Origin of the sequence: Haliea alexandrii, from assembly GCF_003719295.1 — a bacterium.
Classification (GTDB): Bacteria; Pseudomonadota; Gammaproteobacteria; order Pseudomonadales; family Halieaceae; genus Haliea; species Haliea alexandrii.
Genome location: NZ_RFLW01000005.1, coordinates 113,544 through 171,214 on the forward strand (window position 1 = coordinate 113,544; position 57,671 = coordinate 171,214).

The 57,671-nt window shown below is 62.9% G+C and carries 51 protein-coding genes (2 of these 51 cut by a window edge); 18 read left to right on the forward strand and 33 right to left on the reverse strand.

The features are described 5' to 3' along the window. The 3 genes in view from EGJ68_RS16765 to EGJ68_RS16775 are tightly spaced (at most 44 nt apart) and all read left to right on the forward strand, a layout consistent with a single transcriptional unit that may run on beyond the window. Positions 1–151, forward strand: the final stretch of a protein-coding gene (locus tag EGJ68_RS16765; RefSeq protein ID WP_123035696.1) for an aldehyde dehydrogenase family protein. It extends 1,313 nt beyond the left edge of the window; 151 of the gene's 1,464 nt are visible here — the last part of the coding sequence; its start codon lies off the left edge, out of view; the stop codon is at positions 149–151. Then, on the forward strand, positions 148–918 hold the full coding sequence (locus EGJ68_RS16770) for an SDR family oxidoreductase (RefSeq protein WP_158283721.1): 771 nt from the start codon (positions 148–150) through the stop codon (positions 916–918). Before EGJ68_RS16765 ends, EGJ68_RS16770 begins: the two co-directional genes overlap by 4 nt. A gap of 44 nt (positions 919–962) precedes the next feature. Further along, positions 963–1,709 carry an SDR family oxidoreductase gene (locus EGJ68_RS16775; protein ID WP_123035698.1) on the forward strand — a complete coding sequence of 249 codons (747 nt, stop codon included), beginning with the start codon at positions 963–965 and terminating at the stop codon, positions 1,707–1,709. Positions 1,710–1,793: 84 nt separating this feature from the next. Here EGJ68_RS16775 and EGJ68_RS16780 read toward each other — a convergent pair whose 3' ends face one another. From EGJ68_RS16780 to EGJ68_RS16800, 5 genes are all read right to left on the reverse strand, one after another. Then, the gene (locus tag EGJ68_RS16780) at positions 1,794–2,528 is read right to left on the reverse strand and encodes a MauE/DoxX family redox-associated membrane protein (RefSeq protein WP_123035699.1); all 735 of its coding nucleotides are present in this window, start codon (positions 2,526–2,528) and stop codon (positions 1,794–1,796) included. A gap of 52 nt (positions 2,529–2,580) precedes the next feature. Beyond that, positions 2,581–5,718, reverse strand: a complete 3,138-nt coding sequence (locus EGJ68_RS16785; protein WP_123035700.1) for an efflux RND transporter permease subunit — start codon at positions 5,716–5,718, stop codon at positions 2,581–2,583. Then, positions 5,715–6,977, reverse strand: a complete 1,263-nt coding sequence (locus EGJ68_RS16790; protein WP_123035701.1) for an efflux RND transporter periplasmic adaptor subunit — start codon at positions 6,975–6,977, stop codon at positions 5,715–5,717. Before EGJ68_RS16790 ends, EGJ68_RS16785 begins: the two co-directional genes overlap by 4 nt. Further along, on the reverse strand, positions 6,974–8,296 hold the full coding sequence (locus EGJ68_RS16795; RefSeq protein WP_123035702.1) for a TolC family protein: 1,323 nt from the start codon (positions 8,294–8,296) through the stop codon (positions 6,974–6,976). The genes EGJ68_RS16790 and EGJ68_RS16795 overlap by 4 nt, the downstream gene beginning before the upstream one ends. 208 nt (positions 8,297–8,504) lie before the next feature. Next, positions 8,505–8,843 carry a hypothetical protein gene (locus EGJ68_RS16800; protein WP_158283722.1) on the reverse strand — a complete coding sequence of 113 codons (339 nt, stop codon included), beginning with the start codon at positions 8,841–8,843 and terminating at the stop codon, positions 8,505–8,507. A 123-nt stretch (positions 8,844–8,966) separates the two neighbouring features. On the opposite strand from EGJ68_RS16800, the gene EGJ68_RS16805 reads away from it, so the two are divergent. The 3 genes from EGJ68_RS16805 to EGJ68_RS16815 all read left to right on the forward strand — a co-directional run bounded on the left by EGJ68_RS16805 (position 8,967) and on the right by EGJ68_RS16815 (position 11,381). Beyond that, a complete protein-coding gene (locus tag EGJ68_RS16805; protein WP_123035704.1) occupies positions 8,967–9,845 on the forward strand; it encodes an FkbM family methyltransferase in 879 nt (292 codons plus the stop codon). A 124-nt stretch (positions 9,846–9,969) separates the two neighbouring features. Continuing rightward, positions 9,970–10,539, forward strand: coding sequence for a midcut-by-XrtH protein (locus tag EGJ68_RS16810; RefSeq protein ID WP_123035705.1), 570 nt, complete (start codon positions 9,970–9,972; stop codon positions 10,537–10,539). A 17-nt stretch (positions 10,540–10,556) separates the two neighbouring features. Then, positions 10,557–11,381 carry a sterol desaturase family protein gene (locus EGJ68_RS16815; protein ID WP_123035706.1) on the forward strand — a complete coding sequence of 275 codons (825 nt, stop codon included), beginning with the start codon at positions 10,557–10,559 and terminating at the stop codon, positions 11,379–11,381. Here EGJ68_RS16815 and EGJ68_RS16820 read toward each other — a convergent pair. Both EGJ68_RS16820 and EGJ68_RS16825 read right to left on the reverse strand, forming a co-directional pair. After that, positions 11,320–14,394, reverse strand: coding sequence for an efflux RND transporter permease subunit (locus tag EGJ68_RS16820; protein WP_123035707.1), 3,075 nt, complete (start codon positions 14,392–14,394; stop codon positions 11,320–11,322). The two genes, EGJ68_RS16815 and EGJ68_RS16820, sit on opposite strands and share 62 nt — an antisense overlap. 1 nt (position 14,395) lies before the next feature. Further along, complete coding sequence (locus tag EGJ68_RS16825; protein WP_123035708.1) at positions 14,396–15,529, reverse strand: efflux RND transporter periplasmic adaptor subunit; 1,134 nt, start codon at positions 15,527–15,529, stop codon at positions 14,396–14,398. Between the two features lie 205 nt (positions 15,530–15,734). On the opposite strand from EGJ68_RS16825, the gene EGJ68_RS16830 reads away from it, so the two are divergent. From EGJ68_RS16830 to EGJ68_RS16840, 3 genes are read left to right on the forward strand one after another with little or no spacing between them, the layout of a single operon-like run. Continuing rightward, a complete protein-coding gene (locus EGJ68_RS16830; protein ID WP_123035709.1) occupies positions 15,735–16,490 on the forward strand; it encodes an Ntn hydrolase family protein in 756 nt (251 codons plus the stop codon). Positions 16,491–16,493: 3 nt separating this feature from the next. Then, entirely contained in the window at positions 16,494–18,083 is a 1,590-nt protein-coding gene (locus EGJ68_RS16835) for a thymidine phosphorylase family protein (protein ID WP_123035710.1), read from the forward strand. Further along, positions 18,083–18,973, forward strand: coding sequence for a ribose-phosphate diphosphokinase (locus EGJ68_RS16840; RefSeq protein WP_123035711.1), 891 nt, complete (start codon positions 18,083–18,085; stop codon positions 18,971–18,973). Before EGJ68_RS16835 ends, EGJ68_RS16840 begins: the two co-directional genes overlap by 1 nt. A 1-nt stretch (position 18,974) precedes the next feature. Here EGJ68_RS16840 and EGJ68_RS16845 read toward each other — a convergent pair whose 3' ends face one another. From EGJ68_RS16845 to EGJ68_RS16855, 3 genes are read right to left on the reverse strand one after another with little or no spacing between them, the layout of a single operon-like run. Next, positions 18,975–20,009, reverse strand: coding sequence for a zinc-binding metallopeptidase family protein (locus tag EGJ68_RS16845; protein WP_123035712.1), 1,035 nt, complete (start codon positions 20,007–20,009; stop codon positions 18,975–18,977). Next, positions 20,006–20,938: an alpha-E domain-containing protein gene (locus EGJ68_RS16850; RefSeq protein ID WP_233248876.1), complete on the reverse strand. Its 933-nt coding sequence runs from the start codon at positions 20,936–20,938 to the stop codon at positions 20,006–20,008. The genes EGJ68_RS16845 and EGJ68_RS16850 overlap by 4 nt, the downstream gene beginning before the upstream one ends. A gap of 2 nt (positions 20,939–20,940) precedes the next feature. After that, a complete protein-coding gene (locus EGJ68_RS16855) occupies positions 20,941–22,389 on the reverse strand; it encodes a circularly permuted type 2 ATP-grasp protein (protein WP_123035714.1) in 1,449 nt (482 codons plus the stop codon). 142 nt (positions 22,390–22,531) lie between these two features. Here EGJ68_RS16855 and EGJ68_RS16860 point away from each other — a divergent pair, with 142 nt between their 5' ends. The 4 genes from EGJ68_RS16860 (at position 22,532) to EGJ68_RS16875 (ending at position 27,887) form a co-directional block, all read left to right on the forward strand. Next, positions 22,532–24,658: a molybdopterin-dependent oxidoreductase gene (locus EGJ68_RS16860; protein WP_123035715.1), complete on the forward strand. Its 2,127-nt coding sequence runs from the start codon at positions 22,532–22,534 to the stop codon at positions 24,656–24,658. 82 nt (positions 24,659–24,740) lie between these two features. Then, positions 24,741–25,337: a LemA family protein gene (locus EGJ68_RS16865; RefSeq protein WP_027950811.1), complete on the forward strand. Its 597-nt coding sequence runs from the start codon at positions 24,741–24,743 to the stop codon at positions 25,335–25,337. Positions 25,338–25,370: 33 nt separating this feature from the next. Continuing rightward, on the forward strand, positions 25,371–27,326 hold the full coding sequence (locus tag EGJ68_RS16870; RefSeq protein ID WP_123035716.1) for a M48 family metallopeptidase: 1,956 nt from the start codon (positions 25,371–25,373) through the stop codon (positions 27,324–27,326). A 165-nt stretch (positions 27,327–27,491) separates the two neighbouring features. Then, a complete protein-coding gene (locus EGJ68_RS16875) occupies positions 27,492–27,887 on the forward strand; it encodes a helix-turn-helix domain-containing protein (RefSeq protein WP_233248870.1) in 396 nt (131 codons plus the stop codon). A gap of 92 nt (positions 27,888–27,979) precedes the next feature. On the opposite strand, the gene EGJ68_RS16880 is transcribed toward EGJ68_RS16875, so the two are convergent. The 12 genes from EGJ68_RS16880 to EGJ68_RS16935 all read right to left on the reverse strand — a co-directional run bounded on the left by EGJ68_RS16880 (position 27,980) and on the right by EGJ68_RS16935 (position 40,855). Beyond that, positions 27,980–29,278 carry an adenylosuccinate synthase gene (locus tag EGJ68_RS16880; protein ID WP_123035717.1) on the reverse strand — a complete coding sequence of 433 codons (1,299 nt, stop codon included), beginning with the start codon at positions 29,276–29,278 and terminating at the stop codon, positions 27,980–27,982. A gap of 23 nt (positions 29,279–29,301) precedes the next feature. Then, the gene (locus EGJ68_RS16885) at positions 29,302–30,471 is read right to left on the reverse strand and encodes an ATP phosphoribosyltransferase regulatory subunit (RefSeq protein WP_123035718.1); all 1,170 of its coding nucleotides are present in this window, start codon (positions 30,469–30,471) and stop codon (positions 29,302–29,304) included. A gap of 9 nt (positions 30,472–30,480) precedes the next feature. Continuing rightward, the gene (locus tag EGJ68_RS16890; protein ID WP_051230471.1) at positions 30,481–30,672 is read right to left on the reverse strand and encodes a DUF2065 domain-containing protein; all 192 of its coding nucleotides are present in this window, start codon (positions 30,670–30,672) and stop codon (positions 30,481–30,483) included. A gap of 125 nt (positions 30,673–30,797) precedes the next feature. After that, positions 30,798–31,673 (reverse strand): protease modulator HflC, encoded by an 876-nt coding sequence (hflC, locus tag EGJ68_RS16895; protein ID WP_123035719.1) that lies wholly within the window; start codon positions 31,671–31,673, stop codon positions 30,798–30,800. 1 nt (position 31,674) lies between these two features. Next, positions 31,675–32,841, reverse strand: coding sequence for an FtsH protease activity modulator HflK (hflK, locus tag EGJ68_RS16900; RefSeq protein ID WP_123035720.1), 1,167 nt, complete (start codon positions 32,839–32,841; stop codon positions 31,675–31,677). Between the two features lie 58 nt (positions 32,842–32,899). After that, complete coding sequence (hflX, locus tag EGJ68_RS16905; protein WP_123035721.1) at positions 32,900–34,171, reverse strand: ribosome rescue GTPase HflX; 1,272 nt, start codon at positions 34,169–34,171, stop codon at positions 32,900–32,902. 67 nt (positions 34,172–34,238) lie between these two features. Beyond that, on the reverse strand, positions 34,239–34,490 hold the full coding sequence (gene hfq, locus EGJ68_RS16910; protein WP_027950803.1) for an RNA chaperone Hfq: 252 nt from the start codon (positions 34,488–34,490) through the stop codon (positions 34,239–34,241). Between the two features lie 133 nt (positions 34,491–34,623). Further along, positions 34,624–35,568 (reverse strand): tRNA (adenosine(37)-N6)-dimethylallyltransferase MiaA, encoded by a 945-nt coding sequence (miaA, locus tag EGJ68_RS16915; RefSeq protein WP_123035781.1) that lies wholly within the window; start codon positions 35,566–35,568, stop codon positions 34,624–34,626. A gap of 48 nt (positions 35,569–35,616) precedes the next feature. Next, positions 35,617–37,494 carry a DNA mismatch repair endonuclease MutL gene (gene mutL / locus EGJ68_RS16920; RefSeq protein ID WP_123035722.1) on the reverse strand — a complete coding sequence of 626 codons (1,878 nt, stop codon included), beginning with the start codon at positions 37,492–37,494 and terminating at the stop codon, positions 35,617–35,619. Between the two features lie 20 nt (positions 37,495–37,514). After that, complete coding sequence (locus EGJ68_RS16925) at positions 37,515–38,846, reverse strand: N-acetylmuramoyl-L-alanine amidase (RefSeq protein ID WP_123035723.1); 1,332 nt, start codon at positions 38,844–38,846, stop codon at positions 37,515–37,517. A 24-nt stretch (positions 38,847–38,870) separates the two neighbouring features. Then, entirely contained in the window at positions 38,871–39,347 is a 477-nt protein-coding gene (tsaE, locus tag EGJ68_RS16930) for a tRNA (adenosine(37)-N6)-threonylcarbamoyltransferase complex ATPase subunit type 1 TsaE (RefSeq protein ID WP_269845677.1), read from the reverse strand. Continuing rightward, the gene (locus EGJ68_RS16935) at positions 39,344–40,855 is read right to left on the reverse strand and encodes an NAD(P)H-hydrate dehydratase (protein WP_233248871.1); all 1,512 of its coding nucleotides are present in this window, start codon (positions 40,853–40,855) and stop codon (positions 39,344–39,346) included. Before EGJ68_RS16935 ends, tsaE begins: the two co-directional genes overlap by 4 nt. 106 nt (positions 40,856–40,961) lie before the next feature. Between EGJ68_RS16935 and queG the strand changes: the two genes are divergently transcribed. After that, positions 40,962–42,110, forward strand: a complete 1,149-nt coding sequence (queG, locus tag EGJ68_RS16940) for a tRNA epoxyqueuosine(34) reductase QueG (protein ID WP_123035724.1) — start codon at positions 40,962–40,964, stop codon at positions 42,108–42,110. Here the strand turns inward: queG and orn are convergent. Continuing rightward, a complete protein-coding gene (gene orn, locus EGJ68_RS16945; RefSeq protein ID WP_123035725.1) occupies positions 42,019–42,561 on the reverse strand; it encodes an oligoribonuclease in 543 nt (180 codons plus the stop codon). The two genes, queG and orn, sit on opposite strands and share 92 nt — an antisense overlap. Before the next feature lie 85 nt (positions 42,562–42,646). Between orn and rsgA the strand changes: the two genes are divergently transcribed. Then, on the forward strand, positions 42,647–43,663 hold the full coding sequence (gene rsgA / locus EGJ68_RS16950; protein ID WP_123035726.1) for a small ribosomal subunit biogenesis GTPase RsgA: 1,017 nt from the start codon (positions 42,647–42,649) through the stop codon (positions 43,661–43,663). Here rsgA and asd read toward each other — a convergent pair. Next, the gene (gene asd / locus EGJ68_RS16955) at positions 43,651–44,523 is read right to left on the reverse strand and encodes an archaetidylserine decarboxylase (RefSeq protein ID WP_123035727.1); all 873 of its coding nucleotides are present in this window, start codon (positions 44,521–44,523) and stop codon (positions 43,651–43,653) included. The two genes, rsgA and asd, sit on opposite strands and share 13 nt — an antisense overlap. Before the next feature lie 85 nt (positions 44,524–44,608). Then, positions 44,609–46,045 (reverse strand): PhoH family protein, encoded by a 1,437-nt coding sequence (locus EGJ68_RS16960; protein ID WP_123035728.1) that lies wholly within the window; start codon positions 46,043–46,045, stop codon positions 44,609–44,611. 266 nt (positions 46,046–46,311) lie between these two features. On the opposite strand from EGJ68_RS16960, the gene EGJ68_RS16965 reads away from it, so the two are divergent. After that, positions 46,312–48,303, forward strand: coding sequence for a VacB/RNase II family 3'-5' exoribonuclease (locus tag EGJ68_RS16965; RefSeq protein ID WP_123035729.1), 1,992 nt, complete (start codon positions 46,312–46,314; stop codon positions 48,301–48,303). A gap of 34 nt (positions 48,304–48,337) precedes the next feature. Here EGJ68_RS16965 and asnS read toward each other — a convergent pair whose 3' ends face one another. The 3 genes from asnS to EGJ68_RS16980 all read right to left on the reverse strand — a co-directional run bounded on the left by asnS (position 48,338) and on the right by EGJ68_RS16980 (position 51,318). Then, positions 48,338–49,735, reverse strand: a complete 1,398-nt coding sequence (gene asnS / locus EGJ68_RS16970; protein WP_123035730.1) for an asparagine--tRNA ligase — start codon at positions 49,733–49,735, stop codon at positions 48,338–48,340. An 81-nt stretch (positions 49,736–49,816) separates the two neighbouring features. Continuing rightward, a complete protein-coding gene (locus tag EGJ68_RS16975; RefSeq protein ID WP_123035731.1) occupies positions 49,817–50,365 on the reverse strand; it encodes a lipid-binding SYLF domain-containing protein in 549 nt (182 codons plus the stop codon). After that, a complete protein-coding gene (locus EGJ68_RS16980) occupies positions 50,362–51,318 on the reverse strand; it encodes an SDR family NAD(P)-dependent oxidoreductase (RefSeq protein ID WP_123035732.1) in 957 nt (318 codons plus the stop codon). Before EGJ68_RS16980 ends, EGJ68_RS16975 begins: the two co-directional genes overlap by 4 nt. 98 nt (positions 51,319–51,416) lie before the next feature. On the opposite strand from EGJ68_RS16980, the gene EGJ68_RS16985 reads away from it, so the two are divergent. After that, positions 51,417–51,815 carry a PPOX class F420-dependent oxidoreductase gene (locus EGJ68_RS16985; RefSeq protein WP_123035733.1) on the forward strand — a complete coding sequence of 133 codons (399 nt, stop codon included), beginning with the start codon at positions 51,417–51,419 and terminating at the stop codon, positions 51,813–51,815. On the opposite strand, the gene EGJ68_RS16990 is transcribed toward EGJ68_RS16985, so the two are convergent. After that, entirely contained in the window at positions 51,779–52,987 is a 1,209-nt protein-coding gene (locus EGJ68_RS16990; RefSeq protein WP_123035734.1) for a transglutaminase-like domain-containing protein, read from the reverse strand. The two genes, EGJ68_RS16985 and EGJ68_RS16990, sit on opposite strands and share 37 nt — an antisense overlap. 115 nt (positions 52,988–53,102) lie before the next feature. Next, positions 53,103–53,723, reverse strand: coding sequence for a phosphoadenosine phosphosulfate reductase domain-containing protein (locus EGJ68_RS16995; protein ID WP_123035735.1), 621 nt, complete (start codon positions 53,721–53,723; stop codon positions 53,103–53,105). A gap of 201 nt (positions 53,724–53,924) precedes the next feature. Here EGJ68_RS16995 and EGJ68_RS17000 point away from each other — a divergent pair, with 201 nt between their 5' ends. Next, on the forward strand, positions 53,925–55,052 hold the full coding sequence (locus EGJ68_RS17000; RefSeq protein WP_123035736.1) for a nitronate monooxygenase: 1,128 nt from the start codon (positions 53,925–53,927) through the stop codon (positions 55,050–55,052). Positions 55,053–55,094: 42 nt separating this feature from the next. On the opposite strand, the gene EGJ68_RS17005 is transcribed toward EGJ68_RS17000, so the two are convergent. The 3 genes from EGJ68_RS17005 to EGJ68_RS17015 form a co-directional block, all read right to left on the reverse strand. Then, positions 55,095–55,883 (reverse strand): ParA family protein, encoded by a 789-nt coding sequence (locus EGJ68_RS17005; RefSeq protein WP_123035737.1) that lies wholly within the window; start codon positions 55,881–55,883, stop codon positions 55,095–55,097. Positions 55,884–55,964: 81 nt separating this feature from the next. Continuing rightward, the gene (locus EGJ68_RS17010; RefSeq protein ID WP_123035738.1) at positions 55,965–57,128 is read right to left on the reverse strand and encodes an iron-containing alcohol dehydrogenase; all 1,164 of its coding nucleotides are present in this window, start codon (positions 57,126–57,128) and stop codon (positions 55,965–55,967) included. A gap of 5 nt (positions 57,129–57,133) precedes the next feature. After that, positions 57,134–57,671: the 3' portion of an FKBP-type peptidyl-prolyl cis-trans isomerase gene (locus EGJ68_RS17015; protein ID WP_123035739.1), read on the reverse strand. 95 nt of this gene lie beyond the right edge of the window; 538 of the gene's 633 nt are visible here — the last part of the coding sequence; the start codon falls outside the window, past its right edge; its stop codon occupies positions 57,134–57,136.

The window sequence follows — 57,671 nt, forward strand, 5'->3', positions numbered from 1 at the left end:
GCGCAGCGGCACTGTAAACGTCAACGGCGGTAACTTCTATGGCGCGGACGCACCATTTGGTGGCTACAAGCAGAGTGGACTTGGTCGCGAGATGGGCCGCGAAGGCTTTGAGGAATACCTGGAAACCAAGACGATAGCGGTGGGCGTGTGAACCCGGGCGTTGCAGGGCTTCACTACGCGATCACTGGCGGCGCCAGCGGCTTCGGCTTCGCCATAGCCCAAAAGCTGGTGACTGAGGGCGCCACCGTCACGCTATTGGGACGGCGTGGAGATGCACTCGACGCAGCCCGCGAGAAAATCGGCCGCGACCACGCACATACCGTGGTTTGTGACATTTCCAATGCGGTAGAAGTACGTGCGGCTTTTGCTCAGCTCACCACGCTTGATGGCCTGGTCAATAACGCCGGCGTGGCGCGCCCGGGCGCCGTCGAAGCACTGCTGGAGGATGAGGTCCGAATGCAGGTCAACACCAACTTTCTCGGCACCGTCTTTTGCTGCCAGGCCGCTATACCTTTGTTGCGACAGAACAGCAGCAATCCGCGCATTGTGAATATATCTTCCGCCAGTGCCTGGCACTACGACGAGATGTCCCACTTGTCGATCTATGCATCGACCAAGGCTGCGGTGGAACGCTTTACGCGTGACCTGCGCGAAGAAGTGCAGGCCTACGGTATCGGCGTGACCTGCCTGCGCCCCGGCGCTGCCTCGACCAGTTTTTCAGAGGGCTGGGATGCAGAGACGCTGAAAACAGGCTTTGAGGCATGGCTGAAAACCGGCCCCGAGATGGATACCGGCATGGAGTCGACACACGTCGCGGCTGCCGTTGCGCATGTGCTTGGGTACCCACCCGGTGTTGCAGTTGATCTGCTGGAGGTTCGACCCAATCAGCCCATTCACAAACAACTATCGCAGGGCTGACCAGAAGGTCATGCGGTCACAACTTAAGGATTATGGTGAACTCGATGGATTTTGCAGGTAAGACGATCATTGTCACTGGCGCAGGGGGCGGCATCGGGGAGGCTTACGCGAAAGCGAGTGCTGACCGAGGCATGAACGTGGTTATCGCTGAGTTGAGCGAGTCGGGCGGTCAGCGTGTGGCCCGTGAAATCGAAGCAACCGGCGGACGTGCGCTATTCGTCAAAACCGATGTCAGCGATGAACAATCTGCCTGCGATTGCGTGGCGGCAGCGGAAAAGGCTTTCGGCTCGGTCAACTACCTGATTAACAATGCGGCCATCTTTGGGGATATGAAGATAGAGGGCTACCTCACGATCGACATGGACTACCTTGAAAAATTCATGCGCGTAAATGCACACGGCGCCCTGATCATGACCCGAGCGGCTGTAGACAGCATGACGTCAGCGGGCGGCGGCGCCATTGTCAATCAGTCTTCGACGGCGGCCTGGATGGGAATGGGTTTCTATGGCGTAGCAAAATTGACGCTTAACGGCATTACCCAGTCGCTGGCACACGAGCTGGGGCCACGGAACATACGCATCAATGCGATTGCACCGGGCCCCACTGACACCGGTGCACTGCAAAAAACTGCCGGGGACTACGCCCAGCAAATGTTACAGGCCATGCCTATCAAGCGGCTTGGGCAGCCCAGCGACATGGCGGATGCTGCTCTGTTTTTGCTGTCTGACGAGGCCAGCTGGATCACCGGTCACATTCTCAATGTCGATGGCGGACAGTTGATGCGCCCCTGAGTCCCGTTTTTCCTCTTGGGCAATCACTGACCGCCCGCATCACATGTGACAAAAGCCCTGCGACAAAAGCAGGGCTTGTCGCCGTCACATACCCACCAACATCCACACCCCCGCAAAGATCATGAACACATTCTCCGTGAGGGAAACAAACCCCAACGGCACCTGGCTGTCACCACCGACGCAGGCACACTTCAGCTCCCGCTTCTCGATGTAGACCGCCTTGAACACGGAAACCGCACCCACCGTGCCGATGAACAGGGAAACTGGCGCAAAGGCCCAGGGCAGCACGCCCGCGAGCATGCCGAACCCTGCATAGGCCTCCGCGAACGGGTATACATAGGCATAAGGCACATAGCGCATGGACAGCAGGTCGTAGGTGACGAATTGATTGGAAAAGGCCGTGAGATCCTGCAGTTTCTGTATCGCGAGCACCACCATGCTGAGGCCGATGAAGGTCGCCAGCAATGCCGACCAATCCAGGGCGCCGCTGCGCCCCCACACCAACGCCAGGGCGGCGAGTGCGCAGGCACCGAAAATCGCGATAACCGGTTTGTACGTTGTGCCTGAATCGCCCTCCTGCTCCAGGCCCAGATGCGCCCGCAGTGCCTCGTAGCCACCAATGCGCTCGCCAGCAATAAACACCTGCGGCGTCGTTTCCACACCGTGCTCCCGCTTGAAAGCGTCGGCTTCCTCCCGCGAGCCGAGCACCCGGTCATTCAGGTCATAGCCCTGGCGCCTGAGCAAATCGCGGGATTTAAGCCCAAAGGGACAGAGATGATCGGCCGTCTCCATCCGGTACAGAGTCGCTTGCTTGCTCATGGTTTACCTCCTTTCTCGTCTCCTCTCACGAAAAGTGTAGACGCTGTGCGCGTCAACCGCGTGGCAGCTCGCCTGAGCCATGGCGCAAACCCCATCGACGCCAGAGTAAATACACAGTCGGCAGTACCAGCAGGGTGAGCAACACGGCGCTGGCCATGCCGCCCACCAGTGGCGCCGCGATGCGCTGCATGACCTCGGTGCCCGTTCCGCTGCCGAACATGATCGGCAGCAGACCGAGAATAATTGTCGCCGAGGTCATCATCACCGGGCGTATACGGCGCCCGGCGCCACTGAGTACAGCCGCGTTGAGCTGCGCGGCGGTTGGCTGCCCGGCCGTGTCTTCCAGCAAGCGACGCCAGGCCAGGTCAAGGTAGACCAGCATAATGACACCGATCTCCACGGCCACACCCGCCAGCGCGATAAAACCAACCCCGACCGCCACCGAGTAGTTATAACCCAGCAGGTACATCAGCCAGACACTGCCCACCGTAGCCAGCGGCAGCGTACCCAGTATGATCGCCACTTCTGCCACACTGCGGAAATTGAGGTACAGCAGCACCACGATGATGGCCAGGGTCAGGGGCAACACGAAGCTGAGCTTTTCCTTGGCGCGCAACATGTATTCGTACTGCCCGGACCACGTCAGCGAGTAGCCGGGCGGCAGTGCAACGCGATCGGCGACGAGGGTTTGCGCCTCACTCACATAGCTACCCACGTCCACGCCCTCGATGTCCACAAGCGTCCAGCCATTCAGCCGCGCGTTCTCGCTCTTGATTGCGGGCGGCCCGTCCTCAACGTAGACACGAGCGACATCGCCCAGGGCGATATGCTGCCCTCCCGGAGTGACGATGGGCAGCAGCGCCAGCTGTTCGGGCGAGTCACGGTATTCCTGCGGGTAGCGCAGGTTGACCGGATAGCGCTCCTGCCCTTCGATGGTCTGGGTGACGTTCATACCGCCCACCGCGGTGGACACCACCTGCTGTATGTCGGCGATATTGAGCCCGTAGCGCGCCGCGCGAGCACGCTGTATATCCACCTTGATATAACGCCCACCCGCGACACGCTCTGAATAGACCGACGCAGTACCCGGAACTTCCTGCAGCACCTGCTCCAGGCGTTTACCAATACGCTCGATCTCCTGCAGGTCGGGCCCGGCCACCTTGATACCGACCGGCGTTTTGATGCCGGTGGCGAGCATGTCGATGCGGGTCTTGATCGGCATCACCCAGGCGTTGGTCACACCCGGCAGCTTCACCAGCGCGTCGAGCTCCTGCTTGAGCTTTGCAGTGGTCATTCCCGCTCGCCATTGCTCACGGGGGTGCAATTGCACGAAGGTTTCGATCATGGTCAGCGGCGCCGGATCGGTCGCCGTCTCTGCCCGACCAACTTTGCCGAATACGCTTTTTACCTCAGGCACGGTGGCGATGAGGCGGTCCGTCTGTTGCAACAGCTCGCGAGCCTTGCCGATGGAAAGTCCCGGATACGTGGTGGGCATGTACATCAGGTCACCCTCGTCCAGCTCGGGGATGAATTCACTGCCAATCCTGCCCAACGGCCAGAGCCCGACCACGGTAACCAGCAGCGCGAGCAGCAGGGTCCTTGCGGGGTGGCGCAGCGCCAGCTGCAATACGCGCAGGTACCCGGCGGCGATGACCCGGTTGACCGGGTTGCGGTCTTCCGCCAGCACCTTGCCCCGAATGAAGTACCCCATGAGTACGGGAACGAGGGTAATGGCGAGCGCGGCACTCGCCGCCATGGCATAGGTTTTGGTGAAAGCCAGGGGGGCGAACATGCGCCCTTCCTGCGCCTCCAGCGTAAACACGGGCACGAAACTCACGGTGATGATCAGCAGAGTAAAGAACAGCGCCGGGCCTACCTCGGCAGCGGAATCCGCCACAATGCGCCAGCGGTTCTCCAACGTGAGCGGTGTGCGCTCCATGTGCTTGTGCATGTTCTCGATCATCACAATCGCGCCGTCGATCATGGCGCCAATGGCAATCGCAATGCCGCCCAGCGACATGATGTTGGCGTTCAGCCCCTGCCAGTGCATGACGGTAAAAGCGGCCAGAATTCCCACCGGCAGGCTGACAATAGCCACCAGTGAGGAGCGCACATGGAACAGAAAGGCCATACACACCAGACCGACGACCAGAAACTCCTCGAACAGTGTGCGCCACAAATTGTCCACCGCGCGCTCGATGAGCGCAGAGCGATCATACACGGTGACGATTTCTACCCCGTCCGGCAGACCGGGGGCCAACTGAGCCAAGCGCGCCTTCACCTGCTCTATGGTCTGCTGCGCATTTTCACCGTAGCGCATGACCACGATGCCGCCGACCACTTCACCTTCGCCATTGAGTTCGGCGACACCGCGACGCATTTGCGGTCCCAGCGTGATATCCGCAACATCGTGCAAGCGCAGCGGCGTGCCGTTGGCGTCGAGCCCGAGCGGGATATTGGCGAGATCATCCACGCTCTTTATGTAACCTGTCGCCCGCACCATGTACTCCGCTTCGGCCATTTCCACCACCGACGCCCCAATTTCCTGGTTGCCGCGTTGAATCGCGGTCTGCACCAATGACAGGGGGATGCCAAATGCGCGCAGTTTGGTTGGGCTGACCTTGACCTGATACTGTTTCACCATCCCGCCCAGTGCGGCAACCTCGGCGACACCGGGAACGGTCTGCAGCTCATACTTCAGAAACCAGTCCTGCAGACTGCGCAGCTGGCTGATATCGTGTTTGCCACTGCGATCAACCAGCGCATAGAGATATACCCAACCGACCCCGGTGGCGTCGGGGCCGAGCTGTGGCTGTGCGTTATCGGGCAACGTGGGGGCAACCTGCGACAGATATTCCAGTACGCGCGAGCGGGCCCAGTAGAGATCAGTGTCTTCCTCAAAGATCACGTACACGTAAGAATCCCCAAAGAACGAAAACCCCCGCACGGTGACGGCCCCCGGCACCGCCAGCAGCGCGGTGGTAAGGGGATACGTCACCTGGTCCTGCACCACCTGCGGCGCCTGGCCGGGATAGCTGGTCTTGACGATGACCTGCACATCAGACAGGTCGGGGATGGCGTCGACCGGGGTATTCTTCAGCGACCACGCGCCTGCAGCCACGAGCAGCGCGGTGGACAGCAGCACGAAGAAACGGTTGTGCACCGACCAGCGAATGATGGCGGCAATCATTGCGTATGCTCCCTGACGTGACCGCTGTGATCATCCGCCTGCTCGCGCGCCGCAGGGCTACGGGCCATGCGCTGGAAGTCCGACGTTTTACTGGACTCGGAATCGATGAGGAATTGCGCCGAGGTCACAATGCGGTCTCCCGCGGCTATGCCGGCGAGAATTTCAGCCTGCTCCCGCCCGACTCGCCCCGTCTCCACCGCCACCGACTTGAAGCGACCCTCGCCCAATGCCAGCACCAGCCGGGACTGCGACCCGGTGCGAATCAATGCTTCGCGGGGCACCAGTAGCCTTTGCTCGCCCGGCTTGGTTGCAATTTGCAGCTGAGCGAACATGCCCGGGCGCAAGACGTGATCGGGGTTGGCCACCCGTACCCGCACCTGCAGGGTGCGCGTACGGGTATTCAGGGTAGGGTAAACGTAGTCAATCCTGCCCTTCCATTCTCGTTCTGGAGCGTAGTCCAGCAGTATGCGCACGGCGTCGTCCACCTGCACATGCGTTGTCTGGCTCTCGAACACTTCACCGATCACCCAGAGGTGATCGAGTGAGGCAATCGACAGGGTTTCCATACCCGGTTTGACATACATACCCTGGCGCACCTGCAGTGTGTCGACCACGCCATCCTGCGGCGCTGTGACGGTAACCGTGCGGCTTACGGTGCGGGTCTCCCGAAGCGTGCGTATCGCCTCTGGCGGCACCCCCAGCGCCTCGAGCCGCTCAGACGCGGCCGTGATCAAGGCCGGATCGTCGCGCCGCCAGGCCAGCAACAGCTCCTCCTGGGCGTTGACCAGGGTCGGCGAATACAAGGTGTACAGAGGCTCGCCGCGGCTGACCGGGTCTCCGGACGCATTCACGAACAGGGTCTCGATCCAACCCTCGACGCGCGGATGAACATGCTGCAACTGGTCTTCATCGTACTGCACGTAACCCACCGTACTGATGAGAGAGGGAAGGCGCGCCAATACGACTTCTGCGGTACGCACACCGAGGTTGTTGCTCACCGCGGGACTAATGCGCACGGTGCCGGTCGGATCCGCGTCAGCCGTATCGGCATAGACCGGTACCAGATCCATACCCATCGGCGACTTGCCCGGCGCATCGCGGCGGTAGTTCGGGTCCATGGGTGCCACCCAGTACAGTGGCTCGGCTGCCGCGTCTTCGCCCGCCGGCGCCTGTGCGGCACCAATCCACCAGAGCGTTGCAAGCACACCTGCCAGCGTGCCTAGCGCGGTCGCGGCGACGGTTTTCATCATTGCGTTCATTGCTTTGCTCCTGCGCTATTCACTGCCGGCGCCGACCGGTCGCGTTCGGCCGCGACCAGGAGATAATCCACCTGTGCCAAAAGCTGCTGCCGCTCGACCGAGATGGCCAGTGACTCCATGCGTGCATCGAGCTCTGCTATCCGCGCCCGCACGGCCTCGGCGAAGTCACCGTCATCATTGTTGTAGGCCGCGAGCGCCGCCTCCGCCTGATCAGCCATCTGCGGCAAGAGCTGTTGCTTATACAATGCCTCACGTTCCTGTACGCGTTGCACACGGACCAGAGCTGTTTCCAGCTCGGCAAGCAGCTGGCGCGCCAGCAACTGGCGATCTGTACGCAGTGCTTCCGCACGGGCCACGGCCGCCCCGACCTGCCTGTCCTGGCGGTCCTCGGTGAACAGTGGCAGGTCAACTGTCACGCCCACGCTGAACAGGTCCGCGCGATCGCGACCCAGGGGATCATCATCGCGGTAGCCGTACTGCGCACTGACACCCCAGGCGGGCTTGTAACCCTGCCGGGCAAGCTCCACTTCGGCGGACATCGCCTCTACCCGCTTGTCGAGCGCCTGCAGCGCGGGGTGGCGGACAATCAAGTCGCGGTATTGCTGAGTAGCACCAAACGCAGTCGGCGCCTCCACCGAGCCGCTCTCGTCAGACGCGAGCAAGGGCAGCAGCGCGCTGTCGCCGATCCACTCGGCCATGCGTCGCTGAGCCGCTGCGCGGCGCTCCTGCAACCCGACGAGACGATCTTCAAGCCGCGTGAGCTCCAGCTGTGCCCGCACCAGGTCCTGCTGACGGGTAGCCCCCAGTGCCGCCGCGTAGCGGAGTCTGGCGGCGTCCGATAGCTGTCTGAAAAGCCCTCGGCTATGCTCCACCAGCACGATGGTCTCCTGCGCCAGATACGCTGCAAACCACAGCTGCGTCACGGTACGCGCTACCTGCGCGGCACGGTCTGCACGCAGCAGGGGCTCTTGTTCCGCCAGCCGGCTTTTCTGTTGCGCTGCCAGTGCGCGGCTCTCACCGCGCGGAAACGCCTGGCTCACGCCGACCGTAAACTGGGTCATTGCCTCCTGGTTAATAGCAAAGGTATCCAGCGGTAAATTCCCGGCCGTCATGTTGATACGAGGATCTGGCAAGCTGTTGGCGGCGACCGCCTCCTCCGACAGCGCCTGCTGTCGGTAGGCGCTACCCGCAAGCCAGGGGTCGGCGGCAACGGCCAGCGCAATCGCCCGGTCGCGCGTGAGTGCCACCATGTCTGATTGCGCCACCGCCGGCACACACAGCAACAGCAGTGAGCAGAGAGCTCTCTTTAAAACATTCATTGTCTTTCCTCGAAACCCTTGCTGCCCCACCACACCGGGGCCTGACCAACCGGAACGCCGTGGGATAGCTCGCGCAACAACAGGTGGCACCTGCGCCGCGCGCGCATCGGCAAACGGCGGCTGGCAGGGCGCTGATTACGTTTGGGGAGTAGCGAACTCCCGCCGCAATGGGTGTGAGTCGCCAAATTTCAGGCGCACTAACCCCATGTCAGCGGAAAATGGGGGGACGAAATACCGAAACGCCGTCAGCCGACACACACGCGACCGGACTTCCAGCGTTGAAAATAGTGGAGCAGGGGGAAGTTTCGAGTACCAGGGAGTCAACCAGCGCCGCTCCGGAGGACAGGCAGTGCAGCAGGGAACACTGTAGCGCGTCACAGCATGAGTCCTCAGGGGCGCCGGCCTCACCAGCCAAGGTGTGCCCGGCATGATCCATGCCCATTGCAAACTGTGCAGACTCGGGCACACTGCCGGTATCCATCATGGTGCAGGGTGCAGACGTAACCGCCCCCAGCCGACCCGCAAAGGCCAGCAGAGCGATGAGCACAACACACAGCTTATACTTGCGCTGCAACATACGCCTCGCGGAGCTGGAAACACCTCAATAGGATAGCGGTTCCAGAAAATAGTTCAAACCACGAAACTGCACACATGCAGGAGATAAAGGAACTTGCTGTCACGTATTACCCGGATCACGGAGCTGCTTCAGCTCAATGGCGCCCTGTTTATTGCTGACATTGGCGCGGCACTGCTGGCGGAAACACCCGTCTATGCGCCCCTGGTGCTTGAACACCCGGACGCCCACCTGTTCAGTTTCGACGGCGACCCCCGCCAGATAGCGGCGCTGAAAGCCCGCTACGGCAATAAGGCCACCGTACTGGAACACTACGTGGGCGATGGCCAAGCACATACTGCCTATGTGTGCGAGGAAACGTCTGGCATGACTTCCCTGTTCAAGCCATCGCCGCGGGCGTTGAGTTTCTTCAATGGCTTTGACGACTTCGGGCGCGTACTGCGCACGGAGCGCGTGCAAACCGCGCGGCTGGACTCCATTGCGGCAATCGAACGCATCGACTTTCTGAAAATGGATATCCAGGGCTCGGAGCTGAGCGTGCTGCAACACGGCACGCAAACGCTGCGCGAGTGCCTCGCCATACAGCTCGAAGTCTCCTTCGTGGGCCTGTACGAGGGGCAACCCACCTTTGGCGACATCGACCAGTGGATGCGTGCCAACGGCTACCTTCCGCACAGTTTCGTCGACGTGAAACGCTGGTCGATATCGCCTGTCGTGAGAAACAACAATTTCCGCATCCCCTTCAATCAGTTGCTGGAGGCCGATGCCGTCTATATCAAGGACCCGCTCGCGCTGGAGCACTACAGCGACGTACAACTCAAGCGGCAGGTTCTGTTTGCGGACCTGTTCTTTGACAGCCCTGACCTCGCAGTTTACTGCCTGCGCGAGCTGACAGCGCGCGGCGTGCTGAGCCAGACAGCCTTGCAGCACTATTTTGCGCTACTGAATGAACCCAAGATCAACACAGCGGGTTGACCGGCCAAGCGGCGCCCTTGCTTTGCCGCCGCGACAGCAGACGCCTTGCAAGTGCCAACATCTTTATTATACGCTGTCGACTAATCCCCACTAATCTTGTGGTCACTACGCCGAGGACTGGTAAATGAGAATAACAACAGGCTTAACGCGACGTCTTGTCGCAGGGCAGACTCCGATCTACGGCGCGGCACTGGCACTACTGGCTCTGGCCCCAGGCAGTCATGCCGGCACACCGGGCGGCGTAATTCTGGGCCCGGCCTCTGCAACGGCGGTACCCACACTCAGCCCCCCCATTCTCATCGCTTTGGGCGTGGTTTTAGCGGTCATTGCGTTGCGTGTACTGCGGCAAAACGGTGGTGCACAGAAAATTATCAGTATCGCCCTGCTCGGGGGCGGTGCGCTGCTAGGCGGCTTTGGCGTGGAACGGACGCTGGCGACCAGTGCCGCCACGCTCGCCGACGCAACCTGTGAAACGGCCACGATCAATGTCAGTTTTGGCAACCTGCGCGGCTTCAACTCCCCTGAGAACACCGTGAACAATCAGTGCGGGCGCGACCTGCAAGTGGTGGAGTACACGTTTACCTGCGGCCGGATGGGCACATTCAACGACAATGGCGCGCCAGTGGGCACCGTCATACCGGATGGCGCAGAGCAGAGCATGGGCTACTGCGAGATGCTGCAACCGCCGCCCTGAACACTGGCCACTGACTCATGACCGTCACGTCCGCATCGCAACACATCTACCTGTGGACGTTGGGCCTCATGAGCCTGTTTTTGTTGCTTGAAACCCTGGCGCCGCGTCGCAGCGGCGCCAGTGGGCTAACCTGGCGCTGGGCCAACAACTTCTCCCTCGCCCTGCTCAATTGGTACATCATGCTGGTTGCCAGCACGCTGTTTTTTGTCTGGCTCGCGCGCTGGGGCAGGGCCGAAGAGTTTGGTGTACTGAATCTGGGGCCCGTGGCGGGTTTCGCCGCCCTGCTGGCTGGCACGCAGCTGGTCAGTTACTGGCTCCACCGCGCTTTTCACCGCTTTCCCCTGATGTGGCGCATCCACGCACTGCACCATTCGGATCCCGAGGTAGACGTATCCACGGGCTACCGGCACCACCCCCTGGAGCCACTGATCGCACTGCCGGTAGGCGCACCCCTGGTACTCTTGCTGGGCGTTGGCCCGGAGTCGGCGCTCGCCTACCGGATCTTCGCGGTTGCCGCCACGCTGTTCAGCCACAGCAATGTGCACGTACCGCAGTCCGTGGAACGCTGGCTGCGCTACCTGCTGCTCACACCGGACTTCCACCGCACCCATCACTTCGTTGAACAACGCTACACGAACAGCAACTACGGCAGCCTGGTGCCCTGGTACGACTACGTGTTCGGTACCGCCAGGCACCCGGCTTTCGACGAGCATCCGCAGCGCCTGTTGGGGCTTGAATACCTGCGCGAACCAGCCGACCAGCGGCTGGACCGGCAACTACTCACTCCACTGCGAGATCTCGACCCAGGTACAGATAGACCGCCGGCAATACATACAGGGTAAACAGTGTGCCAATGGTCATGCCGGAGGCAATCACCAGGCCCATGGAGAACCGGGCAGAGGCACCGGGACCAGAGGCGAGCAGTAACGGCACCATGGCGATGACCAACGCGGCGGTGGTCATCAACACAGGACGCAGGCGCACGGAAGCCGCCTCTTCAATCGCCTCGCGCTTTTTCATTCCCTCTTCCTGCAGCCGATTGGCAAATTCCACAATGAGAATGCCGTGCTTCGAAATCACGCCAATCAGCGTGACGATGCCCACCTGCGTGTAGATGTTCAGCGTGGCGCCGGTCACCTGGAAGATTGACAGAATATTCAGGCAGAGCAGTGCACCGCAGACCGACATCGGTACCGTCACCAGCATGATGATCGGATCGCGGAACGACTCGAACTGCGCGGCCAGCACCAGGTAGATGAGCAGCAGGGCGAAGAAGAAGGTCATGATGAGCGCGCTGCCCTCGGTCTTGAACTGTCGACTCTGGCCGCCATAATCCACGCTGTATTCACGGCTCAGCTCATCCCGGCTGATTTGCTCCAGCGTGGCCAGGGCATCACCCAGCGCCACACCGGGGCGCGGAATGCCACTGAGGGTGACCGCATTGAGCTGCTGGAAACCCTTCAACGAACGCGGCACCACCTCACTCTCGAGTTGTACCAGTGTACTCATGGCAATGAGGTCGCCGCTGCGCGTGCGGGTGTAGTAACCCTCAAGGTCCTGCGGCGTCAAGCGCTGCTGGCGCCGCACCTGAGGTATCACCTTGTAGGAGCGCTCGTTCATGGTGAAACGATTGACATAGCCGCCAGACAGGAGCGCGGAAAGGTCGGCACTGATCTGCTGCATTTCAACCCCCAGCAGGGCCGCCTTGTCACGGTCTACCGTCAGGCGCTGCTGGGGCTTGTCGATCTGTAAATCCTGGTCAATGAAAATGAACTTGCCGCTTTCACGTGCCCGCTGCAGTACGCGCTGCACATCGTCATACATGATGTTGAAATCGAGGGTAGAGGTCAGCACAAACTCCACTGGCAGGACACCACTGGAGGGTAAAGGCGACGGGTTCACCGCGTTCACCTGCAAACCGGCGATACTCTGTGTGCGCGGCTGGATGCTTTCCTCCAACACCTGCGCCGAACTGCGCTCGCGTTCGCTCCAGGGCTTGAAAATGAAGCCGCCAAACGCGCCGTTGGTGGTACCACCCCCACCCGGGCTGACGCCGTTAAACAGAAAGTTCACATCAATTTCGGGTGTACTGCGCGTAATCTGCCCGATCTCCGCCGTGTACTGTTCAATGTACTCGAGCGTGACGTAGGGGTCCGATTCCGCCAGATAGAAAATCAGCCCGATGTCCTCGGGCGGCGCCAGCTCCGACGGCGAGCGCACGAAGAGAAAATAACAGGACACGATAATCACCGCACCAAACACCAGCACACCGGCGCTATCGTCCAGCACACGGTCCAGGTCTCGCTGGTAGACCCGGCGCAAAGCATCAAAGCGCTGGTCGAGCCAACGCTCGAGCCGGTTGCTGTTGTCGCCTTCGTCCTTGCTCAGTAACTTCGCGCACATCATTGGCGACAGAGTGAGCGCAACGATGCCGGAAATCAGCACCGCGCCTGCCAGGGTAAAGGCAAATTCCGTGAACAGGGTTCCCGTCAAGCCGCCCACAAAGCCAATGGGAATGTACACGGCAATCAGCGTCGTCGTCATCGCCACGATAGGCCAGGCCAGCTCACTCGCACCCAACAGTGCCGCTTCCTTGGGTGGCATCCCCGCCTCGATATGCCGGTGGATATTCTCCAGCACGATAATTGCGTCATCGACCACAATGCCAATGGCAAGAACGATCGCGAGCAAGGTGAGCAGGTTGATACTGAAGCCCATCAACTGCATGAGGAACAAGCCGCCCACCAGGGACAACGGCACAGCAACGGCCGGGATCAGCACCGACCGCATGGAGCCGAGGAACAGGAAGATCACCACGATAACGATGACCATCGCCTCGATAATCGTGGCCTGCACATCGTTGATCGCATTCTGGATGTAAACCGTAGCATCGTAATTGATATTACCGGTGATACCCTCGGGCAAGCGGGGCGCGATGTCGTCAGCGTAGACCTGCCGCACCCGGGCGATCACTTCCACGGCATTGGCATCGGGGGCCACGTCGATCTGCACGAACACCGCCTCCTGGTCGATGAACATGGACGATGAGGAGTACCCCTCGTTACCCAGCTCAACATCCGCGATGTCGCCCAGGCGCACGATGGCGCCGTCCTGCTCACGCAGCACCATGTCTTCAAAACCCTGTACCGAACGCAGGTCGGTGTCAGCCTTCAGGTTCACCTCGACCATGCTGCCTTTGCTCGCGCCCACCGCCGAGAGCACGTTATTGGCCGCCAGCGCCGCACGCACCTCGCTGGCGGTCAACCCCAGCGCCGTCATGCGCTCCTGGTCCAGCCAGATGCGCATGGCAAATACGCTGGTGGAATTGGCGCTGGCGCGCAGTACGCCCGGCAAGGTCGACAGCTTGGGCTGTACCTCCCGAACCACGTAATCCGCCACGCGGTTGGTGGGCAGCTGGTCGCTGATAAACGAGATGTACATGCTACCCACCTGCTCACCGATGGCCAGGTCAAGCACCGGGTCCTCCGCCTCCTGCGGCAACTCGTTCCGCAGCTTGTTGACCTTGGTGACGACCTGGGTGAGCACTTCGTCGGGGTCGGCCTCGGTGCTGACGTAGGCGGAAATGGTGCTCAGGCCACGCACGCTGGTGGAGGTGAGGTAGTCGATACCCTCCGCCGTTGCGATCTCCAGTTCCAGAGGCGTGGTAATGAAACCCTTGATCAGCTCCGCATCGGCGCCGATATAAGGGGTGCTCACTGTGATCACCGCATTCTCGATCATCGGGTATTCGCGCACATTCAGCTCGGTTGCCGCACGCAGGCCCAGAATCAACAGGAACAGGCTGACAACGGTCGCCAGTACGGGCTTGTGGATAAAAATGTCCGTGAACTTCATGTCAGCCGTTGTCCGGTTGTGGGTCGAGTTCGGCGGCGGGCGGCGATGTGTTGTCGATTTTCACCGGCATACCGCCATCCAGCTTGAGCAAACCGCTGGTAGCCACCCGCTCACCGGGGTCCAGGCCCTCTTCCACGGCGACCATATCGCCCCGCACCGGGCCCAGCGTGACAAACCGCTGGCTCACCTGCAGCGCGCCGTCGTGCTCCTGGATCACATAGACAGAGTCGCCATAGGGGCGATAGGCAATGGCTGTTTGCGGTACCACAACACGCTCCAGCTCAATGCCAATAGGCAGCACCAGCCGGGCGAACATACCGGGACGCAGCAGCTCCTCGGGGTTGGGCAATGTCGCCTGCAGCGCAAAGTTGCGGGTATTCGGGTCCACCACCGGTGAAATGGCGGTTACGGTACCGGAGAACTCCCGACCATCCAGAGCCTCCAGCCGGGCCTGTACCGGCATCCCGGCTTCCACCTGCTGGCTATATTGTTCCGGCAGCGAGAAGTTCACGAACAGACTGTCCAGCGCCTGCAGGGCAATGACGGTCTCACCGGTTTGCACATAGTCGCCCACGTTGTACTGGCGAATACCCAGCCGCCCTGTGTAGGGCGCACGCAGGGTTTTCTGCTCTATGCGTGCCGCCTGCGCGGCTACCCGGGCCCGGGCCTGCTCCAGCAGGCTGACGCGCTGATCCAGCTCCGCTTCCGAGATATTGCGCTGCGCCACCAGGCGCCGCGCGCGCTCCAGCTCCAGCCGGGCCAGCTCCGCCGCAGCCTGCAGCTCCGACAGCTGTGCGCGGTCCGGCGCCGAATTCAGAGTGAGGATCGCATCCCCCGCCTCCACCTGGGCGCCATTTTCAAAGTGAATGGTCTCTACTGTGCCGGGCACCTCGGTGGCCAGCTCCGCACCGCGAATAGCCACCAGCGTCCCGACCGACTCCACACTGTCGCGCCACAGCGCCGTGCCGGCCTCCATTGCGGTAACCGTTGCGGGTTGCACCGGCATGTTGTCCATGAACTCGTTCATTTTCTTGTTGCCGAACCACTGCATGCCGAACAACCCGCCAAACACCAGCAGGGTCACCAGCAACATCAGCCACATACGCAGGCCGAACAGAAACTTCTTCTTAGACATCTTTCTCACCGAAATCCATGATTATGGGCGCGAGGTACGCAAGTTGACTGCCAAGGCACCGGCAAAACAGGAGGACAATAATACGCGGCAGTCTCTCTCGATACCAATGACAGTTCTGTAGGGTTCAGCGGGACTGTGGCATTGCCGCCCCGCTATGAGTATGCTTGCCGGCTCGACACGGCCACGGAGCCAAGACACTGCAGCCATGACCTATTGCCTCGCCATTGCCGTTCAGGACGGCTTGATCTTCTGCTCGGACTCGCGCACCAATGCGGGCCCCGACCGGGTCAGCACCTACAGTAAAATGCACCGTTTTTCCGTGGCCTACGACCGTTCGCTGGTACTGCTGACGGCGGGCAACCTGGCGACCAGCCAGGCGGTGATCGCGCAGATCCACCGGGACCTGGAGGAAGACGCCGAGTTCAACATCCTCAAGGCGCGTTATGTGGCGGATGTAGCCGACTATATCGGGGAACTGAACGTGGCCGAGCAATCGCGGCACAAGAAGCCCTCCGGCCCTGGGGCCGGCGCCAGCTTCGATGCCTCCGCCACCTTCATCCTGGGTGGGCAGATCAAGGGCCACGCCCAGGCGTTGTACCTGATCTACCCCGAGGGCAACTACATCACGGCCTCGGAGCTCTACCCGTACCTGCAGATCGGTGAGACCAAATACGGCAAGCCCATCCTGGACCGTATTGTGCGCCCGGATACACCGTTTGAAACCGCCATGCGCTGTGCGCTGGTGTCCATGGATTCAACCATCCGCTCCAACGCCACCGTCGGTCCACCGCTGGAATGCCTGTTCTACCGCAATGACAGCCTGAAGCCCCACGCGCGCTATTTCGCCCTGGAGGAGCACCACCCCTATCTGGCGAAACTGCGCCAGAGCTGGGATGACAATATCCGCGAAGCCTTCGCCAAGCTGCCCTCACTGGGCGAAGTGATCGGTGAGGGTGATTGATCCATGAGCAACGGCGGGGCAGGCCAGCAGGACGCGCTCCACGCCGCTGAGGCGGCATCCACGCTGCTACTCAAACGCGTTGCCATCGACACCTATCGGGAAAACGTGGCCTACCTGCACCGGGACTGCGAGCTGTACCGGGCCGAGGGCTTTCAGGCGCTGGCCAAGGTGGAAGTCTCCGACGACGGCCAACGCATCCTCGCGAGCGTCAACGTGGTTGACGATGACAGCATCGTGGGCTGTAACGAACTGGGGCTGTCAGAAGATGCCTTCGCTCTGCTGGGCCTGCCAGAAGGGCAACGCGTCAGCGTGTCCCAGGCGGAACCCCCCACATCGATACCCGCGCTGCACCGCAAGATCGCCGGGGAACGTCTCGACAGCGACAGCTTCCGGGCCATCGTCAACGACATTGCCGAACACCGCTACTCAAAAATCGAACTGACCGCTTTTGTCGTGGCCTGCAACCAGGCGGAACTCGACCGTGAGGAAGTGTTCTTCCTCAGCGACGCCATGAGCCGCGTGGGTAGGCGCCTGAACTGGGGCGAACATCCGGTGGTGGACAAGCACTGTATTGGCGGTATACCCGGCAATCGCACGTCCATGTTGGTGGTGCCGATCGTCGCCGCGCACGGCATGCTGTGCCCGAAAACCTCCTCCCGCGCCATCACGTCCCCGGCGGGTACCGCAGATACCATGGAGGTACTGGCACACGTGGAGCTGCAATTCGAGCAGCTCAACAGCATTGTGCGCACCCACCGAGGCTGCCTCGCATGGGGCGGCACCAGCGACCTGTCTCCCGCCGATGATGTACTGATAGCCGTCGAGCGCCCGCTGTCGATTGACTCCCCCGGCCAGATGGTCGCGTCCATTCTTTCGAAAAAGGTTGCCGCAGGCTCCACCCACCTGGTGCTGGACATCCCCGTTGGCCCCACCGCCAAGGTCACTTCGATGCCCGAGGCGCAGCGTTTGCGACGCCTGTTCGAGTACGTTGCCAAGCGCATGGGGTTGATGCTGGAAGTGGTGATCACTGACGGTCGCCAGCCCGTGGGCAACGGCATCGGCCCGGCTCTGGAAGCCCGGGACGTGATGCAGGTTCTGCAAAACCACCCCGCGGCACCCGCCGATTTGCGCCAGAAATCCCTGCGCCTCGCCGGGCGCATGCTGGAGTTCGACCCGGATGTTCGCGGTGGCGACGGCTTCGCCATTGCACGCGACATCCTGGATTCCGGGCGCGCCCTGCGCAAGATGCAGGACATCATTCAGGCGCAGGGCAGCAAACCCTACGACGTGAACAACCCGCCGCTGGCACCGCTGACCTACACCGTGCGCGCCGCAAGAGCGGGCACAGTGGTCAATATCGACAACCTGCAGCTGGCACGTATCGCACGCCAGGCCGGCGCACCACGCGCGCAGGGCGCAGGGGTAGACCTGCACGCCAAACTGGGTGAGCAGGTGCAAGCCGGTGACCTGCTTTACACTGTCTACGCCGCCTACCCGACGGAACTCGGCTTCGCGCGCAAACTGTGCGAGCGCGGCAGCGGCTTCACCCTGGGCGCAGCTGCTGACATTACCCCGGCCTTTATGGAGTTCTGATGCCTGCGCTACTGACGTATCTGGATGACGAACGCGACGCGGCGCTGCGTCTCGCCAGCGCCTGCGAACTCCCCACATTGGCCGTGGCGCGACACCGCTTCCCCGACGACGAACTGAAACTGTTGCTCGACGTGCCTCACGGAACCCACACCCTGGTGGTGTACCGCAGCCTGGACCGGCCCAACGAAAAGCTGGTGGAGCTCCTGCTGCTGGCGCGGCATGCGCGTCGTGCCGGTGTGCAAACGCTGGTACTGGTCGCGCCCTACCTGGGCTACATGCGCCAGGATATTGCCTTCCAACCCGGCGAGATCGTCAGCCAGACCATCGTTGGCGGCTTTCTCGCCGAGTTGTTCGACGCCGTGATTACCGTCGATCCACACCTGCACAGGATAAACCGGTTGGACGAAGCCATTCCCCTGCCCCACGCTATCGCCCTGTCAGCGGCGGGCAGCCTCGCGGAGCTGGTGGCAGGGCAACGCGACAACCCGCTGCTGGTGGGCCCCGATGCGGAATCGCGGCAATGGGTAGAGGGCGCTGCTGTGGTTCGCGGGCTGGAGCACGCGGTGTGCAGCAAACAGCGACACGGCGATCGCGAGGTCGTTATAACCTTGCCCGACATTGCCGTAACGGGGCGCGCGGTGGTACTACTGGATGACGTTGCCAGCTCCGGGCGCACCCTGGCCGGCGCCGCGCAGCTGTTGCTGCAAGCCGGCGCCAGCTCGGTTGATGTGGCGGTGACACATGCCCTGTTTGCCGGCGATGCGCTGTCGGTCATGCAAGCCGCAGGCGTTGGCACGGTATGGAGCACTGACTGCATACAGCATCACAGTAATGCGGTATTCATGGCGCCGCTGCTCGCCGAGGCCCTGCGTCCGCTACTGGACCACTGAACTAGCGCTTGCCCGGCTGCTGCTGCAGGCGGCGAATCGCCGTGTCGACGAAAGCCAGCTTGGATTCCACAAAGTGGTTGATCACGAAGGGGTAGGCATCGCCGCGACCGACGCTGCGGTTGAGTTCGTTGAGGGTGATACTGAGATCGCGCCAGCGGTTGATCCGCTCGTCCACCTCCAGGCTGGCGATGTCCTCACGAATAACACCGTAGGCCGCAGCTGTCTCCAGCGCATCCTGTATATGCAGGTAATGGCCCCAGGTTTCCGCCCAGTCTTCCATGGGGTGCACGCTGGCGTAGGCGCTGATGTAATACTTGCGCCAATCAGGTGATGGCCCCTCGCGGTAGTGGCGGTCCAGCGCCCCCGCATAGTCCATGGTTTCATCACCAAACAGCTCGGCAAACCCCTGGCGAATAGTCTCGTCGCGCCCCAGGCGCGCCCAGTAGTAATGCCCCGACTCATGCCGCAGGTGCCCCAGTACCGTGCGGTAGGGTTCGTTCATCTGTTCCCGCACAGCGACCCGGGCAACGTCATCTGCCTCCAGCGTATTGATGGTGATAACGCCACCGGCAAATCCCGTACTGACAAAAGACTCGGCATACTCTTCTCGGCTGCGACCGTCCTCGATAAAGTCGAGCAGCAGGCCGTTCTCCTGATCCTGCCAACCACTGACCAGCGGCAAACCTAGGCTGCGCAGGGTGTAAAGCAGGCGTTTCTTGCCCTGTTCCAGCACCCACCAGCGCTGGATATTGCCGGGCAGGGACAGGTCCGGAATGGTGCGGTTGAACTGGCAACCCCAGCACAGGGGGTGGCTGTCTTCTTCCGCACAGAGCCAGTTGCAGACATCCCATTCACGGCCATTGGCGCACAGGCGATAGCGGCGGCCCTCGGCTGTTTCCAGGACACCATCAGCCGCAACGCTGAGCGAGTGCATCTCCAGGTCGACCGGGTCGAAACCGAGTTCCATGCCACAATGCACGCAATCCCGGCTTTCGAAGAACACCTGGCTGCCACAGCTGCATTCCAGTCGCTTCATGGCGTATCCGGCTGAAACCAGGAGGCTGTGATGGCATCGTGGAGGTCGGCCAGCAACGCCTGGAACTCATCGATGTAGGCATGCAGGGCCTCCCGGGACATGTGCTCCGGCTGCAGTTTGCCCAGCTTGCGCCGCCCCCGGGCCAGCGTACGCATGGCCTTCTCGTGATTGTTCAGTGGTTTCAGCTCGGCGCGTATTTCCGCCAGGCAAAACGCCACGGAACGCGGCAGCAACGGTTCCTGAAACACAAACTCGAGCACCTGCTGCGCTTCCACCAGCGGACCAATCATCCGCCGGTAGGCCCCGAATGAAGACAGTGCCTGCAGCAGGGAGGTCCAGATCAGCGGATCGATCGCCTCATGCGTGCCGTTCCGCTTCAGGATCTCGCCCGTGCCCACATCCATCAGGCGCGTGGTCATGTCTGACCGTTCCAGCAAATGGCCCAGCCGCAGGAAGCGGTGGGCGTGGTCACGTGGCAGGCTGGATGACAGCATGCCATTGACGCGCTGGCAACGACTGATCACCTCCTCCAGAAATGCCTGACGATTGCGCCGACCCACGGATTTTTCCGCCGCATCACTCACGTACAGGTGCAGCTCGTTGATCTGCTCCCAGGTTTCCTCAGGCAGCACGTCGCGTGTGGTGCGCACGTTCTCGCGCGCCCAGCGCACAGCGAAAGGTATGCTGGCAGAGCTGTCCTGCTCTGCCAGCAGGAAGCGCAGTACATTCTGCTCATTGCCCACCCGGTAATGCTGGTAGAACAGCGGTTCGGCATCCAGGATGCGAATAAGCACATCCCAACCCAGCTCCGCGGCGCGCGGAATGTCCATGATCAGGTGATTGTAGGCCGCCACCAGGCGAGCGCTGTCCTCCGCACGTTCAAGGTAGCGCCCCATCCAGTAAAGGCGTTCGGCAACGCTGGATAACATGGTCACGCCTTGCCCTCCACGATCCAGGTGTCTTTGCTGCCGCCGCCCTGCGAGGAATTTACCACCAGCGACCCCCTGGTCAACGCCACCCGCGTCAGCCCTCCGGGGGTCACCCAGGTTTCGCGCCCTTGCAGAATGAAGGGCCGCAGGTCGAGATGGCGCGGCTCGACCTTGTCGTCGATATACGTAGGCGCGGTGGACAGCGCCAGCGTGGGCTGCGCCACATAATTACGCGGGTTTTTCTCAATCAGGCGAGCGAACTTGCGCCGCACCGCGGCGCTGCTGTGCGGACCGACCATGATGCCATAGCCGCCCGATTCATTGGCCGGCTTGACCACCAACTGGTCGAGGTTCTTGAGCACATGCTCACGGTCCTTCTCGCGCATGCAAAGCCAGGTAGGGACGCTGGCCAGCAACGGCTTCTGCTTCAAGTAGTAGCGAATCATGTCCGGCACGAAGGCGTAGATCACCTTGTCATCCGCTACCCCGCTGCCCGGGGCATTGGCGATGGCGACATTGCCCGCCTTCCAGGCGCGCATCAGGCCCGCGACACCGAGCAGCGACTCGGGACGGAAGGCCTCCGGGTCCATGAACTCTTCGTCGATGCGACGGTAGATGACGTCCACACGCACGGGGCCGTCCACGGTGCGCATATATACGCAGTTGTCATCCGCCACCATCAGGTCACGACCCTCGACCAACTCCGCGCCCATGCCCTGCGCGAGGTAGGCATGCTCGAAGTAAGCGGAGTTGAAAATACCCGGTGTGAGCACAACAATGCAGGGGCGTCGCCGCTCCCGGGGGGACAGGGACGCCAGTGTCTGATAGAGCTGCGACGGGTAGTCGTCCACCGGCAGGATGCTGTAGTTCTCAAACAGCTCCGGCAGCACCCGCTTGGTAATCTCCCGGTTTTCCAGCATATAGGAGACCCCGGAAGGCACCCGCAGGTTGTCTTCGAGCACCCGGAAACGACCGTCCCCGTCCCGCACCAGGTCCGACCCGCAGACATGCGCCCACACCCCGAAGCGCGGCGACATGCCCATGCACTGCGGTTTGAAGTTGGTCGACTCAAGCACGATATCGGCGGGCACCACGCCGTCTGCCAGAATTTTCTGCCGGTTGTAAATGTCGTCGATGAAGTGATTCAGGGCCAGCGACCGCTGCCGCAGGCCGTCACTGACCGCCTGCCACTGACGTGCCGAAATAACCCGCGGAATGATGTCGAATGGCCACGCGCGATCGATGTTGCCGGCCTCGTTATAGACGGTAAACGAGATACCCATTTCGCGGATGGCAAGCTCAGCAGCGGCGCGACGCTCCGCCATCTCGTTGCCCGGCAACTTCTGCAGCAGACGCACGACACCGCGGGCGGCCGCGCGCGGCTGGCCCTGGGGTGTAATCAGCTCGTCGAAGAAGCCGCCGGCCGGGTAGGACTTCCAACTCTCGTTCATCGTTTCGACAACCGCGTGAGGGGACGTTTAGCGAGACTACACAAAAAGCCCCCAACCGACTACTGAACGCACTGCCCGCAAGTGCACTTTATTCGTGCACCCGCTACACTTCTGCCACAGCCATAACAAAGAAGCGCCTGCCATGCCCACCACTGTGCACCATCGCGCCTGTCACCTCTGCGAGGCCATCTGCGGCCTGCGTATCGAAACCGATGGTGAGAGGATACTGTCGATCAAGGGCGATCCGGACGACCCCTTGAGTCGGGGACACATCTGCCCCAAAGCCGTGGCTCTGCAGGATATTCACAACGACCCGGATCGCTTGCGCGGGCCATTGCAGCGCGTGCGCGGTGCTCCGGGTGAGGCGGACACCTGGCAGGACATCAGCTGGGAGCAGGCGTTGAACGCAACAGCGCAACGGTTGGTAGAGATTGTCCAGCGCGATGGCGTGGATGCCCTCGGCGTGTATCTGGGTAACCCTACCGTACACAACTACGGGATGATGACGCACCAGAAAAACCTGTTTCGCCACTTCCACACCCGCAACCGTTTTTCCGCCACCTCGGTGGACCAGCTGCCGCACCATCTCGCCAGCCTCTGGCTGTTCGGCCACAAGTCGCTGTTTCCCATTCCCGACATCGACCGCAGCGAGTACTTTCTCATGCTTGGCGCCAACCCCATTGCGTCCAACGGCAGCATCTGGACCGTGCCCGATGTGCGCAAACGTATCAAGGCGCTGCGCAAACGGGGCGGCAAACTGGTGGTGGTGGACCCGCGCCTGACGGAAACTGCCGAGCTGGCCAGCGAACACCTGTATATCCGTCCCGGTAGCGATGCCCTGTTCCTGCTGGCATTGATCAATACCCTGTTTGCTGAAGGCCGCGTGGCCCCCCGCCACCTCGAGGCCTTCGTCAGCGGCCTGCCCGAGCTGGAAGCCGCGCTGCTGGACTTCACACCCGAGTTCGCCGCCCCGCATTGCGGCATTGCGGCGGATACCATACGGCGCATCGCACAGGAGTTCGCGCAGGCAGGGGCCGCCATCTGCTACGGGCGCATGGGCGTATCCACCCAGCGCTACGGGGCACTTTGCCAGTGGGCAATACAAGTGCTGAATATCCTCACCGGCAATCTCGACCGGGAGGGAGGTTCACTGTTCACGCTGCCGGCGGTCGACCAGGTCAGCAACATCAGCCCCGGGGGCTTCGCCCGCCATCACAGCCGGGTACGGCGGCTGCCGGAGTTTGACCGCGAACTGCCCGCCTCCACCATCGCCGAGGAGATCACCACGCCGGGAGAAGGCCAGGTGCGCGCGCTCTTCGTAGGCGCGGGCAACCCCGTACTGTCCACACCCAATGGCCGCCAGCTGGACGCCGCGCTGGAACAGCTGGAGTTCATGGTGTGCCTGGACCCCTACCTGAACGAAACCACACGCCACGCAGACATCATTCTGCCGCCGACCTCGCCGCTGGAACACGACCACTACGATCTCGCCTTCCACATAAACGCCGTGCGCAATACTGCCCGGCACAACGAAGCCGTGTTCGACAAACCGCAAGACAGTCTGCACGACTGGGAGATCTTCGCCGAACTCGGCAACCGCGTCGCGGCGCTGCTGGGCCAACCGCCACAACCGGTGCTGGCGCCGCATGACATCATCGACATGGGACTGCAGATGGGCCCGTACAGCGAACGCGCGGGCAGTGCACACGCCCTCACGCTGGCGAAGCTGCAGGCACACCCATCGGGTATCGACCTGGGCCCATTGCAGCCGCAACTGCCCGACCGGCTGCAAACGCCAGACAAAACCATCCACTGCGCAACGCCCGCAGCGCTGGCAGACCTGCAACGCCTGCGCGCCGAATTCTCCGCAGAGGACAGCGGGGCCCTGCGCCTCATCGGGCGCCGGCATGTGCGCTCGAACAACTCCTGGATGCACAACTATCATCGCCTGGTTAAAGGCCGGGAACGCTGCACCCTGCTCATGCACCCACAGGACATGGCACAGCGCGGCATCAATGACGGTGACCGTGTGCAGCTGAGTTCCCGGGCAGGCAGCGTTACGGTACCGGCGGAAACCTGCAGCGGCGTCATGCCCGGGGTGGTGAGCCTGCCCCACGGCTACGGACACAACCGCGCGGGTATTCGTCTGCAGACCGCCAAGCAACACGCCGGGGCAAGCTGCAATGATGTCACCGATGACCTCGCTCTGGATGCGCTGTCGGGGAATGCCGCAGTGAACGGCGTCGAGGTCGAGGTGGCACTGGCGTGAGCGCGGTTGGCGTGAGTGCGGCTCGCGCCGCGCCGGTTTTCGGGTAGAATCAAGCGACTACTAGCGCCTGGGAGGGTGATGCATGGACGTTTCAACCATTGTGTTCTGGCTGGTTCTGCTGGGACTGGTGATGTATGTCATCGGCATTTACAACCGGCTGGTTACGCTGAAGAACCGCTATCAAAACGCCTTCGCGCAGATAGAGGTACAGCTCAAGCGGCGCTATGACCTGATTCCCAACCTGGTGGAGACCGCCCGGGCCTACATGAGCCACGAACGGGAAACCCTGGAAGCCGTCACCAGCGCCCGCAACGACGCGGCTGCCGTACTCAAGGCACTGGGGCCGGGCGCTATCGGTGGTGCCGACATGAGCAAGCTGGCCAGCGCCGAAAACGCCCTGCAGGGCGCCTTGGGCAAACTGAATGTGACCATGGAGGCCTATCCCGACCTCAAGGCCAGCGAGAACATGCAGCAGCTGTCTGAAGAGCTCACCAACACGGAGAACCGCGTGGCCTTCGCCCGCCAGGGCTACAATGATGCCGTGATGGCCTACAACACCTACCGCCAGAGTTTCCCGCCGGTGGCGGTGGCGTCGACCTTCGGTCACGCACAGGATGCCACGCTGCTGGAATTCGACGATTCCGCGCAGATCCAGGCCGCACCCCAGGTCAGCTTCTAGGGCCCTCGCCGCACGCGAGACTGAAGGGTCGCTATGGATTTTTTTGCCCAGCAGGATTTGGCGCGCCGCAATACACGCCTCTTGACGCTGCTATTCCTCTGCGCCGTCGCCGCGCTGATTGTACTGACCAACGCGATGTTTGCCGGCTTTCTCTGGTGGAGCGACCACTACAACCTCTACGCAGGCAGCCGCGGCAGCTTCCGTGACTTTCTGCGCTATTTCAGCTGGGAGCGTTTTGGCACCATCGGCCTCGGCATTTCCGCGACCGTGGGCCTGGTAGCAACCGTCAAATGGCTGCAACTGGCCTCCGGCGGTAAAGTCGTCGCCGAAGCCATGGGCGGCACCCGGATACTGCCACAAACCACCGACAGCGCCGAGCGCCGCTGCCTCAACATCGTCGACGAGATCGCCCTGGCCGCCGGCATGCCGGTACCGCCGGTGTTTGTGCTGAACACCGAGCGCGGCATCAACGCCTTTGCCGCCGGACTGACACCGGCGGATGCGGTGATCGGTATCACCCGGGGGGCCATAACCCACTTGCAGCGCAATGAGTTGCAGGGGGTGATCGCGCACGAGTTCAGCCATATTCTCAACGGTGACATGCGCCTGAATATTCGCCTCGCCGCACTGCTCAAGGGCATCACCTTCATTGGCGATGTGGGCTATATCCTGATGCGCGCCAGCAGCCATCACCGCACCGGCAACGATCGCGACCGCAATTCCAACGGCCCCGCCGTACCCCTGCTGGGCCTGGGGCTGTGGATACTGGGGTGGCTGGGTGGCCTGGCCTCGGGGTTCATCAAGGCCGCCATCAGCCGCCAGAAGGAATACCTGGCCGACGCCTGCGCCGTGCAATACACCCGCGACAACAGCGGCATTGCCGATGCACTGAAGGTCATAGGCGGCTATGTGCCAGGCTCTCTGGTGCACACGGCGCGCGCGGACGAACTGTCGCATATTTTTTTCGGCCAGATCCGCCACCGGCTCTGGCAGCTGTTTGCAACCCACCCACCGCTGGCGGCACGCATCCGGCGGCTGGATCCCGCCTGGGATGGCGCTTACATCACGCGTAAAGTGGAGCACTACGCGCACGCCCAACCCCATCCGGCCGCCGCTGAGGTGGGCGTGGGGCGCGCCGCACTGGTGGCTGCGGCACTGGCCGCGGCGGAGGCCGGGGCAGAACAAAACACCCCCAGAGACACCGCTGCAGACGCCCGTTTTGCCGCGCAGGGCCAGGATGACGCGTTTCCGCGACACCACGGACTCCCACAGGCCTTCGTACGCTACAGTCACGAGCCACTGGGGGCCAGCGCCCTGATGCTGGCGCTGCTGATCAGCCCGCATGAGCAGGTGCGCGCCGCCCAGTACCGCCTGTTGCGTGAGAGCGGTGTGCAGGGGCTGGAGGAGCTTACCCACACGCTGGCCCCAGGCGTGGCGCAGCTCGCGGAGGGGCAGCGACTGCCACTGCTGGAATTGTGCCTGCCGGCGCTGAAAAGCCAGTCCGCAGCGCAGTACCACCAGTTCAAACGGCTGCTGCTCGCGCTGATCCGCGCAGACCGCCGCACGGAACTGCTGGAGTGGTGCCTGTATCAGCTGCTGCGCCACTATATGGACCCCGAGTTTATCCAGATAAAGCCCTCCACGGCGCGCTACCGCAGCCTGCGCAAGGTGCAGGGTCACCTGCGGGTCGTGCTGTCCATGCTGGCGCACAACAGCAGCGGTGACACCGAGCACTGTTTTCGCACGGCAACGGCAGCCCTGGACTGCCCCACGCTCGCCCTGCTGCCGCAGGCAGACTGTTCGCTGGCCGCCTTTTCCCGAGCCGTGCGTGAGCTGGCGGACTGCTACCCCCTGCTCAAACCGAAGATACTCAAGGCAATGAGCAAAGCCGCCAAAGCCGATGGCACCGTCAGTGCTGTGGAGCGGGAGCTTCTGGCCAGTATTGCCGCCGCCATGGATTGCCCACTGCCAGATGCCCTGGGCAGCTGAAGCGCTGCGCCCCTGAATCCTTTTCACCATTTCTGACCGCATTACACGCGCTTGGGGCGCGCGCGGGAATTCTCTGCTATCTTTTTTCAGGTAGCGCAGGCCCCACGGATGGGGTGAATCCACGCTGCTTCCCACTCACAACGCCTGAACATGGAGGTTCCGGTCATGCAACACATGCACAGTGCCACACCGGCGCGGCCAGCTCGCCCCGCCCAGCCCAGCCCCAACGCGCCTCGAAACATTCCCTATCGCACCACCGACCGCGTGCTGCAGATTCTGCTGCGGGGTGATCTGTCACGACTGCGGGTGGAGTCCGTAGCCAGCCAATTGGGCATGAGTGCCACAACGTTGCGGCGGCGCCTGCGCGTGGATCACACGCACTACCAGTTCCTGCTCGACCGCGCGCGGCAATACCGCTGTGAGCAGGCGTTGCGCGCCGCATGGCGGCCCGGCAAGTGCCTGGCGGATGAACTGGGTTACCTGGAGGTGAACAGCTTTTATCGCGCCTTCCGGCGCTGGACGGGGGTTGGCTTCAGCACCTGGAAAGCGCAGCGCCTCTAGCGCAGCACACGCCGGTGCCATGGCAGCCTCGCGGCGCCTGCACCGGGAGCAGGAAAACGGGGGGCGGCCGCGCCGGTCGCCCCGATAGCGGACTACGCCACGTCGAAAGGATGGCGCAGGACGATGGTTTCCACGCGGTCAGGGCCGGTGGAAATGATATCGATCGGCGCGCCAACGACTTCCTCTATCTTGTGGATATAGTCGCGAGCCGCCGCCGGCAGCTCCTCGAGGCTGCGCGCGCCCACGGTGGAATCGCTCCAGCCGGGCACCTCCTCGTAGAACGGCACCAGGCCGTCGTAGTCGTCGGAATCCACCGGGTTGGGCACCGGCTTGCCGGCAGCGTCCCTGTATCCGACGCAGATCTGGATGGTTTCCAGGCCGTCGAGCACATCGAGTTTGGTCAGGCACAGGCCTGACACCGAATTGATGTTGACTGCATTGCGCAGGGCGACCGCATCGAACCAGCCACAGCGCCGCGGGCGGCCCGTCGTCGCGCCAAATTCATGCCCACGCGACGCCAGGTGAGCACCGGTGGCATCAAACAGCTCGGTGGGGAACGGCCCCGATCCCACGCGAGTGGTATAGGCCTTGGTGATACCCAGTACGTAGTCAAGAAACAGGGGACCAAACCCGGAGCCGGTTGCCGTCCCGCCCGCGGTGGTATTGGAACTGGTGACGAACGGATAGGTACCGTGGTCGATATCCAGCAGCGAACCCTGCGCACCTTCAAACATGATGTTGGCGTCGGTTTTGCGACACTCATGCAAAATGGCGGTGACATCGGCAATCATGGGCAGCAATTCCTGCGCCATGGCCAGAGTTTCATTCAGCACCGTGGTGTAGTCGAGTGGCTCGACCTTGTAGTAATGCTGCAACTGGAAGTTATGGTAGTCCATCACCTCGCGCAGCTTGACAGCGAAACGCGCCGGGTCTTTCAGGTCACCCAAACGCAGGCCACGACGGGCTGCCTTGTCTTCATAGGCCGGGCCGATACCGCGCCCCGTGGTGCCAATTTTGCCTTCCCCACGACGCGCTTCACGCGCCACATCCAGCGCCACGTGATAGGGCAGTATCAGGGGGCAGGACGGCGAAATACGCAGCCGCTCGCGCACCGGAACGCCCTTGTCCTCCAGCGTACCAATTTCCCGCAACAACGCATCCGGCGCCAGCACCACGCCGTTGCCAATCAGGCATTGCACATTGGCGCGCAAAATGCCCGACGGAATCAGGTGCAGGACCGTCTTCTGCCCGTCGATAACCAGTGTGTGGCCTGCGTTGTGGCCGCCCTGAAAACGCACGACCGCGCTTGCGCGATCCGTCAGGAGGTCAACAATCTTGCCCTTGCCCTCATCCCCCCACTGGGTACCGAGAACCACTACATTCTTGCTCATGAACGCTTAACTCGTTTGAATGATCAGGATTTGAGCGGGCGCAACACCCACTCGTCGTCAGCCTTTACCAGCATGCGGTCACAACGCGGGTCCAAAGGTTCGCCCGCACAGCGGATAACCACCTCGCCGCCCCTGCGCAGCGCCGTCACCGCCGTCAGCAGCGCGGGATCGTCACTGTCCGGGGCGCTCACGGCACCGGGCTCCGACGGGGAGGCGGGCACCAGCGCCATCAAGGCTTTCAGGTCCGTGGCGAAGCCGGTAGCCGGGCGCGCGCGCCCGAACACCTTGCCCACGTCGTTGTAGCGCCCCCCATTGGCCAGCGCCTGGCCATGCCCCGGAGCATAGGCCGCGAACACCATTCCTGTGTGATAGTGATAGCCCCGCAGTTCCGCGAGGTCAAAATACACGGTTGTACCCGGGTGACTGCGCGCAATAGCAGTGGCCACAGTCTCCAGTGCCGCCACCGCGGTAAGCGCCTCCGGCGCCGCCTTGGCCAGCAGCCTGCGCGCTGTTTCGAGCACCGCCGCATCACCGTGCAATTCGAGCAAGCCGAGAATCAACTCGGCCGCGGGGGCTGCGACATCGGTGAGCGCCAACAGCAGGTCGGGCCGCGATTTGCGCTGCAGGGCATCGAATACGTCGACTTCCTGCTCCGGCGTCACGTTTGCCGCCGCCAACACCGCTTCATAAACCCCAACATGGCCGAGATCCAGTGTCACCTCTGCCACGCCTGCAGCGTTGAGGGTCGCCAGCATCAGGCGAATGATTTCGACATCGCCCGCCAGGCTGTCGTCACCATACAGCTCCGCCCCCAGCTGAATAGGCGAACGCGAAGCCAGCAGCGATTTGGGCCGGGTATGCAGAGTGGAGCCCGCGTAACACAGGCGGGTAACACCCTGCTCCGCCAGGCTATGCGCGTCGATGCGTGCCACCTGTGGCGTAATATCGGCGCGGATGCCAAGGGTGCGCCCGCTCAGCTGATCGGTCATTTTGAAAGTAAGGAGGTCCAGGTCGCGCCCCAGGCCGATGAGCAGGGATTCGGTGAACTCCATCAGCGGCGGGATAACCAGCTGGTAGCCCCATTGGTGATAGAGATCGAGCAGCTCGCGCCGCAGGTGCTCGACCACGCGCGCTTGCCTCGGCAGCACCTCTTCTACCCCATCGGGCAATTGCCAGCGATCCACCGTCGTCATAAACGCCCTTTAGTGCACCCAATACAGCACTGCCACGCCCAGCAGCATGCTGCCCAGGCCGACATTGCGGATGACCTTGTCCTGCTGCTGCGCCACGCCAACCACCATCTGTCGCCAGGCGCGAGGGCTCAGGAAGGGCAAGACACCCTCGATAATCAGTACCAGCGCCAGGGCCGCTGGCAAAACCTGCCAGAAATCCACTTCGTCACCCCTGAAGCTGTGCTCATAAAAAAACCGCGGGGCCAGCGTTTGTGGGTAAAACGCCGGATCCCACGGTTGCAGAATTCTACCACAGGCGCCGCTGAAGGCACCTGCGTTTTTTGGCCCTATTTACTGCCGCCGGCATCCTTCAGGTAGCGGAAGAAGTCGCTATCAGGCTGGATCAGCATGATGTCGCCGCTATTCTGGAAAGACTCCCGGTAAGCGCGCAGGCTGCGGGTGAATGAATAGAACTCAGGGTTGGTATTGAACGCACTGGCGTAGATGTTGGTCGCTCGCGCGTCGCCCTCACCGCGGATCAGCTGGGCGTCCCGATAGGCATTGGCCTCCAGGACGGTGACCTCGCGGTCCGCCGCAGCCCGGATACCCTCGGCAAGCTCCTGACCCAGTGCGCGATGCTCGCGCGCTTCTTTCTCGCGCTCCGCATTCATGCGCCGGTATACGGACTCGGACACGTCCGGAGGCAGGTCAATCTGCTTCACCCGCACATCCACGACCTCAACACCGTATTCCTCAAGCGCCACCTCGCTCAGCTCTTCCGTCAATGCCTCCATCAACTGGTCTCGCTGGCCGGACACCACCTCCTGAATCGTGCGCACGGCAACCTGGTTGCGCAGGCCATCGTTGATGCGCTGACCCAGCAAGGCGCTGGCACGGGCTTCTTCGCCATTGGTTGCGGTGTAGAACTTGGCCGTATCCGCTACCCGGAACTTGGCGTAGGAATCCACAATCAGCGCCTTCTTCTCCTGGGTGAAGAAGCGCTCAGGCGTCGAGTCGACCGTCAACAGCCGTGCCTCAAACTTGCGCACATTGTTGACGAAGGGCACTTTCACGTGCAGACCCGGCTGGATATTCGGGTTCACCACTTCACCGAATTGCAGCATGACGGCGCGCTCGGTCTCCTTGACCACAAACACCGTATTGCTCAACACGAACAGCGACAGGGCCGCCACCAGCAGCCAGGTCATACCTTTTCCGCCCATCTTAGCGACCTCCTCTGCGGTTATTGGCAGCTGCGGCATCCTGGCGCAGCTGCTCAGTCACGGCGTCGGTCAACTCCCTGACTGTGTTGGCATCCAGCCGGCCACTGCGCGGCACGGCTGCGCCCGACGAACTGGTCATCTTGTCCAGCGGCAGGTACATCACGTTGTTGCCGCCTTCCACGTCCACCATCACCTTGTTGGTATTGGTGAACACTTCCTGCACCGCTTCCAGGTACAAGCGCTCACGTGTCACTTCCGGCGCCTTGGAATACTCCGCCAGAAGGGCATTAAAGCGCTCGGCTTCACCTTCGGCATTGGCGACCACCTGCTCACGGTAGGCGCCCGCCTCCTCAAGCACCCGCTGTGCACGACCGCGCGCCTCGGGCACGATGCCATTGGCATAGGCCTGCGCTTCGTTCTTCAGCCGCTCCTCATCCTCGCGGGCCTTGATCACATCATCGAACGCAGCCTGCACCTGGGAAGGCGGCTTGGATTCGTCAATGTTGACCTTGATCACGCGGATGCCCGTCTCGTACATGTCGGTGTAGCGCTGCAGGCGTACCTGCACATCCGTACCAATCTGCGCCCGGCCCTCGGTCAACACCGAATCCATGCGCGAATCACCGACCACGTGCCGCAAAGCGCTTTGCGCGGCATGCTGCAGGGAGTCCTCGGGGTCACGCACCTTGAGCACGAAGCTGGTGGGATCAACGATCACATACTGCACCGACATGTGCACTTCGACGATGTTCTCGTCTTGGGTAAGCATGATTTCGCGGAACGTGGCAGCGCGCACCTTGGTCGTGTTGACCCGGATTACCTCATCAATCAGCGGCGGATTCCATTGCAGGCCCGGTTGCACGGTTTCGTGGTATTTGCCGAAACGCAGCACCACTGCGCGCTCCTGTTCGTCCACCTGGTAAAGACCCATAAGACCCCATACCACCAAAGCCACCAGCGCAATGACACCCAGCAGACCGGCCGAGATGCCTTTACCCCGGCCGCCACCGCCTGAACCGCCTGCCTTGCTGCCCCGGCCGCCGAACAGGCCGCCCAGTTTTTCCTGCAGCTTCTTCAAGGCCTCATCAAGGTCCGGCGGACCCTGGTCGCCACCGCCCCAGGGATCCTTGGGCTTGTTGTTACCACCACCCGGCTCATTCCAAGCCATACTGAACTCCCATTCTCAACATCGTTGCAGTTTATCAAAGATTCTCTAGCTGCGGGGGCTAGGATAACGACTCCGCACCCCGCTTCATGAGGCGGTTCCAGTCGGCCCGCGGCAGGCGCACACTGAGGTGCGCAATGCCGTCATCACCGTATTGCTCTGCGGCGACCGCTCCCATCCGGTAGAGCGCGGCCCGCAAGCGTCCCTGCTGGGGCTGCAGGTGCAGTTCTTCCTCCACCATGTCAGCACCGACGCGCTCACCAATCGCCTGCAGTAGCAGGTCACAGCCAGCACCGGTTGCAGCGCTCAGCCAGACGCGCTCCGGCACACCGTGCTCATCGTAATCAATACGCGGCTCCTGCTCCAACAGGTCAAGTTTATTGAACACCTGCAACTGCGGAATGCTCTGGGCGCCGATCTCCTCTAGCACCGCCTGCACCTGGTAGATATTGTCTTCACGCGCGCCTGCCGCAACATCAATGATGTGCAGCAGCAGGTCGGCGCTGACGGTTTCCTCCAGCGTGGCCTTGAAAGCCTCGACCAGCTTGTGCGGCAGATGCGCAATGAACCCCACCGTATCCGCCATGATGACCGGCCCCACCTCGTCCAGCTCCAGCCGACGCAGGGTCGGGTCGAGGGTGGCGAACAGCTGGTCGGCGGCATACACCTCCGCGTTCGTCAGACGGTTGAACAGGGTGGACTTGCCCGCATTGGTATAGCCCACCAGTGCAATGGTGGGCACCTCTGCACGTCGCCGGGAACGCCTGCCCTGGTCGCGCTGGCGCCGTACTTTTTCCAGGCGGGCGAGAATCGACTTGATGCGTACGCGCAGCAGGCGACGGTCGGTTTCAAGCTGGGTTTCACCCGGGCCGCGCAGCCCGATACCGCCCTTCTGGCGTTCGAGGTGAGTCCAGCCCCGCACCAGCCGGGTGCTCATGTGCTGCAGCTGCGCCAGCTCCACCTGCAACTTGCCCTCGTGGGTGCGTGCGCGCTGCGCGAAGATGTCCAGAATGAGTCCGGTACGGTCGAGCACGCGACACTTGAACTCTCGCTCGAGGTTGCGCTCTTGGCTGGGGCTCAGGGCGTGATTGAAAATCACCAGTTCCGCCTCGTGCAGCTGCACCTCGTCGAGCACTTCCTGCACTTTGCCGGAGCCTATGAAGGTGCGCGAGTCGGGCACGTCGCGGCTGCCCACCACGAAGGCCACCGGGTCGCCGCCCGCCGACAGCACCAGCTCCTCGAACTCGCGGGGATCCTCGCGCTCGTCTTCACTGGCAATGGTGAGGTGCACCAATACCGCGCGCTCACCTGACGCTGGACGCTCAAAAAACACGCTGGTTTCGGGGCTCCGTCAGGAAGAGTGGGGGGAGGCGCCAAAGCGCCACCACAGGCTGGACAGACTAGCTCTCGCCGTCATCGTCTTCCGGCGGGTTCTGCATGGGCATACGCACCACGCGGGAAGGCACCACGGTGGAGATGGCGTGCTTATACACCATTTGGCTGACCGTATTTTTCAGCAATACAACGAACTGATCGAAGGACTCGATCTGGCCCTGTAGTTTGATACCGTTGACCAGATAGATGGAAACTGGAACGCGCTCCTTCCGCAGAATATTCAGGTAAGGGTCTTGTAGCGTGTGCCCTTTTGACATAACTCTCTCCTTGGTTGGCTCAACACGAGCCGAAAATGATGAATGTTTTACCGCTCTCGCTCACACCGGCGAACTGACTAGTTCGCCGCTGCAAAATCCTTGCTCAAGCCGTGACAGTATAGACCCAATTACCCTATGTGGGGCTCACGTGCAGATACTTCAAGGCACAGGCGAGTGAATTTTCATCCAAATCGCCCGCGCTCTGTTCTGACTCCCCCATCGCGCAAACGTTCCCGGCTGCATTCGTCAGCAGCCACTGGACCTCGTGCCACTTGCGCAGCCACGTCAGTTGCCGTTTCGCCAGCTGACGGGTGGCGGCAATGCCCTGATCCACCGCCTCTTCCAGGCTGCACTCGCCATCCAGATGGCGCCACAACTGGCGGTACCCGACCGCCCTCGCCGCCGGCAGGTCAGCGTGACCGAGCAGGCCCTGGCGCAGTGCTGCCACCTCCTGCAGAAACCCCTGCTCCATCATCCGCGCGAAGCGCAGCGCAATCCGTTCATGCAGAACCCTGCGCTCGCGAGGGCAGATAGCCAACTGCACCACGCGATAGCCCTCCACAGGGCTCACCGGCACCTGTTCGTGCCAGACGCTGAGGGGTACCCCGCTACTCAGGTACACCTCAAGCGCTCTGCTTATACGTTGCGAGTGGTGTGGGTGGATTGCCGCTGCGGATACGGGGTCCACCGTCGCCAGCCGCGCATGCAGGGCGGTCCAGCCCTGCTCTGCTGCCTGCACCGCGAGCGCTGCCCGCAGCGCAGGATCTGCTGCTGGCATTGCCGCCAGCCCCTCAAGCAGCGCACGGAAATAGAGCATGGTGCCGCCGACCAGTATGGGCACCCGCCCGCGGGCGACAATCTCCGCGGCAGTGCGCACTGCATCGCGGACGAATTCGGCGGCGGAATAGCTCTCGTCGGGGTCGCGGATGTCGATCAGGTGATGCGGAAACGCCGGCTTCGCACTGCCGATATCCAGGCCGCGATAGACCAGCGTGGAATCGACGCTGATCAGTTCGCCGTCAAGCGCCTGCGCCAGCCCCTCGGCGAGGTCTGTCTTGCCCGCGGCTGTGGGCCCCATGATGCAGAGCAACAGGGGTTTTGCCGCCTCGCGCTGGGCCACAGTGACCTAGCGGCCCCGCAGGAACAGTTTATCGAGCTCATCGAGGGACATCCGTGTCCATGTGGGGCGTCCGTGGTTGCACTGGCCAGAGCGCTCCGTTTCCTCCATGTCGCGCAGCAGAGCATTCATTTCCGGCACTGTCAGGCGCCGGTTCGCGCGCACCGCGCCGTGGCAGGCCATGGTCGAGAGAATCTCGTCCATATGGGCTTCGATGCGGTCGGAGCTGCCGTATTCGGCCAGGTCGGAAAGCACATCGCGTACCAGCGCCGCAACGTCAGAGCCACGCAGGGTCACCGGAATCTGCCGCACCAGCAGGGACTCTTCACCGGCGACGTCCACCAACAGGCCCAGCCGTGTAAACACCGCGGCGTGCTCCTGCACCAGACCCACTTCCCGCTCACTGACGGCGATCGCCTCCGGCACCAGCAAGGGCTGCCCGGGTATGGCGTCGAGGGCTCTTGCCGCTTTCAGGCGCTCATAGGTAATCCGCTCGTGCGCGGCGTGCATGTCAACCAGCACCAGGCCCTCGGCGTTTTCCGCCAGAATATAGATACCCTTGAGCTGGGCCAGAGCGTAGCCCAGCGGTGGCACCGCCTCGGGGGCTTCGGCCACGGGCAACGAAGCAGGGTGCAGGCCGGCGTAGCTACGCACCTGCTCTCCCGCCTGGCCCGCCGTCAGCGTGGCCGCAGGGCGGTATGCCCCAGGCGGGTATGCCCCAGGCGGGTATGCCCCAGGCGGGTATGCCCCAGGCGGGTATGCCCCAGCCGAGTCAGCCCCGGGGGCACCCCAGCCCAGACCGGGCTGGGTGGCGATTTCGCCCGTTGCCGTATCGACAGCAAGACCTTCCGCAGTCGCCACCGGGGGCGCCCCGGCAGTAGGCCTGACGTCGGCAAGGGCGCGATGCAGGCCACTGAAAATGCACTGGTGCACTGCTCGGCTGTCGCGGAAACGCACCTCGTGCTTGCCTGGGTGCACGTTCACATCCACCTGCGCCGGGTCCAGTTCGAGATAGAGGACAAAGGCGGGATGGCGCCCGTGGTAGAGCACATCGCGGTAGGCCTGCTTGACCGCGTGCGCCACCAGTTTGTCGCGAATCACCCGGCCGTTGACGAAGAAATACTGCAGGTCGGCCTGACTGCGGGAGAACGTGGGCAGGCCCAGCCAACCCCACAGACGCATATCGCCGCGGTCGACCTCAATGAACAGGGCCTGCTCCATAAAAGCGGGCCCGCACACCGCCGCCACCCGACGCTGTCGCTCAGCATCGGCATGAGCGCCCGCCAGGCTGTGAATCACCTTGCCGTTGTGGCGCAGCGTGAAGCCGACGTCGAAGCGGGACAGGGCCAGGCGCTTGACCACTTCCTCCAGGTGATTGAATTCCGTTTTTTCCGTACGCAGAAACTTGCGCCGTGCCGGTGTGTTGAAGAACAGGTCGCGCACCTCTACCGTGGTGCCGCGCGGGTGCGGCGCGGGGCGCAGCTGCACATCCATGTCGCGCCCTTCACAGAGGGCGCTGCAACCCTCGCTGGTATCGTCGCGGTGATTGCTGGTGAGCGTCAGGCGCGACACCGAGCCAATCGACGCCAGCGCCTCGCCGCGAAATCCCAGGCTACCCACCCGCTCCAGGTCGTCCAGCGAGGAAATTTTGCTGGTGGCGTGACGCGACAGCGCCAGGGGCAGGTCGTCCGCATCGATCCCCGCACCGTTATCGCGAATACGAATGAGTTTGCAGCCCGCGGATTCGATATCGATGTCCACACGGGTCGCACCGGCGTCGAGGCTGTTCTCAAGCACTTCCTTGACCACGGAAGCGGGCCGCTCGACCACCTCACCGGCGGCGATCTGGTTGGCTAGCCTCGGGCTGAGGAGCTGGATTCTTGACATGGACAGGGCTGCAGTCTGGCTCAGGTCGCGGGTATTTTCAGCGTTTGACCCACCATGATATGCGAGGAATCACGCAGGCCGTTATGTTCTCGCAGGCGCCGAACCGGCACGTTGAAACGCTGGGCGATGCCGGAGAGTGTATCACCCCGGGCAATGGTGTACTCCTGATCACCCTGCTGTTTGCGCTGAGCAATGAGGGTACCGGGGGGCGGCTGGGCCAGGAACCAGTCGCGAATACCGGCGTGAATGGCCTGCGCCACCTTCTGCTGGTAGGCGCGCGTACTCAGCTTTTGCGCCTCGCCAGGATTGGAAATAAAACCCGTCTCCACCAGGATCGACGGAATATCCGGCGACTTCAGCACCGCAAAACCGGCCTGCTCCACGTTGCGCTTGTGCAGTCTGGCCACCGTGTCCATGCGCGACAACACCTTGCCACCCACCTTGAGGCTGTGGTCCAGGGTGTTGGTCATGGAGAGATCCGTGAGCACACTCGCCAGCACATCATCCTTGTCACCCAGGCGCACCCCGCCAATCAGGTCGGCCTCGTTTTCACGCTGGGCGAGGTAACTGGCGGCCGTGCTGGTGGCGCCGCGGGTAGACAGCGCGTACACCGACGCACCGTTGGCTTCGCGGCGGGTAAATGCATCGGCGTGGATGGAGACAAACAGGTCCGCATGGCGCTGGCGTGCGAGGTCGCGGCGCCCCTTGAGGCTGATGTAGTAATCACCCGTGCGAATCATGGTCGGACGGAAGCCCTGATCCCGCTTGAGCAGCGACTCGAGCTCCCGGGAGATGGCCAGCACGATATCTTTCTCGCGCTGACGGTTGGGGCCGATGGCACCTGGATCCTCGCCGCCGTGGCCGGCATCAATGGCGATGATGATGTCGCGATTGCCGCGATCGGTGGCGGCGGCGGTCTTAACCGGCTCTGGCGCCGCGGCAGGGCTGCTGGCGGGTTTGCGGTCGTAGAGGTCCAGCACCAGGCGGTCGCCGGTTTGTGCCTGCGCATTGGCTTTCAGCGCGAAGCTGCGCGGCTCCACCGCAGCGCGCACGTCGAAGACTACGCGCAGGTCGCGGCCCTCACGGACCCCCGAGCGCACCAAAGAAATTGGCGTGTTTTCCAGCGCCAGCCCGCTCAGGCTCGTTTTCAGGGAAGCTTCGCTGACATCAAGCACGATGCGGTCGGGGTTACTGAGGGTCAGCAGACGATGCTCCGCCGGGCCGGTCAGGTCAAAAACGATCCGCGTGTGGTCCGGTGCGCGCCAAAGACGGACGTCGTGCACCTCTACCGCCAGCGCCGTTGATGCGCACAGGCACGACAACACCACACTCGCCCAGAAACCCCTGTTCATCTCACTCCAGACGTGTATCCGTCGCTACGCTCGGGCCGCGGATTGCCAGCGAGACAGGATACGCTCACCCACATCACTCCTGGCCTGCACCTGCAGGCTGCGCCCACTGCCCGCTGACGCTATGGTAATCGCTAAATCTGCCGGGGGCAAAACTCCGTGACCGCGCTCGGGCCACTCGACCAGGCAGAGGCTGTGTGGCCCGAAGTAATCACGAATGCCCATGAACTCGAGCTCCGTCGGATCCCCCAGGCGGTAGAGGTCGAAATGAAACACCTCCAGCTCACCAAACTCGTAAGGTTCTACCAGCGTGTAGGTGGGGCTTTTCACTGCACCGCGATGGCCCAGACCGTGCACAACGCCGCGGCTCAAGGTGGTCTTGCCCATGCCCAGGCCGCCGCACAGATACACCACGGCACCGGGCTCGCAGGCCTCAGCCAAAGTGGCGCCCAACGCCACCATGGCGGCCTCATCAACCGCGGAAAGCACTGCGTCTACGCTCACCCGAGCAGCTTCCGCAGGGGCGCCATGAGGTCACTGGCAAGCAGGCCTCGCTGTCCGTCGCGGGCCGCCTCATCCGCAGCCGCGCCGTGCACACAGGCGCCCAGGGCGGCCGCCGCTCGCGGGCTCAAGCCCTGCGCAAGCAGCGCCCCAATGATGCCGCTGAGGACGTCACCCATACCGCCGGACGCCATTCCGGCGTTGCCATAATCCGACAGCAGGCGCTGTTCGCCGCTGACAATCAGACTGCCGTTACCCTTCAGCAACACGGTGCCTCCAAGCCGCCCCTGCAAGGCAAGCGCAGCGGCAAAGCGGTCGTTTTGCACCGCGCCACTGGAACTGCCCAGCAAACGCCCCGCTTCACCGGGGTGCGGCGTATACACGCGGTTTTCCCGCCTCGCTACGGTTCCCTCCGGGGCGGCCGCCAACAGGTTGAGGGCGTCGGCGTCCAGCACCATCGGCAGGGACGACGCCAACGCCACCTGCAAAAGCTGGCCGGACCAGCTGCTGCGGCCGAGGCCAGGCCCCAGCACCAGCACGTCGGCGCTGTTGAGCAGTGGCTGCAGCTCCTGGCCAGAGCGCACCCCGCTGACCATCGCCTCGGGGGTACGCGCCACAATCGCCGGCAGGTGCTCGGGCCGCGTGGCCACGCGCACCAGCCCGGCTCCGCTGCGCAGGGCGGCTTCGGCCGCCAGCGCCACTGCACCGGAAAACCCGTGATCGCCGCCAACCACCAGCACCGTGCCGTAATCGCCCTTGTGGCTGGCAGCAGGGCGCTCGGGCCATGCGGCCAGCAAACGCTGCAGATCGAGACGACGCCAGGCGGGCAACACAGCCTGAAAGGCCGCCATGGGTACGGCAAGATCGGCAAACTCCAGCTCACCAACACAATCCGGCCCATGCAGGGTAAACAGCCCGCGCTTGCAGGCAATAAAGGTCACGGTGAGGTCGGCGCGCACCGCCGTGCCGAGCACGCGTCCGGTATCCGCACACAGCCCGGAGGGGATATCCAGCGCCACCACCGGCAGGTCCGCAGCGTTCAGCCCCTCGATGGCGGCGATAAACGGCGCGCGGACGTCACCGCCAAGCCCGGTGCCCAACAGAGCATCCACCAGCACGCCCCGTGCCTGGAGTTCGTCCGGCGCAAACGGTACCACAGGTACGCCACTGGCCAACGCCTGCTCGCGGGCTCTCAGTGCATCACCGCCTATTCTGGCCGAGTCTCCCACTTGCAACACGCGCACCGGGATATTGCGGCGCTGCGCCTGATCGGCGAGCAGATAACCGTCGCCGCCATTATTCCCGGTGCCGCAGAGCACCTGCAGCAGCTCAGGTTGCGGCCAGCGCAGCAACAACTGGCGCAGGGCGGCAGACGCGGCACGGGACATGAGCAGCGCACCGTCAATGCCCGCCTGGTCAATGGCCCACCGGTCCAGCGCACGGCTCTCACTGGCACTGTACAGCCCCTCGTGCTCCCACTCGCTGCAATCCAGCTTGACTGACGTCGCCAAAACCCACCTCGCGCTGCTAAACTCACGGGCTCAGGATACGCCCGCAAACCCGCGGATTATAGGCAGCTTTCTTTGCCCGGCCCAGCCCCATGCGACGCAAACACCGATGGCACCAGCACTGACACCAGAGCGCCAGATTGCCCTGCGCCAACAAATCGATGGCTGGGTGGCGGAGCTGGGGTTCAGCCAGTGTGCGGTCAGCGACATTCACCTCGAGGCGCATGAGCCCTACCTGCAGAAGTGGCTGGATGCGGGTTATCATGGGGATATGGACTACATGGCGCGCCACGGTCTGCGCCGGGCGCGGCCCGCCGAGTTGGTGCCCGAGACCTGCCGGGTCATTACCGTGCGGCTGGATTACCTGGCCGCCGACACACAACCGCTACGGGTGCTCGCCGCGGCGGACAAAGCCTACATCTCCCGCTATGCGCTCGGCCGCGACTACCACAAGCTCATGCGCAAACGCCTCGCCCGGCTAGCCGAGCTGATTCAGGCATCCGTCGCGGGCGGCCAGTACCGCGCGTTCGTCGACAGCGCGCCGGTACTGGAACGCGCACTGGCAGAGCGCGCCGGCATGGGCTGGCTGGCCAAGAACACCATGCTGATCAACGAGCGCGCGGGCTCCTGGTTTTTCCTCGGCGAAATCTACACCGACCTGCCACTGGACGCTGACCCGCCACAGGCCAGCAAGCACTGCGGCAGCTGCAGTGCCTGCCTGAGCGTGTGCCCCACCGACGCCTTCGCCGGCCCCTTTGAGCTGGACGCGCGTCGCTGCATCTCCTACCTGACCATCGAGCACCGCGGCAGTATTGACCCGAGCTTACGTCCCCTGCTGGGCAACCGGGTATTTGGCTGCGATGACTGCCAGCTGGTCTGCCCCTGGAACAAGTTCGCGCGCCACAGCGACGAGACCGATTTCCAGCCGCGCCACAAGCTGCACGACAGCGAGCTGGTAACCCTGTTTTTGTGGGACGAGGACACGTTTTTGCAACGCACCGAAGGCTCGGCCATCCGGCGCATCGGCCACGAACGCTGGCTACGCAACCTGGCTGTGGGCCTGGGGAATGGTCCCGCCACAGCGGGCGCCATCGCGGCACTGGAAACCCGCCTGACACACCCCTCCGCGCTGGTGCGCGAGCACGTCGGCTGGGCGCTGGAGGTGCTCAGGGCGCGCGCAGAAAATGCTCCCGGTAGTAGCGCAGCTCGGCAACCGATTCACGAATATCATCCAGCGCCTGGTGGCTCCCGGCCTTGACCACACCACTCTCGAGTTCCGGGCGCCACAGTCGCATCAGGATCTTCAGTGTGCTCACGTCCAGGTTGCGGTAGTGGAAAAAAGCCTCCAGCTGCGGCATGTAGCGCGCCAGAAAGCGGCGATCCTGGCAGATGGTGTTGCCACACATGGGCGAGCTGCCTGGCAGAACCCAGTCAGCCAGAAAGGCGAGCGTCATCGCCTCGGCCTCGGCGCTGTCGATGCGGCTCTTGCGCACGCGCTCGACCAGCCCGGAGCGGGTATGGTGGGTGGTGTTCCATTCGTCCATGCCCGCCAGCACCGACTCGGGCTGATGGATGGCGATCACCGGCCCTTCGGCGAGGGTACGCAGCTGACTGTCGGTAACGATCGTCGCCATCTCGATCACAACATCCCGCTCCGGGTCGAGGCCGGTCATTTCCAGATCCACCCAGATCAGGTTATCTTGCTGCATACCATCACACCCTGTTGTCATTTTCGCGCGAAGCAGTGTAACAAATTGCCTGTACAGCGCCACGTCGGCCCCCAATAATGCAACGATGAGCAAACGCAAACTGAGCCGGCAGCAGAGCTTCCGCATCCGCAGGATCCAGGAGGAGCGCAGCGCCCGCGCGCAGCGCCGCGACGCCCGGGCCGACGAGGCACTGGGCGCGGGTGAACTCGGAGCAGAGCAGACCGGGCTGGTGATCGCACACTACGGCACCCAGGTCGACATAGAGGATGGCGACAGGCACACCCAGCGCTGCCACCTGCGCGCCAACCTCGAGGGCCTGGTCACCGGTGACCGGGTGACCTGGTGCCCGGGCGAGAGCACCGGCGTCGTGGTCGCGCGCGAACCGCGGCACAGCGAACTGCGCCGGCCAGACCCCTACGGCAAAATGAAAACCATCGCCGCCAACATCGACCAGATACTGGTGGTTATCGCGCCCTTTCCGGAACCGCACGCCAACCTCATCGACCGCTATCTGGTGGCAGCCGAAGTCGTGGGGATAGAACCCGTACTGGTGCTCAACAAATGCGACCTGCTGGCCGCTGACGCCGCGCTGCACGCACGCGTGCACGCGATGCTGGCGATCTACCCGACCCTGGGCTACCGCGTGCTCGAAGTGAGCAGCCAGAGCGGCAGCCTGGAGGCGCTGCAGCAGGCACTGCAGGGCCGCATCAGCGTATTTGTCGGGCAATCGGGTGTCGGCAAGTCGTCTTTGGTGAACACTCTGTTACCCGAGGCGGAGCTACGGGTGGGCGAGCTTTCCGCACTGCGCCAGAAGGGCACGCACACCACCACCACCGCGCAGCTGTTCCACCTGCCGGGCGGCGGCAGCCTTATCGACTCACCCGGGATACGCGAATTCGGCCTGTGGCACATGCAGCGCGAGCAGGTGGAGCAGGGTTTCAGGGAGTTTCGCACACGCCTGGGCCACTGCCGCTTTCGCGACTGCAGCCACAAGCATGAGCCCGGCTGCGCCATCCTGGACGCAGCCGCCCAAGGTGCAATCAGCGCTGCCCGCCTGGACAGTTACCGCCACATCGTGGAGAGCCTGGATCAACCCGGCTGAACAGGCGCTGCCTGCGCGAGGCTGCCCAGGACCTGCCCGAGACGGGTGGCACTGCCCGCGGCCAGTGATTCATCCCAGCTGACCGCGCCTTCCGGGAACAACAGGATCACAGTGGAGCCCAGTTTGAACCGGCCCATCTCTTCCCCGCGGGCGAGCCGCACGGGAGCGGGCAAGGTGCGGTAGTCCCGCTCGCGCAGACTGCGCGGGGGCGGCGCCACCTGCCCTTCCCACACCGTATCGATGCCGGCAACAATCATCGCACCCACCAGCACCATGGCCATCGGCCCGGCCGGGGTATCGAAATAGCAGACCAGCCGCTCGTTGCGCGCAAAGAGGCGATCCACGCCCGCTGCGGTAGTACTGTTGACTGAGAAGAGCTTGCCCGGCACGTAGCGCGTGGCCACCAACTCACCATCAATCGGCATGTGCACGCGGTGGTAGTCCCTGGGCGAAAGGTAAATGGTAGCGAAGTGACCATTGCGAAACTGCGCGGCGCGCTCGTCGTCACCCCCCAGTAACGCCCAGGTGGAAAAATGACGGCCCTTGGCCTGCAGCAGGCTGTGCTCTTCGATACGCCCGAGCTGGCTCACCGTGCCATCTGCCGGGCACACCAGCCCAGCCTCGGCCAATGGCCGCGCGCCGGACCGCAGACGGCGGGTGAAGAAGGCATTGAAGTTCGCGTAGGCCTCCGGGTAGCGCTCCTCGGCTTCACTCATGTTCACCCCAAACGCTCGAATGAACGCGGCAATCAGCCCGTTTTTCAGCCACCGGGGGTTGCGCAACTCCGCAAACCAGCCGACCACACGGGACAGCGCATGCTGTGGAACCAGGTACTGCAGCAAAACGAACAGGGCTTTCATGGTATCGGAATTCCGGGCATGGGTACGGGGCGCAGCACTCAGGCCGCGCCCCGTACCTTAGCAGAAAAGCGCCGGGGGAGCAGCGCTAGAGCTGCTCTTCCGCGAACGCCGCGAGGCGCGAACGGACAATGCCGTTGACGTGCATGATGCCCGCATGGGGGTAGGTTTTGGTTTTCTCCACCAAGTAGGTAAGCCCCGAGGTGAGCGGCGAGATATACTTGTTGTCGATCTGTGCCAGATTACCCAGGACGACGATCTTGGAGTCGGCGCCCACCCGGCTGATCACCGACTTCAACTGGAACTGGCTCAGGCCCTGGGCTTCATCAATGATGATATAAGCGTTGTTGAAGGAGCGGCCGCGCATGAAATTGAGCGACTTGAACTGGATGTTGGCGCGCTCCTTCACGTAGGCAATGCTGCCATGACAGGACTCGTCCGTGCCGTGCAGGATCTCCAGGTTGTCGTCGAAAGCGGCGAGCCAGGGCGCCATTTTCTCCTCCTCGGTGCCCGGCAGAAAGCCGATATCCTCGGCAATCGGTGGCGTCGAGCGCGCGACAATGAGCTTGCTGAAACGCTTCTGCTCAAGGATCGCGTGCAGCCCGTAAGCCAGCGCCAGCAGGGTCTTGCCGGAGCCTGCCGGGCCGGTCATCACCGTCATGTCGACGTTGTCGTTCTCGAGCAGCGACATCGCCATGGCCTGCTCCAGGTTGCGCGGCGCCAGCCCCCAGAAACGGCGGTGCATCAGCTTGTCGCGGCTGTCGCAGTGTAAATACACATAGTCGCTGTCTATCCGCTTCACGAACGCCATGAAGGCCTGGTCGTCATACAGGAACATGTTCGGGTACACGTTGGGCAGGCACCGGCGGGGAATCCGGTGCAGCGTGCAATCCCCTTCTCGCAGCGTATCCACCTCGGATATATCGGACCAGAAATCCCCTTCAATGTGCTCGTAGCCCCGAGCCAGCAGGTCGATATCGTCCAGTACCCGGTCGCGACGATAGTCCTCCACGTGCATCAGGCCGGATCCCTTGGCCTTGATGCGCATGTTGATGTCCTTGGTGACCAGGCAGACAAACGCCGCGGGGTTTTCTGCCTGCAAGCGCAGAGCCACGTTGATGATACGGTTGTCGTTGGCCTGGTCCTGGGTCACGTCCAGGTAGGGTACATCGCTGTCATCGCTAAGCAGCTGGTCAGGGTAGATGGCCAGTGTTCCCGGCACCCCTTCCCGGTTGCTACCCGGAATGGGCACCCCCGACTGGATGTCCTGCGGCGACGCCGTGTCGACCACCTTGTCGATCATCTGGATAGCGATACGCGCCTCGCGACTCACCGTCTTTTCATGCCGATCCTTGATGTGGTCCAGCTCCTCCAGAACGGTCATGGGGATAACAACGTGGTGCTCGTTGAAGGCGGTCACTGCGGTGGGGTCGTGCAACAGCACATTGGTATCCAGAACATACGTCTTCTTGATGACGGCCTTCAGTGTGGTTTTTTCTACGCGCAGGGGTGAACCTGAGTCCATAGTAAAGTCCTCATGGGTGGGCGTTCAGAGCAGGAGAGTAAGGGGCGTGTGGAACGTGTTGCCGGCGTTGCGGGCCGGGGTGGGGGTGAGCGAAACGAACAGCGTTGTTTCAAAAGCGCTTCCTGGTAAAGGCGAAACCAAAGCGTTCCCTGATTACAAACCCTGAGCCATACAATGTCAACGACCGATGAATCCCTGACAGCCCCGCGGTTTTCGGCTAGGATAGCGTGCTTGTTTAGCCACCAGCCAAAGACTCGATTGCCGCGATGCTCAACTCGGACTCTCTCGCCCAGCTCAAGGGCCTCAAATCCCAGATGGAGGCCGAGAAAGAGCGCGCCGACGCGGTGATCAAGGGCACTCAGTCCCGCTACGGCTTCGCCGTACTCGCTGATGGGCGGGAAATTTTCGTGCCGCCAGACGAAATGCTCAAGGCATTCCCGGATGACCGGGTTCGCGTCTGCATCCGCCCCTCGGGCGACAACAAGCTTGTCGCCGATATCGAGAAATTGCTCGACAGCCCCCTCGGCGACTTCAGTGGTCGCTGCGTGCGCAAGGGCAAAGCGCTGTTTGTGCAACCCGACCTGCCGCAGCTGAAGCGGTGGCTGTTCATACCGCCGCACGCCCGCAACGGCGTGCGCGAGGGCGACTACCTGCGCTGCGCGATACTGCGCCACCCGATTCGGGACGGCAAGCCCCAAGCCAAAGTGCTGCAGGTGCTTGGCAACGACCAGACACCGGGTATCGAAAATCTCTACAGCATCGCCAAATACCGGCTGGCGCCCACCTGGAGTTCACCGGCGCTGCGCGACCTGGAGAAGCAACTCGCGGACGCGCGCCCGCTCGCGAGTGAGGGGCGCCAGGACCTTACCGACCTTGAGTTCGTCTCCATCGACGCGGCCAAAACCCAGGATATCGACGACGCACTGTACGCGGACATCAGCAGCGATGGCTGGACCCTCTATGTCGCCATCGCAGACCCCAGTGCCTGGGTGCCCGCCGACTCCAGCCTGCGGCAGGACATCGCCGCACGTGGCACCACCGTCTACTTTCACGGTGACGTTCTGCCCATGCTGCCCGAACAAATGGCCCAGGACACCTGCGCCCTGTCCGAAGGCAATGACAGGGCGGCCCTGGTGTGCAAGATTTCCGTGAGTGACAGCGGCCAGGTGGGCGCCTTCGAGTTCGTGGAAGCCACTGTGCGCTCGCGCGCCAAGCTCTCCTATTTTGCCGTGGACCGCTACCTCAACGGCCATGGCGACGACCTGATGAGCCATGCCACACCGCTGGAAGCGCTCTATCAGGTCTACCGTGCGCTGCGTGCGCAACGCGAGGCCAGTGAACTGGTGATGGAAGACCGGCGCGAATATCGCTGGATTCTCAATGACCAGAAACAGATCGAAACCATTGAACCGCATGAGAAGCTGCTGTCGCAGAAACTGGTCGAGGAATGCATGATCGCCGCCAACCGGTGCGCGGCCCGCTTCCTCGCCGAGCGCGAGGGCAGTGGGCCGTTTGTCACCCACCCCGGTTTTCGCACCGACCGCCTCGAGGAGTGCCGGAAATTTCTCGCCCTGCACGCCCCGGAGGTTGCGGAGCTGGATCCGACCACGCGGGAGGGATACCGGGACATCATGCGCCGTTTGGCCGCCAGCGAGAACCAGCTGCCACTGCGCGCCATGATCAACCGCCTGCTCACCCGGGCGGAGCTGTCCACACGGGCCGGGCTGCACATGGGAATGGCCCTGGAGTGCTATACCAACTGCACCTCACCCCTGCGCAAATACGTCGACTTCCTGGTGCATCTGCAGATCAAGTCCCTGCTGCGAGGAGAACCCGCGCAGCTGGTCAGCGGCGCCGAGCTCAGCGCACTGAAGGAGCGCCTGGGCAACGTCCGTGCTGCCACGCAGGAAGCAGAGCGCTGGCTGGCGAGCAAGTACCTGGCGCGTGTCGCCGCCGATAGAAGCGAAGGCTTCAGCGGCCGCATCGTGCACATCAACAGCTCCGGCATGAGCGTGCGCCTGCTGGATTGTGGGCTGGAGGGCTTTGTCGACCTGCGCAAGGACCCGGAGAAGTTCAGCTACGACAAATGGACCGCCAGCCTCACCAGCACCACACGGCGCTTCCACCTTGAACAAACCGTGGAGCTGGACTATCTGGGTTGCGACACGGAAAACAACTACCAGACGCAGTTCGCCGTGCGCCCCGGCAGTGGCCTGAAACCACCGAAAGACGCCGGCACAGGCCAGGCGTCAAACTGAGATCACCCGGCGCGCCCCGCCAGCGGGGCGCTGCTCAAAAACTGGCGTTGCCGGGTGTACGTGGAAAGGGAATGGCATCGCGCACATTCTCCATGCCAGTGACATAATTGAGCAAACGCTCAAAGCCCAGGCCAAAACCGGCGTGCGGCACACTGCCGTAGCGGCGCAGGTCGCGATACCACCACAACTCTTCGCGTACCTGGGGATCCATGCGGGCATCCAACACGTCCAGACGCTCCTCGCGCTGGCTGCCACCGATGATTTCACCGATGCCGGGAGCCAGCACGTCCATCGCCGCCACCGTCTTGCCATCGTCATTCAGGCGCATGTAAAACGCCTTGATCTCTTTCGGGTAGTTCATGACCACCACCGGGCGCCCCACATGGGTCTCCGCCAGGTAGCGCTCGTGCTCCGAGGCGAGGTCCACGCCCCAGGTCACCGGAAACTCAAAGGATTTGCCACAGTTCTGCAGGATATTCACCGCCTCGGTGTAATCCATGCGCTCGAACGGGCTATCCACCACCGTGCGCAGCCGCTCCATGACGGTGTTATCTATGCGCTGCTGGAAAAATGCCATGTCGTCTTCGCACTCTTCAAGCACCCGGGCAAAGACATGCTTGAGCAGCGACTCCGCCAGGTTCGCATTGGCCTGCAGGTCGGCAAACGCCACTTCGGGCTCCACCATCCAGAACTCCGCGAGGTGGCGACTGGTGTTGGAGTTCTCCGCGCGGAAGGTCGGGCCGAAGGTGTACACCTTGCTCATGGCAAGGCAGTAGGACTCCACTTCGAGTTGCCCGGACACGGTGAGAAAGGCATCCCCGGCAAAGAAGTCGGCGCGATGGTCTACCGACCCGTCGGGATGACGCGGCAGGTTGGCGAAATCCAGCGTGCTGACCCGGAACAATTCGCCGGCACCTTCACAGTCGCTGCCTGTGATGATGGGCGTATTGACCCAATAAAAACCCTCCCGGTGGAAATAACTGTGGATCGCGTTCGCCAGGGTGTGGCGCACCCGCGTAATGGCACCAAAGGTGTTGGTGCGGGGGCGCAGATGCGCCTGGGTACGCAGGTACTCAAACGTGTGCCGCTTCTTGGCGATCGGGTAGGTCTCGGCATCGTCCACCCAGCCCAGCACTTCCACGCGGCTGGCCTGAATCTCCACGGCCTGCCCCTGGCCCTGGGAGGCCACCAGCTCGCCGCATACGGCAACCGCGCACCCGGTGGAGAGTTTGATGATCTCGCTCTCGTAGTTGTCAAGGCTCGCGGGCACCACCGCCTGAACAGGATGAAAACTGGTACCGTCATGAATCGACAGAAACGAAATACCGGCCTTGGAGTCGCGCTTGCTGCGCAGCCAGCCCTTTACGGTAACCTCGCTGCCAACAGGCAGCTCACCTTTGAGGACGGCAACAACCGGGCTGTGGTCAGGCATGGGGTGGCTCTCCCGCGTGAGCATAGAAAGAAAGCCGCGCAGCATACCCAAAGCCCGGCGCGGCCGCCACAGCCAGGGCGCTCAGCGCGCAATGCGGTTGATGGTACTGCCGTTGAGGTCCGCGCCCTCAATAATACCCTTGTCCGAGAAGCTCAGGGCCAGCACCGGGTGCTTGGCCCGCGCCAGGCGGACATTGCCACCGGCCGTTTGCACCAGGTCAACCTCACCGTGCAGCCCCACCTCCCAGCCCACGGTATTGCGGAACGATACCAATGCGTCCGTGGTCATGAACAGGATAACCTTGGCGGCGCGGGTGGCACCCGGCGGCAGCTCCGCGGGCCCGGCCGAGGAGGCGTAGTAGGCGACCGGCTCGCCGTCAACCAGCAGCGTGCCCTCACCGTATTGCCCCCCAACACCGAAACCCATATTGACGATATCCGGGAATACCAGCACACCACGCGCCTTGGTCAGCAGGGCGTTGACCCCCGGCGAGTAACGCCGCAGATCATCCAGCGCCGCATCGGATTTCACTTCGATGGATTCGCGGGTATCGGCGCCCGCCGGCACCGTCGCCAGGCCCAGCAACAGCGCCATGACTGCCACTGCGCTGCGCTGCATCAGTGTGGTCATCCAGTGCACTCCTGCCCCACCCACTCCTGCGACAACTGCCACAAACGCTCGGCGGCTTCCGCGTCTACCGCCCACGGGTGCACGCCGCCCAGGCTCTTGCCGTCAGCCGGCTCTGCGACCTGGCAATCCTCGAGATAGAGGCCACCCTGGCCCTCCAGTTCAGGCGCGGTCGCCGCCCAGACTGAGGTTGCGGCGCCCTGCGGCACGGATTTGAAGGCCATTTTACCGCCCGGAAACGAGGCGGCAATCCGCTCCATGTCCTCCCGGTCCAAGTGGCGCCCCAGCTCCGTGCTGATTGCGCCGGGGTGTACCGCAAAAGCGCGTACATGGCTGGCCGCAACGCGCGTATCCAGCGCAAGGGAAAACAACACATTGGCGGTTTTCGACTGCCCATAGGACTGCCATTTGTCGTAAGGACGCTGCCGGTAATTCGGGTCCTCGAAGTCCATCGCCGCAAAGCTGTGGCCCGCAGAACTCAGGTTGACCACTCGCGCCGCACGCTGCGATGAACCTGCGGCTTTCAGGGCGGGCAACAGCAGGCAGGTCAGCAGGAAATGGCCCACGTGATTGGTGCCCAGCTGCATCTCAAAACCCTGGGCTGTGCGCCCGAGGGGGCAGGCCATAACACCGGCATTGTTGATCAGCAGATCGATTTTCGGGCAGGTTTGCAGCAGCCCCGCGGCGGCCTCGCGCACCTGATCCAGGTCCGCCAGGTCGAGCAGTGCAGAATCCAGCCTTCCCGGCAGGTTTTCCGCGCGCAGGGTGTCCAGCGCCGCATCCAGCTTGCTCCGGTCACGACCCAGCAGGTACACCGTGGCACCGGCGCCGGCAAGCGCTCGCGCCGTCTCCACGCCCAGGCCAGCGGAGGCCCCGGTTACCAGGGCCACCCGCCCGGTTAAATCCTGCCCTGCAATCACATCACTTGTAGTGGACTCGAATCCGAATGTACGCATCTACTGCTTTCCTCTGCTGTTCTGTTATCGTAAGCCATTGTGCCGGGCTATGCTGCGCCGTGTAAGCCCGGGCCGTCAATATTCGCACGGAAAACGCCATGAAAAGTCGTCCTGCCGCACCCTTCGAGCGCTGCGCTTATCTGAGCTTCGCCACGCGCAAGCGCAACGGCGATTTCGTACCCACGCCGGTGTGGTTTGCACCGGATAACGGAGTGTACTACCTGTTTTCCGCAGGCGATGCGGGGAAGGTCAAGCGCCTGCGCAATTTCAGTAGCGCGCGCATCGCGCCCTGCACGGTCAGCGGCCGGCTGACGGGTGACTGGTACGAGGCAAACGCCTACCTGGTAGACTCACCGTCGGAAATCGCGCAAGCCCTCGCCGCCCTGCGCCGCAAGTACGGCTGGCAGATGCGCGGGCTGGATGCGTTATCGCGACTCGGCGGCAAGCTGCACAAGCGCGCCTATATCCGGGTTGAGCCCGCCTCGCCAGCCGCCTGAACACCGCCTGCCCGGCGGCCCCGCCGGACCCGCTCCAGCTGCGCCGCGTACTCGCGCCGCTCACTGGACAGGCTGGCCCCCTCAATCGCCTGCTGCAAGAGCCGCTCGGCGGCAGCGTACTGTTGCAGCTTGAAGTGAATGATGCCGGTCGCCGCGAGCAGCGCACTGTCGCCCGGCTGTAGATCCAGGGCCTTACGGTACTGCAGCAGAGCCTGGCCCCAGTCGCCGCTCTCGCCGGCCATGTCACCGCGCCAGGCCAGGTAATAGGGGTTGCGCTCTCGGTAGTGTTGAATACGCGCCAACCAGACATCGCGCTCGCGGCTGCGTCCAGTCTGGTCATACAACAGCGCCAGGTTGTTCATCGCCGAACGCTCGCCACTGTCGCGCTGCAGGGCTTGCAGTAATGCCCACTCAACGGCTTCCAATTGTCCCGATTGCCGGTAGATTGCCCCCAGATTGACCCAGAGCAGCGGTAGATCGGGGCTCTGACGCAAGGCGTTGACCGCACGCATCCACGCACGGGGGAGATCCCCTTGCGCCAGTGCTGCCATGGCGAGGTTGTTGTCGTGCAGCGCCGCGGCCTCCCGGTCAGCCAGCAGGCGCGATGCGGCAATATCACGCGCTTGCAAGGGATCGATGTCCACCATGAATTGCTCGCCATGCGGCATGCGGACCATCACATTGACATGCACGCGCATGGTCAGCCGCTCGCCGATGCGGGTCCACTGGGGACGCACGTCCAGCCACTGATAACGCGCGTCCAGCCCCGCCTCCCGGGCCAGTGCGACAAACAAATGGGCAAAGGAGAGGCAATTGGCATCCCCGCTGGCAAATACCCGCGCCGCGTCACCGTCTGCTGCAGGGTTGTAGCCGACACCCAATGCGCCAGCGCCACGCACTGCTTCGTGCAGGCCAAGAAGGCGCGCGCGCGGATTCATCTCGCGTGGTGAAAAACGGGCCACGAAGTCGTGCATCTGCGGGGTGACCAGCAGCAGTGAATCAGTGCCGGGCGCTGTGGCCACATCGGCTGCCGGCAGCAGCTTGCCACTGTCCAGTACCAGGGCTGGCAGGCTATCGAGGTCAAGCGACGGGGCGACGAGTGAGCCGCAGGCACTCTGAAATACCGCGAGCACCGCCCACACAGCCGCCCGCAGCAAACGGCTTGCTTGCATAGGCTACTCCGTTGCTTACAACAGACGGTATGTCCTGCCTCAAGTATAGCGGACCGGCGACCCGCACCCCGAGAGCGCGGCGCCGATTGCCGCAATCGCCGGCAAGACCTTGGGATTAAGCGGCAGTATGCAGGCCGCATTCGCGACCATCGTGCACCTTGGTGGGGTCGAAATAGTGGCGGCAGGTGGGCAACTGGTGGCGCTGCATGTACTCCTCAACCTCCGCCTCGGACCAGTAGAAAATGGGAGCCACCTTGAGAATGCCACGATCATCGAGGGAGACGATATCCAGCGTCTTGCGATGCTCGGTTTCCTCGCGTCGAATACCGGTGAGCCAGATCTCCGGCTGCAGGTCCTCCAGCGCTCGTGCAAAGGGCTCCAGCTTGACCTGACGCGTGAACTCGCGATGTCGATCCTCTTCATCCACGGTGGGAATGCCACCCATGATGGCGTTGCGCCGCTCCGATGTCATCAACGGGCTGTAAACGCGAATATCCAGCGCGAGATCGCGAATCAGGCGCTCCGCCACCACGTAGGTGTCGCGCAGGTTGTAGCCCGTGTCGATCCAGACGGTGGGCACCGCGCGGTCCACCTGGCTCACCAGATGCAGCATAAGCGCCGCGTTGCGCCCCATGCTGGTGGTCGCAATGGTCGGGCGTCCCTGCGCCAGCGCCCACTCCACTACCGCGGGCGCGCTGGCGCCTCGCAGCATGTCATTGACGCTTTTCAAATCCATGTTTACAACAACCTTGCGTAACAGGAGTACTAAAGAACGCGAACTCTAAAGAATCAAAATTGGGCTGACAAATAACTAGATTTTATAAGGTTATATGCGAGCCTGAGCAGATGCGCCACTTTCGCTGGCCTTCAGGCACCATTGCCTCTGCCCGCCGGCGGGACAATACTCTGCGCTCAGCCGATTGGAGGAGAACACCCCATGACCAACTCACTGTGCGAGCGCCTGGGTATCGAGTACCCCATTTTCGCCTTCACCCATTGTCGCGACGTTGTTGTTGCCGTCAGCAAGGCCGGCGGCATTGGTGTGCTCGGTGTGGTGGGCTTTACCCCCGAGCAGATGAAGGAAGAACTGGATTGGATTGACGCCCACATCGGCGATCGTCCCTACGGTGTCGACATTGTCATCCCGCAGAAATACGAGGGCATGGACGCCCTGTCGGCGGAAGAGATGGAGAAGCAGCTGTGGGCCATGGTGCCCAAAGAGCACATTGAGTTCGCCGAACAGCTGCTGGCCAATGCGGGTGTGCCGGAGTGGCCGGACGGCAGCAAGACCATGGGCCTGATGGGCTGGACCGACGCCACCGCCACACCGCTTCTGGACGAGGCACTGACACGCCCGAAATGCCGCCTCATCGCCAACGCACTGGGCACGCCACCGGCGGAAAAAATCAAACAGGTGAAAGACTCGGGGCGGCTGATTGGCGCCCTCTGTGGCAAGGTGAAACAGGCGGTGCAGCACAAGGAGGCCGGCCTCGATTTCGTTGTGGCGCAGGGCGGCGAAGGCGGCGGACACACCGGGGAGGTGGGTTCCATCGTACTCTGGCCACAAATCGTCGACGCCATTGGCGACTTGCCCATGCTGGCAGCGGGCGGAATCGGCAACGGCAGGCAGATTGCCGCCGCCATGGCAATGGGTGCCGCGGGCGTCTGGACCGGTTCCCTCTGGCTAACCGTGGAAGAGGCCCACACCCAGCCGGCGCAGAAACAATCGCTGCTTGATGCCAGCAGCGAGGACACGGTGCGCTCCCGCTCCTGGACCGGCAAACCCTGCCGCATGCTGAAAAACGAGTGGACAGCAGCCTGGGAGCGCGCGGACACGCCCGACCCGCTGGGCATGCCGCTGCAGGGGCTGGTGACCTCGGACGGTATTCGCCGCACCGCGGTCTACGCCGATGCCGGCGATTGCCAGAAAATCGCTTTCAACCCTTGCGGACAGGTGATCGGGCAACTGAACACCGTCGAGTCATGCCGCCAGGTGATCTACCGGCTGCTGGACGAATACGTGGATGCCGTCGACAAAGCCGGCGGCCTGCTGCCGAAAGTCTAGCGTTCAAGCAGAGCGCCGGGCGCCGCAGGGAGGGGAGTGGGCTCAGGCCCGCCCGCTCTCCAGTTCATCATAGAGCGCCAGAAACTGCTGTGTCAGCTTGTGACTGGGTGCCAGATCCACCAGTGGGCGATGCTCGTGGTGCGACTCACGCATTTTCACCGACGCGCTGAGATAGGTTGCGCACACCGGGTAGCCCTCTTCCTCGAGCTCCGCCACCAGCTCTCCCGGCAAACGGGCCTGGCTATTAAACTGGTTGATCACAATGCCTTCCACCGCGAGGTCCGGGTTGTGGTCCTCCTGCAGCTCAGCGATATTATCCATGAGGGAATAGAGGCTCTGGCGGGCGAAACTGTCGCAGTCAAAGGGCACCAGCACGGTGTCTGCTGCAATCAGGGCGGACTTGGAGTAAAAATTGAAATTGGGTGGGGTGTCGATGTACACCCGGTCGTATTCCGCGTCCAGTTTTTGCAGCGCATCACGCAGCTTGTAGATCTTGTAGCGCGACTCCAGCTCGCGCTCCAACTGCGTCAGCACAGGGCTGGAGGGCAGCAGGAACAGGTTTTCCCAGGGGGTTTCCCAGACGAAGGAATCCGGGTTCTGGTGCATCTTGCGCGAGCCCACGGTCTGCTTGAACAGCCCGGCTGCGCCCTGCGCCTCGGCCGGAAATGCATCGGCATCAATCTCGCCCACCAGGTAATGGGTGGTATTGCCCTGCACGTCCAGATCCACAACCAGCGTACGCAGGCCGCGGGCGGCGCTGATGGCCGCCAGGTTGCAGGTAATACTGGTCTTGCCCACACCGCCCTTCTGGTTAAATACAACGCGCTTCATGGTTTCTTGCCTCCGGGCGGCTTGCTGCTGGGGCCGGGGAGTGTAGCCAATGCACCCCGTGTTGGGTAGGGGAAGCCGCCTTCAGGCGGCCCAAACGCGACGGTACAGGGCCACGATATCCGTTGCTTCCGGCACGCGTGGGTTATTCCCCGGCGAACCGGATGCCAGGGCCTGTGCTGCCATGGTGTCCAGGTTGGCAAACCAGTGCTCCTCGGCGATGCCCCACGCCCGGGGGCCGGGCACCTCCAGGTCAGCGGTGAGCTGATGCAGCCCCGCCACCAGGCGATCCGCCGCCTGCGTGTCGCTGTCACGCGCCTGTGCCAGCCCCATGACGCGGGCGCACTCCGCATAGCGCTGCGGCGCATGGCCGACCGACCAGGCCGTCACCTCCGGCAGGAGCATGGCATTACTGAGGCCGTGCGGCACATGAAACAGCGCGCCCAGCGGACGACTCATACCGTGAATGAGGGTGACAGACGCGTTGGCAAAAGCAATACCGCCCTGGGTGGCCGCCAGCATCATCGCCTCGCGCGCTCCCCGGTTGTCGGGATCATCACAGGCCGTGCGCAGGTGCTGGCTGATACTGGCCAGCGCGGTGAGGGCAATACTGTCGGTAAAGGCGTTGGCCTTGCGGCTGACATACGCTTCCAGCGCATGGCACAGGCTGTCCAGACCGGTGTCGGCCGTTAACCGACGGGGCATACTCAGGGTCAGCTCAAAATCCACCAGCGCGGCGACCGGCACCAGACCCAGCCCCATACAGAGCATCTTTTCCTGGGTGAGCGTGTCGGTAATCACGGCCGCGCGCGTCACTTCGGCACCCGTGCCCGCCGTTGTGGGAATGGCAATAACCGGCAGGCCGGTGGTGACCGTCGCCGGCACTGCGAAATCGCGCATTGCACCACCGTGCAGTGCCAACACCGACACCGCTTTCGCCGTATCCAGCGAACTGCCGCCTCCCAGCGCCACCAGGCAATCAAAATCCCCACTGCGCAACTGCGACAGACAGGCTGCAACACTGTCTGTTGTGGGGTCGGGAACGCATTCGGCGAACACCGGGCAGGCGACACCGGCACGCATGAGCGGCTGCAACAACCGCTCTGCAAAGCCACACTCGGCCAGAAAGGGGTCCGTCACCAGCAGCGGCCGGGCCAGCCCCAGTTCACTCAGCGTGTCCAACAGCGTCGCACTGGCACCGGCCCCGATGCGCAGGATGCGCGGCAGGTGAATACTGGCCGGCGCCATAACGCTCACTCCTCAATGCCGAGCAAATGGATCTCAAACACCAGCGCCGTATTCGGTGGAATGGCGTCACCGGCACCCTGCGCACCGTAGGCCAGCGCCGGCGGACAGGCGATGCGCCATTTATCGCCAATGCGCATCAGCTGCAGCGCCTCGGTCCATCCCGGAATCACCTCGTGGACACCAAAACGCGCCGGCTCCCCGCGATCCACGGAGCTGTCGAATACCGTACCGTCAACAAAAGTGCCGTGATAATGGGTGACAACATTGCTGCGCGGCCCGGGACTGGCGCCCTCACCCGCCTCCAGCACCTCATACTGCAAACCGCTGGCGGTGGTACTGACCGCGGGGCGCTGCGCATTGGCCTGCATGAACTGCTCCGCCAACGCCTCGCGCTTCGCCACCAGCTCGGCGGCAACGGCCTGCTGTTTGGCCTTGATGGCATCGTAGCTGGGGTTCAGTTCGCCGTCGGCAAGCACTGACTGGCGCTCGTTGTACCAGTGCTGCAGGCCCGCCATCACCGCCGCGAGGTCCAGCCCGGGAAAG

Coding starts and splice junctions, on each gene's coding strand:
- EGJ68_RS16775 (WP_123035698.1), top strand. CDS start 963: ATGGATTTTGCAGGTAAGACGATCATTGTCACTGGCGCAGGGGGCGGC.
- EGJ68_RS16780 (WP_123035699.1), bottom strand. CDS start 2,528: ATGAGCAAGCAAGCGACTCTGTACCGGATGGAGACGGCCGATCATCTC.
- EGJ68_RS16785 (WP_123035700.1), bottom strand. CDS start 5,718: ATGATTGCCGCCATCATTCGCTGGTCGGTGCACAACCGTTTCTTCGTG.
- EGJ68_RS16790 (WP_123035701.1), bottom strand. CDS start 6,977: ATGAACGCAATGATGAAAACCGTCGCCGCGACCGCGCTAGGCACGCTG.
- EGJ68_RS16795 (WP_123035702.1), bottom strand. CDS start 8,296: ATGAATGTTTTAAAGAGAGCTCTCTGCTCACTGCTGTTGCTGTGTGTG.
- EGJ68_RS16810 (WP_123035705.1), top strand. CDS start 9,970: ATGAGAATAACAACAGGCTTAACGCGACGTCTTGTCGCAGGGCAGACT.
- EGJ68_RS16815 (WP_123035706.1), top strand. CDS start 10,557: ATGACCGTCACGTCCGCATCGCAACACATCTACCTGTGGACGTTGGGC.
- EGJ68_RS16820 (WP_123035707.1), bottom strand. CDS start 14,394: ATGAAGTTCACGGACATTTTTATCCACAAGCCCGTACTGGCGACCGTT.
- EGJ68_RS16825 (WP_123035708.1), bottom strand. CDS start 15,529: ATGTCTAAGAAGAAGTTTCTGTTCGGCCTGCGTATGTGGCTGATGTTG.
- EGJ68_RS16830 (WP_123035709.1), top strand. CDS start 15,735: ATGACCTATTGCCTCGCCATTGCCGTTCAGGACGGCTTGATCTTCTGC.
- EGJ68_RS16835 (WP_123035710.1), top strand. CDS start 16,494: ATGAGCAACGGCGGGGCAGGCCAGCAGGACGCGCTCCACGCCGCTGAG.
- EGJ68_RS16840 (WP_123035711.1), top strand. CDS start 18,083: ATGCCTGCGCTACTGACGTATCTGGATGACGAACGCGACGCGGCGCTG.
- EGJ68_RS16845 (WP_123035712.1), bottom strand. CDS start 20,009: ATGAAGCGACTGGAATGCAGCTGTGGCAGCCAGGTGTTCTTCGAAAGC.
- EGJ68_RS16850 (WP_233248876.1), bottom strand. CDS start 20,938: ATGTTATCCAGCGTTGCCGAACGCCTTTACTGGATGGGGCGCTACCTT.
- EGJ68_RS16855 (WP_123035714.1), bottom strand. CDS start 22,389: ATGAACGAGAGTTGGAAGTCCTACCCGGCCGGCGGCTTCTTCGACGAG.
- EGJ68_RS16860 (WP_123035715.1), top strand. CDS start 22,532: ATGCCCACCACTGTGCACCATCGCGCCTGTCACCTCTGCGAGGCCATC.
- EGJ68_RS16865 (WP_027950811.1), top strand. CDS start 24,741: ATGGACGTTTCAACCATTGTGTTCTGGCTGGTTCTGCTGGGACTGGTG.
- EGJ68_RS16870 (WP_123035716.1), top strand. CDS start 25,371: ATGGATTTTTTTGCCCAGCAGGATTTGGCGCGCCGCAATACACGCCTC.
- EGJ68_RS16875 (WP_233248870.1), top strand. CDS start 27,492: ATGCAACACATGCACAGTGCCACACCGGCGCGGCCAGCTCGCCCCGCC.
- EGJ68_RS16880 (WP_123035717.1), bottom strand. CDS start 29,278: ATGAGCAAGAATGTAGTGGTTCTCGGTACCCAGTGGGGGGATGAGGGC.
- EGJ68_RS16885 (WP_123035718.1), bottom strand. CDS start 30,471: ATGACGACGGTGGATCGCTGGCAATTGCCCGATGGGGTAGAAGAGGTG.
- hflC (WP_123035719.1), bottom strand. CDS start 31,673: ATGGGCGGAAAAGGTATGACCTGGCTGCTGGTGGCGGCCCTGTCGCTG.
- hflK (WP_123035720.1), bottom strand. CDS start 32,841: ATGGCTTGGAATGAGCCGGGTGGTGGTAACAACAAGCCCAAGGATCCC.
- hfq (WP_027950803.1), bottom strand. CDS start 34,490: ATGTCAAAAGGGCACACGCTACAAGACCCTTACCTGAATATTCTGCGG.
- miaA (WP_123035781.1), bottom strand. CDS start 35,568: ATGGGGCCCACAGCCGCGGGCAAGACAGACCTCGCCGAGGGGCTGGCG.
- mutL (WP_123035722.1), bottom strand. CDS start 37,494: ATGTCAAGAATCCAGCTCCTCAGCCCGAGGCTAGCCAACCAGATCGCC.
- EGJ68_RS16925 (WP_123035723.1), bottom strand. CDS start 38,846: ATGAACAGGGGTTTCTGGGCGAGTGTGGTGTTGTCGTGCCTGTGCGCA.
- queG (WP_123035724.1), top strand. CDS start 40,962: ATGGCACCAGCACTGACACCAGAGCGCCAGATTGCCCTGCGCCAACAA.
- orn (WP_123035725.1), bottom strand. CDS start 42,561: ATGCAGCAAGATAACCTGATCTGGGTGGATCTGGAAATGACCGGCCTC.
- rsgA (WP_123035726.1), top strand. CDS start 42,647: ATGAGCAAACGCAAACTGAGCCGGCAGCAGAGCTTCCGCATCCGCAGG.
- asd (WP_123035727.1), bottom strand. CDS start 44,523: ATGAAAGCCCTGTTCGTTTTGCTGCAGTACCTGGTTCCACAGCATGCG.
- EGJ68_RS16960 (WP_123035728.1), bottom strand. CDS start 46,045: ATGGACTCAGGTTCACCCCTGCGCGTAGAAAAAACCACACTGAAGGCC.
- EGJ68_RS16965 (WP_123035729.1), top strand. CDS start 46,312: ATGCTCAACTCGGACTCTCTCGCCCAGCTCAAGGGCCTCAAATCCCAG.
- asnS (WP_123035730.1), bottom strand. CDS start 49,735: ATGCCTGACCACAGCCCGGTTGTTGCCGTCCTCAAAGGTGAGCTGCCT.
- EGJ68_RS16975 (WP_123035731.1), bottom strand. CDS start 50,365: ATGACCACACTGATGCAGCGCAGCGCAGTGGCAGTCATGGCGCTGTTG.
- EGJ68_RS16980 (WP_123035732.1), bottom strand. CDS start 51,318: ATGCGTACATTCGGATTCGAGTCCACTACAAGTGATGTGATTGCAGGG.
- EGJ68_RS16985 (WP_123035733.1), top strand. CDS start 51,417: ATGAAAAGTCGTCCTGCCGCACCCTTCGAGCGCTGCGCTTATCTGAGC.
- EGJ68_RS16990 (WP_123035734.1), bottom strand. CDS start 52,987: ATGCAAGCAAGCCGTTTGCTGCGGGCGGCTGTGTGGGCGGTGCTCGCG.
- EGJ68_RS16995 (WP_123035735.1), bottom strand. CDS start 53,723: ATGGATTTGAAAAGCGTCAATGACATGCTGCGAGGCGCCAGCGCGCCC.
- EGJ68_RS17000 (WP_123035736.1), top strand. CDS start 53,925: ATGACCAACTCACTGTGCGAGCGCCTGGGTATCGAGTACCCCATTTTC.
- EGJ68_RS17005 (WP_123035737.1), bottom strand. CDS start 55,883: ATGAAGCGCGTTGTATTTAACCAGAAGGGCGGTGTGGGCAAGACCAGT.
- EGJ68_RS17010 (WP_123035738.1), bottom strand. CDS start 57,128: ATGGCGCCGGCCAGTATTCACCTGCCGCGCATCCTGCGCATCGGGGCC.